This window comes from Variovorax sp. Soil_C_33 (assembly GCF_057656935.1).
Map to the genome: position 1 here is coordinate 1 of NZ_JBDGJK010000029.1, position 45,007 is coordinate 45,007.

The following is a 45,007-nucleotide window of genomic DNA, read 5'->3' on the forward strand; positions in this document are numbered from 1 at the left end:
GACCTGGATCGCGCAGCGGACATCGCGGCGGCCAACCCGTACTGGAATCCGCGGCCGGTGGAACGCGAGGCGATCCGCGCGTTGCTGCAGCGCGCCTTCGAGGGCGAGTCGCCGGCCTGAGATCCCGTGTGCAAGAAGAGAAGCAAAAGAAGGAGACAACCATGACATTCAATCGCAGACAGTTCACCCAGGCCGCGGCCGCGCTCGCCGCGAGCGGCGCCGCGCCGCTGGTGTTCGCCGCCGACACGCTGAAGATCGGCTACGTGTCGCCGCAGACCGGGCCGCTCGCGCCCTTCGGCGAGGCCGACAGGTGGGTCATCGAGCAGATGAAGACCGCCTTCAAGGACGGCATCAGCGTCGGCGGCAAGAAGTACGCGGTGCAGATCGTGCTGAAGGACAGCCAATCCAATCCCAACCGCGCGGGCGAGGTCGCCAACGACCTGATCTTGAAGGACAAGGTGGCGCTGGTGCTGACGGCAGGCACGCCCGAGACGGCCAATCCGGTGAGCGATGCCTGCGAGCTCAACGAAGTGCCCTGCGTCTCCAGCGTGGTGCCGTGGCAGCCCTGGTTCTTCGGCCGCAAGGGCGATCCGGCCAAGGGCTTTGCCTGGACCTACCACGTGTTCTGGGGGCTGGAAGACGTCATCGCCAACTTCACCAACGGCTGGAAGACGGTCGAAACCAACAAGAAGGTCGGCGGCCTGTTCCCCAACGACGGAGACGGCAATGCCTGGGGCGACAAGGAACTCGGCTTCCCGAAGCCGCTGGCGCAGATGGGCTTCACGCTCACCGATCCGGGCCGCTTCCAGAACGGTACGCAGGACTTCAGCGCGCAGATCGCGGCCTTCAAGCGCGACAACGTCGAGATCGTGACCGGCGTGGTGATCCCGCCCGATGCCAAGACCTTCCTCACGCAGGCGCGGCAGCAGGGCTTCAAGCCGAAGGTCATCACGCTGGGCAAGGCGCTGCTGTTCCCGGGCGCGATCGAGGCGCTGGGCGATCTGGGCCACGGCCTGTCGACCGAGGTGTGGTGGAGTCCGTCGCATCCCTTCACCTCGAGCCTCACGAAGCAGAGCGCCAAGTCGCTGGCCGAGGCTTACGAGGCCGGCGCGAAGAAGCAATGGACACAGCCGATCGGCTTTGCGCATGCCTTGTTCGAAGTCGCGTCCAACGCGCTCTCGCGCGCCAAGTCGACCAAGGCGGCGGACGTGCGCGATGCGGTTGCGGCGACCTCGCTCGACACGGTGGTGGGCCCGGTGAAGTGGGGCGGGCAGGGCCCGTTCAAGAACGTGAGCAAGACGCCGCTGGTACTGGGCCAGTGGAACAAGGGCCAGAAGTACAAGGTCGAGCTCACCATCGTCAACAACGAGGCCGCCAAGAGCATTCCGGCCGGCGGGACCTTGAAGCCACTTTCGACATGAAGTCGCTCCCTTCCAGGAACACCGCGGAACCGGCTTTGCCGGGCCGCTGGTGTTGCCCCCGGCGAGGGGGTTGGCGAAGCGACACGAAGTGCGCGAAGCCTGGGGGTGAGCCATGATCCTCGCGCTGCACGGCGTCTGCAAGTCCTACGGCGCGCTCAAGGTCACCGACGACATCACGCTCGCGGTGGCCGAGGGCGAGACGCTGGGCATCCTCGGGCCGAACGGCGCGGGCAAGACCACGCTGTTCAACCTGATCTCGGGCGACGTGCGCGTCGACGCCGGGCGCGTGGAATACGAAGGGCGCGACATCACCACGCTCAAGCCGCACCAGCGCTGCCATGCCGGCATCGGCCGCAGCTACCAGGTGCCGCAGCCCTTCGGCCACATGAGCGTGTTCGAGAACCTGGTCACGGCCGCCTGCTTCGGCGCCGGCCAGGCCGAGCGCGAGGCCTGGCAGACGGCGCAGGAGGTGCTGGCCGAAACCGGCCTCATGGCGCATGCCAACAAGCCGGCCGGCGGCCTGACCCTGCTCGATCGCAAGCGGCTCGAGCTGGCGCGTGCGCTGGCGACGCGGCCCAGGCTGCTCTTGCTCGACGAGATCGCGGGCGGGCTGACCGAGCCCGAGGCGAAGCAACTGGTGGAAGAGTTGAAGCAGATCAAGGCGCGCGGCGTGACCATGATCTGGATCGAGCACGTGGTGCATGCGCTGCTCTCTCTGGCCGATCGGCTCTTCGTCATCAACTTCGGGCAGAAGCTGGCGGAAGGCGAGCCGCGGGCGGTGATGGGCGATCCGGAAGTGCGCAGGGTCTACATGGGGATGGAGGCCTGATGACGAAGCTGCTCACGGCCCGAGGCCTGAAGGCCTTCTACGGCGACGCCCAGGCGCTCTTCGGCATCGACTTCGAGCTGGCGCAGGGTGAGCTGGTCGCGGTCATCGGTGCCAATGGCGCGGGCAAGTCCACGCTGCTCAAGTGCCTGACGGGCCTGGTGCGGGCGCCGCGCGAGGCGGTGCACTTCAAGGGCGAGGCAATCGGCAGCCTCGCGCCCGGCGAGATCGTGAAGCGCGGGCTCGCGATGGTGCCCGAGGGCCGGCGCCTGTTCGCAAGCCTCAGCGTGGAAGAGAACCTGCTGATCGGCGGCCACACCGGCCGCAAGGGGCCATGGAACCTGCAGCGCCTCTATGCGCTGTTCCCCCTCCTCGCCGACAAGCGGCACGACCCCGGCACCTCGCTCTCGGGCGGCCAGCAGCAGATGGTGGCGCTGGGCCGCGCGCTGATGAGCAATCCCGAGGTGCTCTTGTGCGACGAGCTCTCGCTGGGCCTGGCGCCGATCGTGATCCGCGAGATCTACGCCGCCATGCCGGCCATCACCGGCGAAGGCATGACGGTGGTGATCGTCGAGCAGGACGTGGGCATGGCGCAGCGCGTGTCGCAGCGCATCTACTGCCTGCAGGAGGGCCGCGTCTCGCTCTCGGGTGGTTCGGGCGTGCTCACGCGCGAGCAGATCTCCCAAGCCTACTTCGGCGTCTAGCGGCCATGCTCGAAATCGTCCTCCAGGGCATCCTCCTCGGCGGCCTCTACACCCTGTTCGCCTTGGGCCAGTCGCTGATGTTCGGCGTCATGCGGCTCACCAACACGGCGCAGGGCGACTTCATCATCCTCGGCGCCTTCGCGGTGATCGCCGGCGCCACGCTCGCCGGCGGCGTGCCCTTCGGGGTCGCGCTGGCGGTGCTGCCGCTGGCCTTCGGCTTCGGCTATGCGCTGCAGCGCTACGTGCTCAACGGCACGCTGGGCAAGGACCCGCTGCCCTCGTTGGTCGTGACCTTCGGCCTCTCGATCGTGATCCAGAACCTGCTCTTGGAACTGTTCTCGGCCGATCCGCGCTCGATCGAGACCGGCGGCCTCAACACGCTGGGGCTGCGGTTCGGCGAGTCGCTGTCGCTGGGCGTGCTGCCATTGGTGGTGCTCGCGATCGCGGTGCTCGCGACGGCGGCGCTGCAATGGCTCTTCGCGCGCACGGCGCTCGGCCGCTCATTCCGCGCCGTGTCGGACGACCGCGAGATCGCCGAGCTCATGGGGCTCGATGCGAAGGAGGTCTATGCCTTCGCCACCGCCATCGCCTTCGTGCTGATCGCGGTGGCCGGCGCGCTGCAGGGCATGCGCACGACGGTGTCGCCTTCGGACGGACCGCTGTTGCTGCTGTTCGCCTTCGAGGCGGTCATCATCGGCGGCATGGGCTCCTTCTGGGGCACGCTGGCCGGCGCCATGATCCTCGGCCTGTCGCAGCAGATCGGCTTCCGGATCGATCCGGGCTGGGGCATCTGGGTCGGGCACATCGTCTTCCTGCTGGTGCTGGTGCTCCGGCCGCAGGGGCTCTTTCCGAAAACACGAGGCTGATGCGATGACCAGGAATCCGGTTTTGACCCCGAACCCGGCCTTCGACGTGGTGCGCAGCACAGCCGCCAGCCGCGCCGCGCTGGTGGTGGCTGCCGCGCTGGTTGCCCTTGCCGCCAGCTTGCCTTTCTGGGGCGAATCGAGCTGGATGCGCGAGTTCGTCGAGATCGCCTGCTACTTCATCTTCGCGATGATGTGGAACCTGCTCGCCGGCTACGGCGGCATGGTCAGCATCGGCCAGCAGGCCTTCTTCGGCTTCGGCGGCTACGTGATGCTGATGCTCGGCAACTTCGCCGGCGTCAATCCCTTCATCGCCATTCCGCTCGGCGCATTGGCGGCAGGGGCCATCGCGGTGCCGGTGTCCTTCGTCGCCTTCCGCCTCTCGGGCGGTTACTTCGCGATCGGCACCTGGGTGATCGCCGAGGTGTTCCGGCTGAGCTTCGCCAACGTTTCGGCCGTGGGCGGCGGCTCCGGCACCACGCTCACGGCCCTGCGCGGCATCGAGCGCGCGACGCGCGAGAGCGTGACCTACTGGATGGCGCTGGCTTGCGTGGTGGCGGCGATCGCGCTGGTCTACGTCTTCCTGCGCAGCAAGCGCGGCCTGGCCCTGCTCGCGATCCGCGACAACGAGGTGGCGGCCGAATCGCAGGGCATTCCGGTGGTGCGCATGAAGCTCGCGGTGTACGTGGTCGCGGCATTCGGCGCCGGCCTCGCGGGTGCGCTCTACTTCGTGGGCAACCTGCGCATCAGCCCCGACGCCGCCTTCAGCGTGAACTGGACCGCGTTCGCCATCTTCATGGTGGTGATCGGCGGCATCGGCCGCATCGAAGGGCCGCTGGTGGGCGCGCTCATCTTCTGGGCGCTCAACAAGTTCTTCAGCGACTACGGCACCTGGTACCTGCTGGGCCTCGGCCTGCTGGCGATCGTGGTCACCCTCTTCTTCAAGCAGGGGCTCTGGGGCTACGCGCAGCAGCGCTGGGGCTGGTCGCTGTTTCCGACGCAGCGGCGGTTGGCAGGAAACCTCCTTGAGACGAGGCGTTAGGAGGGCGTGAGCGCCACCGGCACCATCCCGATCATGAGCACGCGCGTTCGCCCGAGCGGGTGTCGCCGGACATGTACCCCGAGTTGGAAGATCCGCCGCAGCCTGCCGCGGACGGAGCCGGTCTTTCAACGAGGGCGGCCGAGCTGATGATGCGAGCCGACGCCACGCCGACGCGCTGACCGGCCGCGATTCCTCGTATCGACGGCGGCGGCACGCTGCTCAACCGGGCCGGACTTCGCGAGCCGGCCTCGCCTTGCCCGCCGCTGCAATGGTGTCGAGCACCAGCCGCATGCCCCTGCCGACCGGCTTGTCGCGCCGCATGACCAGCGCCAGCGTGCGCGCCATGCGCGGCTGCAGCCGGCTCACCTTCAGCTCGCGATCAGCCGGCGCGTGTTGGCCGCCGGCTCGAAGAGCACCAGCGGCAGGCGCTGCAGATCATCACCGCCTACTCGGGCGTGCTGCCCTTCGTGATGCAGGACTGGGGCATGACGGCCGCGCAGGCCGGCTCGATCCAGAGCGCCTGGCATCTGGGCTACCTGGCCTCCTTGTCCGCAGTCGGCCTGCTCGCCGATCGGGTCGGCGCGCACCGGGTGCTGGCGGTCGGCAGCGCGCTCGGTTCCATCGCGGCGCTGGTCTTCGCGGTGTTCGCGCAGGGCCACCGTCGCGCTGGAGTTCGGTCGGCCTGGGTGCGCTCTTGGGGCCGTGGATGATCGCGCGCTTCGCGCGGCTGCAGCGCGCCCGTTGAGAAGAACGGTGCCTGAAGGCAACGCCCCTCGGCGCTCCAGCAGGCCGATGCGCTGCTTGACATGCAGGTATTTACCTGCATATCATTCCTCACGCACGAACACCACGGATGGACGCTGACAAGATTTTCAAGGCGCTGGGCGACCCGACCCGCAGAAAGCTGCTCGACCTGCTGTACGAGCGGAACGGGCAGACGCTGGGCGAGCTCTGCGAGCACCTGGACATGGCGCGGCAATCGGCCACCCAGCACATCGGGGTCCTCGAGGAGGCCAATCTGGTGAGCACGATCTGGCGTGGCCGGGAGAAGCTGCATTTCATCAACCCGGTGCCGCTGCACGAGGTCTACGAGCGGTGGGTGCGGAAGTTCGAACGCCAGCGGCTCAGCCTGCTGCACGACCTGAAGAAGGAACTCGAAGGAGATTGACGATGAATGAAAAGTATTCCCAGCCGACGGCTACACCGGCGTCGCCGCAAGAGAAGACCAGCTTCGTGTATGTGACCTACATCCGCTCGACGCCTGAAAAGGTGTTCGAGGCCATCACGAAACCGGAGATCGCGCGGCGCTACTGGGGCCACGAGAACGTCTCCGACTGGAAGCCCGGATCGACCTGGGAGCACGTGCGCGCCAACGAGCAGCGCACGGTCGAACTGGTCGGCAAGGTGGTCGAGGTCGCGCCGCCGACGCGACTGGTCATCACGTGGGCGAACGCCTCGCAGGCCGCCGATCCGGCCAGCTACAGCCGCGTGAGCTTCGACGTCGTGGCATACGAGGAGATGGTGCGGCTGACCGTCACCCACGACGAACTCGAGGCCGGCAGCGGGATGGCCAAAGGCATCCAGCAGGGCTGGCCGGCCGTTCTTTCCAGCCTGAAGTCCCTGCTGGAAACGGGGCAGGGCATCGATGTCTTCGCCAAGCCCAAAGTGGCCTGATTGGTCGGCCTGCATCGGGAGTTGTTCCAATGACCCAGCCCTACACCGGTGGATGCGCGTGCGGCGCGATCCGCTACGCAACCCAGCACGCGCCCGTCTTCCAGAACCACTGTCAGTGCCGCGACTGCCGGCGGCGCAGCGGCACCGGGCACGGTTCCTGGCTGACCTTTCCCGCGCGCGCCGAGATGACGATCACCGGCGAGGCGACCCACTGGCAGGTCGCCGCCGACAACGGCAACGTGAAGGTCCACGCCTTCTGCCCGGTCTGCGGAACGCCGGTCTACCTGCGCTTTGCCGCGACACCGGAGCTGATCGCGGTCCCTGCAGGCAGCCTGGACGACCCGGCCCGCTTCGTGCCGCAGGCCCTCACCTATGGCGTCCGCGGGTTGGCGTGGGACACCATCGATCCTTCGTTGCAGGCATTCGAGCGGATGCCGTCCGGCTAGTGCGCTTCAATGCGTGACGCGGCCCCGCATGGCGGCCGGATGCCCGGCCAGCCCGAAGGATTTGCCTGTCGGCACGAGCGTGTCGCCGTCCACGCGCAGGATCGTGATGTCCTGGTCGATGAAGTTGCCGATGTAGAGGTACTTGCCGTCGGCGCTGAACACCGCGCCCTCCGGCAGGCCGCGCACCTCGACCTCGTTGGTGCGCGTGACCTTCCGGCCGTCGATCCGCAAGCCCACCACGGAGCCGTTGCGGTTGTAGAAGTAGGCGTTCTTGGCCGAGTTGCTGCCGCGCAGCAGCACCGCGACGGCGAACTTGCCGGTCGGGCTGACGGCCAGGCCTTCGGGACCGTCGCCGACCACCACCTTGTCGATCACGCGCGGCGGCTTCGCTTCGAGGTCGATCACGCTCACCGTGTCGATCTGGCCGTCGGAGGCGCCCGAGTTGCCGTTGTCGGCCGTGAGCGCGAGCTTGCCGTCGGGTGTCACGTCCAGGTTGTAGGGCCAGAGGCCGGCGGCGAAATCGAGCTTGTTGTAGCTGACCTTCTCGCCCTCGACCTCTAGCATCGCGACCTTGTGGTTGGGGAACTTGCTGGCGAGCGCGCGCCGGCCGTCGGGCGTGAAGCGCACGTGCGAGACCGACTCGCCCATGGCCACGGTGTCGATCAGCGTCACCTTCTGGCCGGCGATGCGCAGCACGCTGACCGAGTTGTCGGCGCGGTTGGCCACCAGTGCCAGCGTGCCCGCGCGGTTGATCGACAGGCCCGAGGGCTGCCTGCCGACGGCGAGCGTGTCGACCAGCTTCGGCGGCGTGGCGGCGAGGTCGATCACGAACAGCCGGTTGTCCGGCACCTGGCGGCGCACGCCGTTCTCCTCGACCACGTTGAGCGAGTTGGCGACCAGCGCCAGCTTCTCGTCGGCCGTGATCGCGAGGTTGGTCGGCGGGCCGGCGATGGTGTTGTCCAGCGGCAGCGTGACCACGTTGCGCGGCGCGAGCGGGTCGGTGCCGATGTCGATCACCTGCACGTTGTCGCGCCCGTGGGCAGCAAGCACCACGGCGCCGGCGTCGGTCCAGGACTGCTTCTCGTCGTTGGCGACCAGGAGGAGCTGGCGTTGTCCTGGCGTCGGGGTCATGCCGGTGCAGCCGGAGAGGACGGCGAAGGCGAGCGTGCCGAGAGCAAAGAAGCGAAGGCGCATGGCGTGGTCTCCGTTGTTGTTGTCGACGGGGCCGGTCGGGTGGCCATGGTAGCCGGCCACCCGCCGTGCGGGCTCAGGGAATACCAGCCGCCGCCGTGCCCTCAGGCAGCGACCCCGCGCACCGCCCAAGCGCGCGCGCCCAGTTCGATCGACCCATCGGGCCCGACCGGCAACGCCGAGCGAACACGTTCGCGCAGCGTCGCGCGATCCGCCTCGCTCAACGACATCGCGTAGCCGGGCGCGGATCCCTGTCCGCCCAGGAACGGCGTCCAGTAGTCGTCGAAATCGCGGAACGGCGTCTCGATGTCGAGCGGTTGCACTTCCACGGCGCGCAGCCCGGCCTGGACGAACAGCGCTTCGAGCGGCGCCGGCTGGCAGAGCTGAACCGGTCGCCGGCCTTCGTCGAAGGCCGCGGCCGCGGGGTCCAGTTCGACCGCCACTTCCCAGAAGCGACGCATGAGATCCATCCTGCCCGCGTAGTCCCACACATACGCGGCCACGGTGCCGCCGGGGCGCGCTGCGCGTGCCATCCCGGCGACCGCGAGTTCGGGTTTGGGAACGAAGTTGAGCATCAGCGCGCCGACGACCGCATCGAAACCATGGGACTCGACCGGCAGCTGCTGCGCATCGCCGATCTCGAATGAGGCTCGCGCATCCGCCGCATGCGCACGTGCGTGTTCGATGAAGCCAGCGGAGGGGTCGATGCCGAGCACCGAAGCGGGCTGCGCCAGGTCGAGGATGGCGGCAGTGAGCGCGCCTGTGCCGCAGCCGATGTCGAGCCATCTCGATTCCGGCGGCACCTGGAGCCAGCCCAGGAATCCGGGCGCGACCTTCCGGCTCCAGCGCCCCATGTATGGCTCGTAGAGATCGCCGGCCGCCCATGTCTGCTTTCGATTCGCCATGCGCCGCTCCTTCGGGACGTAGCCCCGCTGCCCAGGGATGCGGGCGGGTGCGGGCTCAGCGCATTCTGCCCTTCTTGCCGGCGCTGGACTCCTGGCCGTGGCGTATTGCACGCTTCGGCCAATCGCTTGCGCAAATCCGCCGAAGCGTGAAATCCATCGCTTCCGCGCGCGGCTTCGCGCGCATCCAATGGACTCCCTGGTCTTCAACCAAAGGGCCGCCATGTTCTCCAAGCTGTTGAGTTCATCCCGACGCGTCTGGCACCGGACTTCGCCCGTGCGGCGACAGGCGGTCGTGGCGCAGGCGCACGGCCAGATCATGTTGCTCGACTGCCAATGGCACGAAGGCTGGTGGACGGGCGTGGTCAAGATCCGCGACGCCTCGGAAGACCGCGTCGTGCATGTCTGCATCGAGCTGCGGGCCACCGCCGACGATGCACTGGACGATGCCGAGCACGATGCGCAGCGCCTGGCGCTGATGTTCGCGCAGTAGGAGGAGACCCGCCATGCACCCCGACGCAATCGAACTGATCGTGGACGAGCCCGTCGCCGGCCACTTCTACTGGATCCTGCAGAAGCACGCCGAGCTCGACGGCAAACCGATCGCGATCGAATCCGCGCAAGGCCCGATGCCGAGCTACAGCGCCGCGATGATGGCCGGCATCGAGGCGCTGCAGCAGCGGGCCGACCGCCGGGGGGAGGGCAGTGCCTGCCCGGTCGTCACCGTGTACGTCGATCCGTTCAGCGCAGCATCGCCGACATCGCCGAGCAGCAGTTGAGCATGCGCACCGCGGCCTCGACCGAGGGCGCGGAAAAGCGCAGCTCGGTCGCGGCAACGCGCTCGAACTCGGGCCACTGGCAGAACAGGTCGGCCATGGCCGGCGCCTGGGTGCGCAAGCTGACTGCCAGCGGTTTCTGCATGACGAAGGGCCGCGCGCCTTCACGTGCCGCAAGCGCTGCCTTCACGCCGGCGCGGATCGCCTCGCACGATTGCGCCGGCGACAGCGACACCCCGCTGGTCTGGCCGGTCGCGCGCTTGGTCTGCACGAAGGTGGCGTGCGGGAACAGCGGGCGGTTCTCCGCGATGAAGACATCGTCGCCGCTGGCCATCAGCACGGGGGCGCCGTACTCGCCCGCCAGCGCGCCATAGAGCGCGGCCTCGCCCACGGCCTGGCCGTTGATCTCGATGCCGGCGAAGGCGAAGCTGTTGATGGTGTGCGCGAGGATGCCCAGGCCCTGGGCGCGCGAGTGGTAGCCGATCATGCAGACGCCGTCCATGCCGAGCTCCACGCCGCTCACCATGCTCAGGTAGCGCGGCTTGCCCTGGATCACCTGGGCGCGCGCGTCGAGCAGGTCGGGCAGCATGTTGCGGAAGTCGCCGTGCGAGTCGTTGACCCAGACCTCGCTCGCGCCGCCCTCGAAGGCGCCGGCGATCGCGGCGTTCGCCTCTTCGGTCATGAGCCGGCGCGCGCGCTCGTACTCGGGATTGCCCGCACGCACCTGCTGGGCGTGGAAGACGCCGGCTACGCCTTCGATGTCGACGGAGATCAGGATTTTCATGATGCGGAGAGTTCGCGCAGCAGCGCGGCGAGCGCCGGCCGCACATGGCCGTCGCGTCCGATGACGGATTCCGCATGCCACAGCGCATGCAGGATAGCCTGCTCGGTGCTGTCTGCCGCGGCCTGGAAGAGCGCGTCGAGCAGGCCGTCGTGCAAGAGCGCGACAGCCGGCATCGGCTCCTCGCGCCGCTGCGGCAGCGTGTAGGCGGTCGAGAAGGCGAGCGCGATGTCGCCGCTGCCGTGGCCGAAGACCGAGCCGGTGCGCGCGAGGCCGGCGCCGGCGCGCAGCGCCAGGCGGCGCAGCTGGCGCGCGTCGAGCGGTGCGTCGGTGGCGACGAGCATGATGATCGAGCCCTTCTCCGGCTCGGCATCCTGCGCTGCCGCAAGCTGCCGACCGACTGGTTGGCCGGCGATGGTCAGGTTGGGCAGCAGCCCGAAGTTGGCGAGCACCATCGCGCCCACCGTGTGCGTTCCGGCGCGCCGCGATGCGCTGCCGATGCCGCCCTTGAGCGAGAAGCAGGACATGCCGCGCCCGGCGCCGACCGAGCCTTGCGCCACTTCTTCGCCGGCCGACGCGAAGGCCTGCAGGTAGTGGCCCTCGCCGACCGCCATGCGCTGGATGTCGTTGAGGAATCCGTCGTTGCACTCGAGCACCAGCGGGTTGACCGTCGGCAGTCCGCGCCCGCACTCCGGGTTCGCCGCGACGCACTGGCGGATCTGCGCCGCGGCCACGGCCGGCACCGAGAAGGTATTGGTGAGCGCGATCGGCGTTTCGAGCACGCCGAGCTCCTCGACTTGCAAAAGGCCGACGCTCTTGCCGAAGCCGTTGAGCACCGCGAAGCCCGCGGGCACGCGCTGCAGATAGGGGTCGCCGGCATGCGGGCGGATCACGGTCACGCCGGTCTGCACCGCGCCCTCGGCCAGCGTGGCATGGCCGACGGTGACGCCGGCGACTTCCGTGATGGCGTCGCGGCTGCCCGAGGGCAGGGTGCCGATGCGCGGGACCATGGCTAGAGCCGGTCTATCTTGGGGTCGAGTGCGTCGCGCAGCCCGTCGCCCAGCAGGTTGAAAGCCAGCACCGTGAAGAAGATCGCCAGCGACGGAAACAGCGCCACGTGCGGCGCATTCACCATGTCGGCGCGCGCCTCGTTGAGCATCGCGCCCCACTCGGGCATCGGCGGCTGTGCGCCCATGCCGAGGAAGCTGAGGCTGGCGGCCGTGATGATTGAGGTGCCCAGGCGCATCGTGAAGTAGACGACGATGGATGAGATGGTGCCCGGCAGGATGTGGCGCAGCAGGATGGTGCGGTCGCTGGCGCCGATGCTGCGCGTGGCCTCGATGTAGGTCAGGTTCTTCAGCACCAGCGTGTTGCCCCGCACCAGCCGCGCGAAGGCCGGCACGCTGAACACGGAGACGGCGACCACCACGTTGGTCATGCTGCTGCCCAGGATGGCGACCACGCCCAGCGCCAGCAGGATGCCGGGGAAGGCGAAGAGCACGTCGGAGATGCGCATCACGATGCGGTCCCACCAGCCGCCGTAGTACCCGGCCAGGAGGCCCAGCACGGTCCCCACGATGGCGCCGATCACCACCGAGAAGAAGCCGGCCGCGAGCGAGATGCGCGCGCCCATCAGGATGCGGCTGAAGATGTCGCGCCCGAGCGGGTCGACGCCGAACCAGTGCGCGGCCGAGGGGCCGGTGTTGAGCTTGTCGTAGTCGAAGAAGTTCTCGGCGTCGTAGGGCACGATCCACGGCGCGAGGATCGCGACCGCCACCAGCAGCAGCACGAAGACCAGCGCGCCCAGCGCCACGTGCTGCATGCGGAACTTGCGCCAGAACTCGGTCCACGGCGTGCGCACCCTGCCTTCGGCGGCGGCCGCCGGGACCGGCGCGTCACTTGTAGCGGATGGTGGGGTTGATATAGCCATAGAGCACGTCGACCACGAGATTGATCAGGATGAATTCGAGCGAGAAGAGCAGCACCAGCGCCTGGATGATCGGGTAGTCGCGCATGTCGACCGCGTCGACCAGCAGGCGCCCGAGGCCGGGCCAGTTGAACACCGCCTCGACCACGATCGAGCCGCCGAGCAGGAAGCCGAACTGCAGGCCCATCATCGTGACCACCGGGATCAGCGCGTTGCGCAGGCAGTGCTTCAGGATGACCCACTTCTCCGACACGCCCTTGGCGCGCGCGGTGCGAACAAAATCTTCCTGGATCACCTCGATGAAGGAGGCCCGCGTGAAGCGCGCCATCACCGCGGCCACGGCGGCGCCCAGCGTCAGCGAAGGCAGGATGTAGTGCCGCCACGAATCGGCGCCCACCGTCGGCAGCCAGCCGAGCTGGACCGAGAAGATCTGCATCAGGAGCATGCCGAGCGCGAAGGCCGGGAAGGAGATGCCCGACACCGCCAGCGTCATGCCGACCCGGTCGGGCCACTGGTTGCGGAACACCGCCGAGGTGATACCGATGGCCATGCCGAAGACCACCGCCCAGGCCATGCTGCTGATCGTCAGCAGCAGCGTCGGCATGAAGCGCTCCGCGATCTCGGTCGACACCGGCCGCTTGGAACGCAGCGAATGGCCGAAGTCGCCCTGCAGCATGTTGCCGAAGAAGCTCAGGAACTGCTGCGGCAGCGGCTTGTCGAGGCCGAGATCCGCGCGCACCAGCGCCACGGTCTCGGGGCTGGCGTCCGGCCCGGCCGCCAGCCGCGCCGGGTCGCCGGGCAGCATGTGCACGAACAGGAACACCAGCACCGCGACGATCAACAGCGTCGGCAGCAAACCCAGCAGGCGCTTCAGAACATACTGAGTCATGAACGGGTCCGCGCCGCGATCACTTGAGTTCTACCTCGTCGAAGTTGAAGCTGCCGTCCGGGATCACGTAGAAGCCGGCCAGGTTGCGCGCGCGCACCGACAGCAGCTGCTCGGTCACCAGGAAGGCCCAGGGCGCGTCCTTCCAGATGCGCTGCTGCGCGTCGGTGTAGATCTTGGCCTTGGCGGCGGGGTCGGTGGTCACCAGCGCCTTCTTGATGTCCGCGTCGACCTCGGGATTCTTGTAGTAGGCGGTGTTGAAGAGCTTGGGCGGGAAGGACTCGGAGGCCAGCAGCGGCCGCATCGCCCAGTCGGCCTCGCCGGTCGACGAGGACCAGCCCACGTAGTACATGCGCACCGGCGCGGTGGCCGGGTCCTGCGCGCTCTCGACGCGCTCGACGCGCTGGCCGGCCTCGAGCGCCAGCACCTGCACCTTGATGCCGACCTGCGCCAGTTGCTGCTGCACGAACTGGATGACCTTTTGCGCCGTCGTGTAGTTGTAGGCCGACCAGAGCGTGCTCTCGAAGCCGTTCGGGTAGCCGGCTTCCTTCAGCAGCTCGCGCGCCTTGGCCGGGTTGTAGGGCCAGGGACCGAGCTTGGCCGCGCCCTCGATGCCTTTGGGCAGCACGCCTTCGGCCGGAATCGCATAGCCCGAGAACGCTACCTTGACCAGCGCTTCCTTGTTGATCGCGTAGTTGACGGCCTCGCGCACCTTCGGGTTGTCGAAGGGCTTCTGCTGCGTGTTCATCGAGATGTAGCGATGAATGATCGAGGGCGAGCTGTTCACCTCGAGGCTCGGCTTGCTCTGCAGCGTCGCGGCCGCCTCGGGCGGCATCGGGAAGGCGAAGTGCGCCTCGTTGGTCTGCATCATTGCGGCGCGCGTGTTGTTGTCGACCACGGGGCGGAACGTGATGCTGTCGACCTTCGGGTAGCCCTTCTTCCAGTAGCCGTCGAACTTGGCGACCTTCAGGTAGTCGGTGGCCTTCCACTCGACGAACTTGAAGGGGCCGGTGCCGACCGGATTCTGCGCGATGCCCTTGTTGCCGTACTTGGCCAACGCGGCCGGCGAGATGATCACGCCCGACGGGTGCGCGAGCGTGTTGATGAAGGGCGAGAAGGGCTCGCTGAGCGTGAAGCGCACCGTGGTCGCATCGACCGCTTCGGTCTTGGCGATGTTCTTGTAGAGGTTGTAGCGCTTGAGCTTGTTGTCCGGATTGGTCACGCGGTCGAAGGTGGCTTTCACGGCCTCGGCATTGAAGGGCGTGCCGTCGTGGAACTGCACGCCGGTGCGCAGCTTGACGGTGTAGACCAGGCCGTCCTTGCTGACGGTGTGGCTCGTGGCCAGCACCGGCACCATCTTCATGTCCTTGTCGAAGCCGTAGAGGCCCTGGTAGAAGGACTTGGCGACGGCCTGCGACAGCGTGTCGTTGGCGTCGTACGGGTCGGTGGTCGTGAAGCCGGACTGCACGGCGACGACGATGTCCTTGGCGGCGTGCGCCGACAGTGCGAAGCCGGCCAGGCCGGCGATGGCGAGCGCGGCGGCGATGCGGGAGAGGCGTTGCTTGTTCATGCTGGAGCTCCTTCTAGGTAAATCAAATGATCGGGTGTTGCGCGACGAAGTGGCCGGGGCCCACCTCGACCAGCGGCTTGATGTCGGGCGCATAGCCCACGGGATGCACCGGGCTCGGAATCTCGCCCTGCAGCAGCGGGCGGTCGCGGTGGCGGCGCGCCGGATCGGCGACCGGCACGGCCGCCATCAGCTTGCGCGTGTAGGCATGCTGCGGGTTCTCGAAGATCGCGCGCCTGGGGCCGATCTCGACGATCTGGCCCAGGTACATCACCGCCACGCGGTGGCTGATGCGTTCGACCACGGCCATGTCGTGCGAGATGAACAGGAAGGCGATGCCCAGCTCGCGCTGCAGGTCGAGCATGAGATTGACGATCTGCGCCTGGATCGAGACGTCGAGCGCCGACACCGACTCGTCGGCCACCACCACCTTGGGGTTGAGCGCGAGCGCGCGCGCGATTGCGATGCGCTGGCGCTGGCCGCCGGAGAACTCGTGCGGGTAGCGCTGCGCGTAGTCGGCCGGCAGGCCGACCTTCTCGAGCAGCCAGCGCACGCGCTGCTGGGCCGCCGCGCCGCTCGCGATCTTGTGGATCAGGAGCGGCTCCATGATCGAGAACCCCACGGTGAGCCGCGGATCGAGCGAGGCGAAGGGGTCCTGGAAGATGAACTGGATGTTGCGCCGGAGCGCCTGAAGCTCGCCGGTGGGCAGCGTGAGCACGTTGCGGCCGTCGAACTCGATCGCGCCGCCCTGGCTCTCGACCAGGCGCAGCAGCGAGCGGCCGGTGGTGGATTTGCCGCAGCCCGATTCGCCGACCAGCGCCAGCGTCTCGCCGGCACGCAGGTCGAAGCTGATCTGCTCCACCGCATGCACCACGCGCGTCACGCGGCTGAAGAGGCCGCTCTTGAGCTCGAAGCGGGTCACCAGGTCCTTCACGCGCAGGATCGGCCGGGCGTCGCTCTGCACCGTGTCCTGCGGGCTGGCATCGCTCACGCTCACGCGGGCGCCCACGGCGTCCACGCTCAGCAGCTCGAAGCGCCGCGGCAGGTCGGTGCCGCGCATCGCGCCCAGGTGCGGCACGGCCGAGAGCAGCGCGCGCGTGTAGGCATGCTGGGGCGCCGCGAACAGCGGCTCGGAGGGCCCGGCCTCGACCTTGTCGCCCTGGTACATCACCAGCACGCGATCGGCCACTTCGGCGACCACGCCCATGTCGTGGGTGATGAAGACCACGCCCATCTGCATCTCGGTCTGCAGCTCTCGGATCAGCTGCAGGATTTGCGCCTGGATCGTGACGTCGAGCGCGGTGGTCGGCTCGTCGGCGATCAGTAGCGAGGGCCGGCACGACAGCGCCATCGCGATCATCACGCGCTGGCGCATGCCGCCGGAGAGCTGGTGCGGATAGCGCGCGAGCACGCTGCGCGCTTCGGGGATGCGCACCAGCTCCAGCATGCGCAGCGCTTCGGCGGCTGCTGCGGCGCGGTCCTTGCCCTGGTGGATGGCGATGGCCTCGGCGATCTGGTCGCCGGCGGTGAACACCGGGTTCAGCGAGGTCATCGGCTCCTGGAAGATCATCGCGATGTCGGCGCCGCGGATGCCGCGCATCGTTGCGTCGGAGGCCTGCGCGAGGTCGAGCACCCGGCCGTCGCGGCGCCGGAAGGCCATGCGGCCCTGCACGATGTGGCCGCCGCCGTATTCGACCAGGCGCATCAGCGACAGCGAGGTGACGGACTTGCCCGAGCCGGACTCGCCGACGATGGCCAGCGTCTCGCCGCGGTCGACGTGGAAGGACAGCTTGCGCACCGCGTCCACGGTGCGCTCGGAGCTCGCGAAGCGCACCGTGAGCGCGTCGACGGCCAGCACGCGCTGGCCGGGCAGGTCCAGCGCGGTGGAGGTCGCGGCGGGTGCGGACAGGACGGCAGCGTTCATCGGTGGATCGCAGTGTGCGGCAGCTCGGCGCCGCGCGCGTGGCCGCGGTACATGCCCTCGGTGTTGAAAGGCAGGCACAGGTTGCCGGCCCGGTCGATGGCGATCAGCCCGCCGCTGCCGCCGATCGCGGGCACGGCCTGCATGATCACCGCGTTCGCGGCCTGCGCCAGCGACTGGCCGGCGTAGCGCATGCGGGCGCAGACGTCGTAGGCCGCGGCCGTGCGGATGAACATCTCGCCGCTGCCGGTGCAGGAGACGGCGGCGCGCTTGTCGTCGGCATAGGTGCCGGCGCCGATCAGCGGCGAGTCGCCGACGCGGCCGACGCGCTTGTTGGTCATGCCGCCGGTGGAGGTGGCTGCCGCCAGGTGGCCGTGCCGGTCGAGCGCGACAGCGCCGACGGTGCCGAACTTGTCGGTCTCGTCCAGCGGCGCGGTGGCAGGCGCCGCTGCGCGTGCCGCGCCATCGTGGTCGAGCGCGATGCGGCCTTCGGCGCGCGCGCGACGCAGCTGCTGGCGGCGCGCCTCGGTGGAGAAGTACTCCGGTTCGACCATCTCCAGCCCGCGCTCGCGCGCGAAGGCTTCGGCGCCGGCACCGGCCAGCAGTACGTGGGCGCCGTCCTCCATCACTGCGCGCGCGGCGTGCACCGGGTGGCGGACGCGGCTGAGCCCGGCGACGGCGCCGGCGCGCAGCTCGGCGCCGTCCATCACGGCGGCGTCGAGTTCGTGCGTTTCGGCGCCGGTGAAGACCGCGCCATGGCCGGCGTTGAACAGCGGGCAGTCCTCCAGCATCTCGACCGCCAGGCAGACCGCGTCCAGCGCGCTGGCGCCGCGCAGCAGCAGCGCCTGGCCGGCGAGCACGATGGTGCGCAGCGCGTCGTGGTAAGCCGCGGACGCGGCCGCATCCAGGGCGGCCGCGCTGATGGTGCCCGCGCCGCCGTGGATGGCAATGACCGGTGTCGTTCTCATCGTGCCTTCTTCTTTCTGCTCGGCGCGCGCGGCGCCTGCGCTGGTTGGTTCTTTTCGGCGTTGGCGGCCCGCAGCGCCGGCGCGCCGTGCAGCCAGGGCATGACCGAGTGGACGATCTTGCCGGCGGCCTGGAACGCGCCCGGCGCGCGCAAGGCCACGGCGCTGGTCAGCGCCTCGATCAGCGCCAGCACGCTGGTTTCGCAATTGGGGCGGTAGCGGGTCTCGGTCTGCGCATAGAGCACCACGTCGGCCAGCGGCGCCAGCGGCGAGCTCGGCCGGTCGGTCAGGGCCAGCACGCCGATGCGCTGCTCGCGCGCAATGCCGGTCAGCGCCACGGTGTCGGTCAGGTAGCGCGGGAAGCTCAGCGCCACCAGGAGGTCGCGCGGCCCGCCGCGCGACAGGGCGCGCGCGCCGTGCGTGACGCCGCTCACCGAGGGCAGCAGGCGCACGTCGGCGCAATAGGTGTCCAGGCCATGCTGCAGCAGGCCGGACAGCCAAGCGCTGGCGCCGAAGCCGACGATGTAGATGGTGCGTGCGTCGAGGATGCGCGCCACTGCCGCCTCGCAGGAGGCCGGGTCCAGCGCCTGGCGCGTGGCCTCGAGGTTGCCCCGGCTTTCCTCCAGGGCGGCGGCAAAAACCTCGGCCACCGTCGAAGGCTGCGCGAGGTTGCCGCGCAGCCGTTCGACCGGCGCTAGTAGCGGCTCGAAGCCGCGGACCAGTTCGGCGCGGAAGTTCGCATAGCCGTCGAAGCCGAGGGCGCGTGCGAAGCGGTTGGCGGTGGCCACCGACACGCCGGCGGCCGTTGCCAGCTCGTCGATCGGCAAGGTCGCGACCTGCAGGGGGCGCTCCAGCACGTAGTCGGCCACTTGTCGGTGCGAGCGCGTCAGCTGCGGCAAGGCCTGCGCGATGCGCTGCGCCACGGTGGTCGCGGAAGTCGCGGAAGAGGCAAGCATTCGGTTCGGGCTCGCCCCTTCAAGGTGCGAAAGATGAAAAGAAAATTACAAAGTGGTGCGAGAAAAGAAAATTTTCGATCATTGGCCCACGTTTAGCAAGTCGTGGGCCAGTGGGTTTTCACCAAGGAAGACCCGTCACGCCTTCGAGGCAGGCGTGGCAATCCGGGTCGTGCGCGCGAGCAGCGAGTGCGCGATCCTCCCGCTGCGCCTCACTGCGACTTCAGGTACTGGGCGAGATCTGCAATCTCCTGTGGCGTGAGGCCCAGCGATCGCCTGGTGTTGTAGGTGGCAGCCACATCCTCCAGCGTGGCGGCCGACCCGTCATGGAAGTACGGCGCATGCTGCCAAACGCCTCGTAGAGGCGAAGTGCGGTACATCCTGGTCGCCGAACGGGAAGCGTAGCTCGGCGTCTCCGGTTCCGCCATCGAATCGCCGGGGGGATGCAGCGTCGAATTGGCATCCGTGAAGAGGGCGCCGCTGTGGCAGGTCACGCACTTTCCTGCGCCGTCGAAGACCACCTTGCCGCGCGCGGCTGCAACGGCGTCGAAACTGCCCGCCGGTGCAGCGGGGGCCTTCAACGACAGCTGATACGCCTGCAAGGCGGGCAACTTGCTCGTGACCAGGTCTGCGCTGCCGTTGGTGATGTTCAGGTTCAGCCGCGGCTCGGAGAAACTTCCCTGGCCGCCCATCTGGGTCACGGCCACATACCGGTTCCAGTAGGCGATTTCCGCGCCGTCGCCGGTGAAAGTGATGCTGTGAATGCCTTCCAGCCCATAGGCCGGCGGGATGACCACCGGCTTGTTGAGGCCATCGATGTTGAACCGCGGGTCGTACTTGCCCTTGCCCCAGGAGAGATAGACGGCCTTCCTGGCCGCGTCCACCGCCGGGGAAAGCGCGATGATCGCGCCGGGATTCAGGTCCCGATTGGGCCAGCCATCGAGCCGCTTGCCGATGCCCGGCGCGAAAGAATTGTCGACGGTCGAGTGGCAGAGGGCGCAGGTGACGCCGACGCGGGTCAGCGCATCCTTGCCGCCGACCGTCTCCACAGTGCCCTTGAGGCCGACCACGGCGTCCAGCTTCAGCAGGGCGACGGTCGTGTCGGGGCTCTTGAGATCGATGCTTCCGTCCTGGATGCCCTTCACCACGGCTGGCGGCAGCGCCTCGGCATCGACCTTCAGCCCGACCGCCAGTGCGGCCACGGGGCTGATTGCGGTGCTGATGACCTCATGCATCCGCAGCGTGCCGGTCCAATGGGCTTCGTCGCCGAAGGTGTCGAAGCGGAAGATCTGCTTGCCCTCAGCCACGAGTGCGGCTTGCTGGGCTGCCGGACCGCCGCCCGCACCGATGCCGCCTCCGCCACCGCCTCCGCCACCGCCGCACGCGACAGCCAGCGCGGCTGCAACCGCAGTCGTGGTCGCGATCAGCACGGTTCGCGCGCCGACCTGGGTTCCAACGCCGCTTGCCTTCAACCCTTCACGACGTGAGGTGGTCATCTGGAGCTCCTTTCGCAGCGCGGCGCTGCATGGCGCTGCCGAGGGCAGCCATGACGCGCGCGATGATGGCGTCGCAGCGAATGCCATCGAAAGCGAACGCATCGTTCAGCGCAACATCGACTTCGCGCGACAGCGACTCGCGCAGCAGCCCGCGGGCGCGGAAGAAGCGGCTGCGCACAGTCGCTTCCGGGATCGCCAGCGCAGCCGCCACTTCCTCGATGCTCATGTCCTCCACGGCACGCAGCACGAACACGGTGCGAAACGCTTCCGGCAAGGCATCGATGCCGGCCTCGATCAGGCGACGCGTTTCCCCGCGCATGGCCACGCGCTCAGGCTGTTCGTCGGCGTCCGCGTGCATCCACGTTTCTCCTTGCGCTGCGCACAGATCGATGGCGGCATCGAGCGGGACCACCTGGGCACCGGCGCCGCGGCGCAGGCGGCCCAGCGCCTCGTTCACCACGATGCGCACCAGCCAGGTGGACAGGCGCGCCTCGGCCCGGAAGGCGGGAAGCGAGCGCCAGGCGTGCAGATAGGCCTCCTGCAGCGCATCCTGCGTCTCTTCGTCGTTCTTCAGGATGCTGCGGCCGGTGCGAAACAGCAGCCGGTTGTGCCTGCGCATGATCTGCTGGAAGGCGTCGATGTCGCCAAGCGCAGCGCGAGCGGCCAGTTCTGCATCGGAGGCAGAAGTCGCTGCGGCGGTGGTGGATGGAGGTGGCGGCATGTCGGGCCCTGTGCTATTGGATGCGGCATGGGGTCGCGCTGTTCCCGCATGCCGCCTTTGCCGGAACAGTTCCAGCGAGGCGGACAATCCCCTTTTCGGGACATCGCCCGAAGGAGCGCAGTCATGGCGGATCGAAAGGACACCTGGGCAGCCGGCGATCTCTACGAACCCTATGTGGGGCGCTGGAGCCGAAGGGTCGCGGCCGAATTCCTGGCCTGGCTCCAGGTGCCGCCGCAGTCGGCATGGCTGGACGTCGGCTGCGGCACCGGGGCCGTCGCGCAGACCCTCCTGGAGCACGCGCAGCCGGCGTCGGTGCTCGGCATCGATGCCTCCGAAGGCTTCATCGATCACGCGCGGCGCCGTATTCCGGATCCACGTGCGTCCTTCGCGGTCGGCGACGCGCAGAAGTTGCCAATCGAGGCGGGGCGCTTCGACGCCGCCGTCGCTGCGCTGGTGCTGAACTTCATTCCTGCGCCCGGGCGCGCAGTCGCCGAGATGGCGCGTGCCGTCAAGCCCGGCGGGACGGTGGCCGCGTATGTGTGGGACTACGCCGGCGGAATGGAACTCATGCGCCGCTTTTGGGACGCGGCCGTCGCGCTGAATCCGGCGGCCGCGGAACTCGACGAAGGACGGCGATTTCCGCTGTGCCGGCCGGCCCCGCTCGAAGCGCTGTTCGTGCAGGCCGGATTGCGCGCCGTCGAAGTGCGGCCGCTCGACGTCGCGACGCCGTTTCGCGACTTCGACGACTACTGGACGCCGTTTCTGGGCGGGCAAGGGCCGGCGCCCGGTTACGCGATGTCCTTGCCCGAGGCGGATCGGTCGAGGCTGCGCGAACGCCTCAGCGCCGCGTTGCCGCGCCGGCCCGATGGCGCGATCGAGCTGAGCGCGCGCGCCTGGGCGGTACGAGGTCTGACCCCTTGATCAGGCGCGGCGCAGAAATTTTCTCAACACCAGCTTGGCAGGGCTGCTGCCGAAGCCTCAAAGCAGCCGCGAAACTTCCGCCGCCGCGGCCAGCAGCGCGGGCAGCATGGTCTCCTGCATCACCTTCGCGCTGGTGCGGTTGGCCTGGCCGCTGATGTTGAGCGCCGCCACCATGCGGCCGGCGCGGTCGACGATCGGCGCGGCGATCGAGATCAGGCCCTCCTCCAACTCCTGGTTGACGAGGCACCAGCGCTGGCGCCGCGCCTGCACGACCTTGGCAAAGAGAGCGTCGATGTCGGTCAGGGTGTGGCGCGTGAAGGCTTCGAGCGTCGAGGCTTCGAGCCGCGCGCGCACCTCTTCGTCGTCCAGGTCGGCGAGCAGCAGGCGGCCCATCGAGGTGCAGTACGCGGGCAGGCGCGACCCCACGCCGAGGCTGATGCGCATGATCTTGTGCGTCGGCACGCGCATCACGTAGACGATGTCGGTGGCATCGAGCACGGCCGCCGAGCACGACTCCTGTACCTGCTGCACCAGCGCTTCCATCACCGGCTCGGCACGGTTCCAGATCGGCATCGACGAGAGGTAGGCGAAGCCCAGGTCGAGGATGCGCGGCGTCAGCGCGAAGAGCCTGCCGTCGGAATCGACATAGCCCAGCGTCTGCAGCGTGAGCAGGATGCGGCGCGCACCGGCGCGCGTGAGGCCGCTCGCGGCCGCCACCTCGCTCAGGGTCTGGCGCGGCGCGCCGGCGCAGAAGGAGCGGATCACCTGCAGGCCGCGCGCGAAGGACTGCACGTAGCTGTCGCCGGGGGTGGGCGGGGCGGCTTGCTTCTTCTGGGTTGCCATCGGGGTCGATCCTCTTTAGAATTCATTATACGAACACTTGTTCGGTATGCGAACAACTTGGCGAACAAGTCTGCATCCGGGGTGTTTCGCTTCTTTCCACCCCGGAGACAGTTTCATGATCAACAAGATCGCGCGCTCGGTCGCCGATGCCATGGCCGGCATCCAAGACGGCGCCACGGTGCTCATCGGCGGCTTCGGCACCGCCGGCATTCCCGGCGAGCTCATCGACGGCCTGATCGAGCAGGGCGCCCGCGACCTCACCGTCGTCAACAACAACGCCGGCAACGGCGACACCGGCCTGGCCGCGCTGCTGAAGGCCGGGCGCGTGCGCAAGATCATCTGCAGCTTTCCGCGCCAGGCCGACAGCCATGTGTTCGACGGCCTCTACCGTGCCGGCACGCTCGAGCTCGAACTGGTGCCGCAGGGCAACCTGGCCGAGCGCATCCGCGCGGCCGGCGCCGGCATCGGCGCCTTCTTCTGCCCCACGGGCTTCGGCACCCAGCTGGCCGGCGAGCGCGAGACGCGCGAGATCGACGGCAAGCCCTACGTGCTGGAGTACCCGATCCGCGGCGACGTCGCGCTGATCAAGGCCGAGCGCGGCGACCGCTGGGGCAACCTCACTTACCGCAAGGCCGCGCGCAACTTCGGTCCCGTGATGGCGATGGCATCCGACCGCACCATCGCCACGGTGCACGAGATCGCCGAGCTCGGCGAGATGGACCCCGAGGCCATCGTCACGCCGGGCATCTTCGTCCACCAGATCGTCAAAATCGACCGCGTGGCCACCCAAGCCGGCGGCTTCAAGAAATGAACACCCCCGTTGCTTGCTCACTTCGTGTAGCCGCCTCCCCCCTCAAGGGGGAGACACCGGCGGCCCGGCAAAGCCGGTTCCGCGGTGTCTCCCGAACGGGCTTCGCTTCGCTTGCCGCGCAATCCGCCGCTTGCCACACCCATCCGATGGAGAACTGAGATGACTGCCAGCTACCAACGCCGCACCAAGGACCAGCTCGCCGCGCGCGTCGCGCAAGACATCTTCGACGGCGCCGTCGTCAACCTCGGCATCGGCCAGCCGACCCTGGTCGCCAACCACCTGCCGGCCGGTCGCGAGGTCATCCTGCACAGCGAGAACGGCATCCTCGGCATGGGTCCCGCGCCGGCCGAAGGCCAGGAGGACTACGACCTCATCAACGCCGGCAAGCAGCCTGTCACGCTGTTGCCGGGCGGCGCGTACTTCCACCATGCCGACAGCTTCGCGATGATGCGCGGCGGCCACCTCGACATCTGCGTGCTCGGCGCCTTCCAGGTCTCGGCCACCGGCGACCTCGCGAACTGGAGCACCGGCGAAGAAGGCGCCATCCCCGCGGTCGGCGGCGCGATGGACCTGGCCATCGGCGCCAAGCAGACCTGGGTGATGATGGACCTGCTCACCAAGAAGGGCGAGAGCAAGATCGTCGAGGAATGCAGCTACCCGCTGACCGGCATCGGCTGCGTGAAGCGCGTGTACGCCGACCTCGCCACCCTCGAATGCACGCCCTCGGGCCTGAAGCTGATCGACAAGGTCGAAGGCCTCGGGCATGCCGAGCTCGAAAAGCTGGTCGGCCTGCCGATCGCCATCTGACGACAACTTCGACGAGAGACACACCATGACGAACCAAGCCTTCATCTGCGACGCCGTTCGCACCCCCTTCGGCCGCTACGGCGGCGTCCTGTCGAGCGTGCGCGCCGACGATCTCGGCGCCGTGCCGCTCAGGGCCCTGATGGAACGCAACAAGGATGTCGACTGGCAGGCCGTCAGCGACGTGCTCTACGGCTGCGCCAACCAGGCCGGCGAGGACAACCGCAACGTCGCGCGCATGTCGGCGCTGCTCGCGGGCCTGCCGCTGCAAGTCGGCGGCGGCACCATCAACCGCCTGTGCGGCTCGGGCCTGGACGCGGTCGGCACCGCGGCGCGCGCCATCAAGGCCGGCGAGACCGGCCTGATGATCGCCGGCGGCGTGGAGAGCATGAGCCGCGCGCCCTTCGTGATGCCCAAGGCCGAGAGCGCCTTCAGCCGCGCCAACGCGGTCTACGACACCACGATCGGCTGGCGCTTCGTCAACAAGCTCATGAAGGCGCAGTACGGCATCGACTCGATGCCCGAGACGGCCGAGAACGTGGCCACCGACTACAAAATCGAGCGCGAGGCGCAGGACAAGATGGCGCTGGCCTCGCAGCAGCGCGCCGTGGCGGCGCAGAAGTCGGGCTTCTTCGATGCCGAGATCGTGCCGGTCAGCGTGCCGCAGAAGAAGGGCGACGCGATCGTGGTCGACAAGGACGAGCATCCGCGCGACACCAGCCTGGAGGCGCTGGCCAAGTTGAAGGGCGTGGTGCGGCCCGACGGCACCGTGACCGCCGGCAATGCCAGCGGCGTGAACGACGGCGCCTGCGCGCTGCTCCTGGCCGACGAGGCGCATGCGGCCAAGTACGGCCTTACGCCGCGCGCCCGCGTGGTCGGCATGGCCACCGCCGGCGTGCCGCCGCGCGTGATGGGCATCGGCCCGGCGCCGGCCACCGAGAAGGTGCTGAAGCTCACCGGCCTCACGCTCGACCAGATCGACGTGATCGAGCTCAACGAAGCCTTTGCCGCGCAGGGCCTGGCGGTGCTGCGCCTCCTGGGCCTGAAGGACGACGACGCGCGCGTCAACATCAACGGCGGCGCGATCGCGCTCGGCCACCCGCTGGGCGCCAGCGGCGCGCGCCTCGCGACCACCGCGGTGAACCAGTTGCACAAGCAGGGCGGCCGCTATGCGCTGTGCACCATGTGCATCGGCGTGGGGCAGGGCATTGCCGTGATCCTGGAACGGGTCTGACGCGGCTCGTCTGACGCGTGGCTGCGGCCGGCTGGCCGGTCGCGCGGCTTTGCGTCGTCCCAAGAATTGTCAACACCGGAGACCCCCATGTTTTTCAGATCCTTGATGGCGGTCGTGGCCCTCGCTGCCGCCAGCCTCCTTCCCGCGACCGCGAGCGCGCAGCAGTTCCCCACGAAGCCGGTGCGCATCATCACGCCCTTCCCGGTGGGCGGCGGGCCGGACGGCGTGGCGCGCCTGGTGGCCGACAAGCTCGCGCGCGCCTGGGGCCAGCCGGTGGTGGTCGAGAACCGGCCCGGCGGCAACGGCTTCATCGCCATCGATGCCTGGAAGCGCGGCGCCAAGGACGGACACGACCTGCTGGTGCTCGACAACGTGCACCTCGCAGCCTATCCGGCGCTGTTCAAGAAGCTGCCCTATGACCCGAGCAAGGACTTCGACGCGCTGCTGCCGCTGTTCAAGGCCTACTTCTTCTTCACCGTGCCGGCCGACAGCAAGTACAAGACGGTGGGCGACCTGATCGCCGATGCCAAGGCCAACCCGGGCAAGCTCAACTACGGCTCCTGGTCGGTGGGCAACCCGGTGCACCTGGGCTCGGAGCTGTTCGAGTCGGCCACCGGCACGCAGATGGAGCACGTCATCTACAAGGAGACCACGCAGCTTTACACCTCGGTGTCGACCGGCGAACTGGCCTTTGCGCTCGGCACCAGTGCCACCGCCGGTCCGCTGCAGCGCGCCGGCAAGCTGCGCTTCCTCGCGGCGGCGGCGCCCAAGCGCGTCGCGGCCTTCCCGGAGGTGCCGACGGTCGGCGAGTCGGGCGGCCCGCAGGGCTTCGAGGTCACCGGCTGGAACGCGATCGCGGTGCCGCAAGGCCTGCCGGCTGCCGTGACCGACAAGATCAAGCGCGACATCGAGAGGGGACTGGCCGAAGCCGATGTGCAGGAGAAGTTCAAGAGCTTCGGCTACGAGCCCTTCCCGACCACGCGCGAGCAGTTCGGCCAGTTCGTGCAGAGCGAGACGAGGCGCTTCGGCGAAGTGATCAAGAAGGCGAACGTCTCGCTCGACTAGGACGCCTGCTGCCACACCAGCGTGGCGGCCGCGAGGTCTTCGAGCGCACTGCCAACGGCCTTGAAGACGGTGCGCTCGCTCGCGTCGGCGCGTCCGCCGCGTGTGCCGCGGCACAGCTCGGCGAGCGTGGCCTGCACGCCATCGTGCGAAAGCGTGCCGGCCGCGATCGCGTCGAGCAGGTCGCCGGCCTTCGACAGCGCCTCCTCGGTGTCGACGAAGGTCCGCGCACCGGCGAAGCAGGCCGGGTCGGCCTCGCGCATCTGGGGCGTGAAGCTGCCGATCAGGTCCAGGTGGGAGCCCGGCGCCAGCCACTCGCCCTTCACGAGCGGCGAGGTGGCCAGCGTCGCGCAGCTCACGATGTCGGCATTGCGCACGGCGGCCTCGAGCTCGCTCACGGCCTGCGCATTCCAGCCTTCGGTGCGCCACTGCGCAGCCAGCGCTTCCGCGCCCTCGGGCCGGTGGTTCCACACCTGCACGTCGTCGATCGCCCGCACGCTGGCATGCGCCGCCGGCAGCAGGCGCGCGACGCGGCCGGTGCCGAGCACGAGCAGGCGCCGCGCATCCGAGCGCGCGAGAAAGGAAGCGCCGAGCGCCGAGGCCGCCGCGGTGCGGCGCGCGGTGATCTCGTTGCCGTCCATCAGCGCGAGCGGCACGCCGGTGTGCGCGTCGTAGAGCACATAGGTCGCGTGCAGGCCGGGCAGGCCGCGCGCACCGTTGCCGGGAAAGATGTTGATGGTCTTGATGCCGAGGAAGCCGGCATCGCTCCACGCCGGCATGATCAGCACCGTGCCGCGGTCGGCGCCGGCTTCGATGGCGTGCACATGGCGCGCCGGCACGCTGGCCGCGCCGGCGAAGGCGTCGCGCAAGGCTGGCACCAGGCGGGTGAAGTGCAGCGCGCTGCGGGTGTGGTGCTCGTCGAAATGCTTCATGGCGTGGTCGGCATCAGCCGGCTGCGAGCTGGCTCCATTGGAGTCCGTATTTGGCCAGGTACTTGCGCAGGCGGTCGGCGTCGTTGACCACCGTGCGCTGGCCGCGCGAAGCCTGGAACAGCCGGCGCCCGGCATCCGAGAGCGTACGCGCGTCGCGGCAGACGCGCACCACTGCCTCGAGCTGCAGCCGGTCGAACAGGTCCAGCGCCGCCTCGCGTTCGGCGCCGAGCAGCGCGCCGAGGTCGACCGCGTCCTGCCCGCCCGAGGGCGGGGCGCGTTTCCAGAGCCAGCGCAGGCGCGCGATCTCGGCCTGCACCAGCTCGCCGGTGATGCGCCCGCCGTCGGCCAGAGTCGCGAGCCGCGTCACGCTGGCGGAGAGATCGCGGAAGTTCCCGCTCCAGAGCGCCTCGCCGCTGCGCGCGAAGCGCAGGTACGCCGCGCGCGCCTCGGCGTTGAAGCGCGCCACGCGGTGGTTCTCGGCGGCGTAGAGCGCCAGCAGATGGTCGACGTTGGGCTCGATGTCCTCAGGCCGCTGGGCAAGACCCGGCAGGTCGTAGGTCCAGAGATTGATGCGCGCGAACAGGTCTTCGCGGAAGCGCCCGCCGGCCACGTCGGCGCGCAGATCGCGGTTGGTGCCGGCGATCAGCTGGAAGTCGCTCTCCACCTCGCGGTCCGAACCCATCGGGAAGAAGCGCTTCTCCTCGATCGCCTTCAGCAGCATCGCCTGTTCGTCTGCGCCGAGCTCGCCGATTTCGTCGAGGAAGAGAACGCCCTGGTGCGCGCTTCGCAGCAGGCCGGCGCGCTCGGCCGCCGCGCCGGTGAAGGCGCCTTTCTTATGGCCGAAGAGCGTGGATGCGGCGCCGTCGCCGCGCAGGGTGGCGCAGTTCACCTCGACGAAGGCGCCGGTTGCCTGATGGCGCGTCTTCTTGAGCTCGAACATGCGCCGCGCGAGGAAGGACTTGCCCGCCCCCGTGGGACCGGCGAGCAGGATCGGGGCACGCGAGCGCACGGCGACGCGCTCGATCTCCTCGATCAGCGCATTGAAGCGCGGGTTGCGCGTCGCGATGCCGCTCTTGAGGAAGGCGACCGCGTCCCGCTGCTCGGCTTCGAAGCGCTGCGCGATCGCGTCGTAGCGCGAGAGGTCGAGGTCGATCAGCGTGCAGTCGCCCGGATCGCCGGCGCGCTGCCGCTTGGGCGGCGCGGTCTGGGCGAGCACGCCCGGGATGGCGCGCGACTCCGCCAGCAGGAACATGCAGATCTGCGCCACGTGCGTGCCGGTCGTGATATGCGTCCAGTACTGCTCGCGCTCGGCGTCGAAAGGATAGGCGCGCGCCCAGTCGTAGAGGCGGGTGTAGACCTCGCCGAAATCCCACGGATCGGCGATCTCGAGCTCGATCAGTCTGACCTCGGTCTCGGGCGAGACGGTTGCGATGTCGGCCTGGACTCTCTCTGCAAGCGCCTTGTGCCGCAGCGTATGGATCAGCTCCATGCGCGCGATCACCATGTCCTCGTGCTGCGTCAGCGAGACGGTGGGGCGCCATTTCTCCCAGCGCCCGGCGCCCTGGCCGGCGTCGAGCTGGGTGCCGAGGAAGCCGATGACGACGATGGGTTTCATTGGAGATAAGAAGCTAGCGATTATTCTAGTGCTCGGAAGTGTGTCTTCGAAAGCACCGGCAGCGCTCAGGAGAAAAGTCCTTTTCCATCAACGACTTGGTCTTTGGTGGCGCTGCCGCTCTCGGGTTGGCACACTCTTCGCAGACAAGACGGCAAGCGCCGTTGTGGCGTGAGTCGGGGAGGGTGCAATCGGCACCCTCTCGAGCGGAAGAAAAGTCATGGAACAGAACTACGAACTGCACGAAGTCGAGAACGGCGTCCCGGTGAAGATGTGGACCCGCGGCGTGCCGGTCGAAGACGAAGCGCAGAAGCAACTGGAGAACGCGGCGCGCCTGCCGATCGTGTTCAGGCACATCGCGGCCATGCCCGACGTGCACTACGGCATCGGTGCGACCGTGGGCTCCGTGATCCCGACCTTCAGGGCGATCATTCCGGCCGCGGTCGGCGTGGACATCGGCTGCGGAATGATGGCGTGCAAGACCACGCTGCAGGCGAACGACCTGCCCGACAACCTGGGGCCGCTGCGTTCGGCGATCGAGAAGGCCGTGCCGCACGGAAGCAACCCCAAGCGCCAGGGCCGCGACAGGGGCGCGTGGGAGACGCCGCCCGACGAGACCGACGCCGCGTGGGCGCAACTCGTCGATGAATTCGACGCCATCTGCGAGGACTACCCGCGCCTCGCGAACACCAACAACCACAAGCACCTGGGAACGCTGGGCACCGGCAACCACTTCATCGAGGTCTGCCTCGACCAGCAGGGTGCCGTGTGGTTCATGCTGCACTCGGGTTCGCGCGGCGTGGGCAATGCGATCGGCACGCACTTCATCGAGCTCGCGAAGAAGGATGCCGAGCAGCACCAGCGCAACCTGCCCGACCAGGACCTGGCGTACTTCGAGGAAGGCGCCAAGTACTTCGGGGACTACGTGCGCGCGGTGGGCTGGGCCCAGAAGTTCGCGCGCGCGAATCGCGAAGTGATGATGCAGCGCGTGGTCGCGGCCGCGCGCAAGGTCGTCGCCAAGCCCTTCGAGGCGCACGTGGAAGCGGTGAACTGCCACCATAACTACGTCAGCCGCGAAACGCACTTCGGCGAGGAGGTGCTCGTCACGCGCAAGGGCGCGGTGAGCGCGAAGGCCGGCGAGCTGGGGATCATTCCCGGCAGCATGGGCGCCAAGAGCTACATCGTGCGCGGCAAGGGCAACCCCGAGAGCTTCATGAGTTGCAGCCACGGCGCCGGCCGCAAGATGAGCCGAACCAAGGCGAAGAAGCTCTACACCGTGGCCGACCAGATCGCCGCCACCGAGGGCGTCGAATGCCGCAAGGACGCCGACGTGATCGACGAGATCCCGATGGCCTACAAGGACATCGACGCGGTGATGGAGGCGCAGAAGGACCTGGTGGAGGTGGTGTACACGCTCAAGCAGGTGGTGTGCGTGAAGGGGTAGGGCGAGGGCTTGTCCATCGCCCCGGTGGCATGGGACGGCGCAAATCTCTTGGCGCCGCATGGAGGATCAGAGCGATGAAGTGGTGGAAAACAAGGGTCGAGGCGGTGCCGGATGTGGATTGTTCGATGCTCGAACTCGATCCGCTGATGGAGCTCGCCCGTTCGTTCGACGGCTACCAGCGCGAAGCGGCGGTCGTGGAACTGGTGCGCCGAGCCGATCCGCGGGCCATTGCCCCCTTGCTTGTATGCACCGGTGACTGGGTGCAGCAGGTATCGGATGCTGCTCGACAAGGCCTTGCGGTCTTCATGCGCGACGAATTCGTCGCGCATTGGGCGCAGGCGTTGCCCGCGATCGCGTATGTCTACCGGGTGCGCAGGGTCGATCTGCGCGAAACAACGGATGCCATCGAGGCCTTCCTGGCGCGGAATGTCGATGCACTGGAACACCATGCGCGCTCGCCGGACAATGCGATGCGCCGCTGGATGTTCTCGCTGCACCTGAGGCAGCCGCACGCCGAATCGGAGCTCATGGGCATCCTGCAGCGAGGTGTTCGCTCGAACGACCTGCTGACCGCGCAACTGGGTCTGGAGGCTGCGAGCAGGTTGCAGCAGCCTTCACATCGTCGTGAACTGCTCGTGGCTGCCTGCCGTTCGCGCTTGCCTCGCGTTCGAACCACCGCCATGCGAGAGCTTCTCGCGGCCGCGGACTTCGACGTGCAGCCTCTGGTCCGCGCGATGTGCATGGACCGGAGCGCGGCCGTGCGTTCGCTGGCTGTGGGCGCTCTGGCCGGGGAGAGGGATGAGATCGCCTGCCATGCAAAAGCAATCCTCGCTCAGGACGCAAGCGACGATCGATCGCGTGTCGCGGCGCTGCATGTGCTGTTCCTGCTCGAGGATCCGCAGACGCTGCAGCTGGCGCGGCCATGGGTGACCTCGCCGGCGGTACCCTTGCGGCGCCTGGCGCGCTGGCTGGTGCTCTGCGCGGCGGACGGCGACGTGGTGGAGGCGGAACTGATGGCGATTCTGGCCGATGAATCGCCAAAGGTGCGCAGGCTCGCGGTCGACACGTCCGTCGCGGTGCGCCCTTGCCGGCGCCGGATGCGCTGATGCGCCTGGGGCGGGCGCGCCGCGAATTGGCGATCGACATCATCGCCATGCTCCGCAGCGGTTCGCCATGGGACCGGCTGTTGTTCGTCCTGGAGCTTCTGGACGGCGAAGCGCCCGCGGGCGAGCTTGCCGATGCCATCACCAACGAACTGCATGCGTGGGTCAGGGCCATGGCGAATTGCTATGTCCAGCCGCGGGCCGCGCAGAGCGCCAGGCTGGCAGCGCTTTGGAACCAGAAAGCCCGACTTCTGTCCATCGGACGCCCGAGGGGCCTGCTGCCGCATGGCTTTCCGGACCTGACCGATTACCACCTGCGTGCATTCCACGTCATCTGAACATCCGACTTCGATTCACGATCATGAAAAGCAACAAGCAGCGCCGCGCCGAGATCAAGCAACGACGGCTGGAGCGCGCGGCGCAGTTGGTGGCGACGCTGGGCCCGCGTTCCGATGCGCGCCGGCTGCCCGCCGGCGTCCGCCTCGCTGGCATGGAGCCGGCCGACCTGGACTTGCTCGCGCGCCACAACAACACCTACGGCCTGCTGCCGAGCTATTACCTCGACCTGGCCTTCACCTGCCGCGACTGCGGCATCGAGGAGGTCTGGACGGCCAAGCAGCAGAAGTGGTGGTACGAGGTGATCCACGGCCACATCGACAGCACGGCGGTGCGTTGCCGTGCCTGCCGCCGCGCGTATCGCGAGCAGCGGCAGCCTGCCAACGCCGGCGAGGGCGCCAACCTGCTGCGCGAACAGACGCAGCGGCTGCGCGCGCTGGGTGCGGGGAGCCCGGATGCCGAGGCGCTGGCCGAGATCGATTCGGCATTGGAAAGCAAGTGGTGGAGCCTGCGGGTTGTGGCCATCGAGACCATGGGACGCTGGGGTGGGGCACTGCAGGTCGCGCAGCTCGAGGCGCTCGTGGCGGGCCGCGCGGGCAACGGATATTGGAGCTGGGAGCGGGTGGCGGCCGATGCGGCTGCCAAGGCCCTGGCGCGCGTTCGAGCAGCAGGATGACGAGGACAGAGGACGTGATCGAACTCGACGGCTCCCAAGGCGAGGGCGGCGGCCAGATCCTGCGCACCGCGCTCGCGCTCGCGATGGTCACGGGCCAGCCGCTCGCCATCGATCGCATTCGCGCCGGGCGTCCCAAGCCGGGGCTGATGCGCCAGCACTTGGCCTGCGTGCTGGCGGCGGCGGAACTGAGCGGCGCGCAGGTCGAAGGCGCCGAGCTCGGTTCGCAGCGGCTGCGCTTCGAGCCCGGGCCCGTGCGCGCTGGCGACTACCGCTTCGCGGTCGCCAGCGCGGGCAGTTGCATGCTGGTGCTCCAGACGGTGCTGCCTGCGTTGCTGCTGGCGGATGCGCCGAGCCGCGTCTCGCTCGCGGGCGGCACGCACAACCCGATGGCGCCGCCCTTCCATTTTCTCGACCTGGCCTTTGCGCCGCTGGTGCGCCGCCTGGGCGCGGACCTGCAACTGGTGCTGCATCGCTGCGGCTTCTATCCGGCCGGGGGCGGTGCGGTCGAAGCGACCATCGTGCCCGGCGCCGGACCGCTCAGGCCCTTCGATCTGCTGGCGCGCGGCGCGCTGCAGGCGGCGCACGGCGAGTGCCTCGCGCCCGGCCTTGCGCGCCATGTCGCGGTGCGCGAGCTCGGCACGCTCGGCAGCGCGATGGGCTGGTCCGTCGAGCAACTGCGTCATGGCGTGGCGCGGCAGAACGAAGGGCCGGGCAATGCGCTCATGGCCGTCTTCGCCTACGAGCACGTCACCGAGGTCTTCACCGCCTTCGGCGAGAAGACGCTTTCCGCCGAGCAGGTGGCACACCGGCTCGTGAAGGAGGTGCGCGCCTTTCAGAAAAGCGGGGCTGCAGTCGGGTCGCACCTGGCGGATCAGCTCGCGCTGCTTCTTGCGCTCGCGGTGTGGCAGCGCAAGGAAGCCGCGGCCTTCAGCTGCAGCGAGGTGACGCAGCACACGCGCACCAACTGCGCGGTGATCGAGCGCTTCCTGCCGGTGCGCTTCGCGATCTCGCAGGGCGCCGAGGCCGCCGCGGTGCGGGTGGCGCCGGCCTGAGCGCCCGCCCTATGCCAACGGCGTCGCGTTGGCGTAGATGCGCAGCAGCATCTCGCGCAGCAGCTTCACCTCGCTCGCGCTGAAGTCGGAGAGCGCGATGGCCTCGTAGTGCTTGGCGAGCGGAATGATCTCGTGCGTGAGCTCGAGTCCGAGCGGTGTGAGCGCGAGGCGTATCGCACGGCCGTCCGTACCGCACTTCTCGCGCCGCACGAGCTCTAGCGTCGCCAGCCGGTCGACGATGCGCGAGAGCGCCGACAGGTCGTTCGAGGAATGCAGCGCGAGCTCGGAAAGCGTCTGGTCCGGCGTGTGCTGCAGCGAGGCGCAGACGCGCCATTCGACGAGGCTCAGGCCGTAGGGCTTGAGCGCCTTGGAGAAGGCATTGCCCATGCGCGCGCCTGCGCGTGCCAGCAGGAAGGGAATCGCCTTCTCGAGGTCGTGATCCTGGACTAGGGTTTTCATGAACAAATACTTGCTGATTCAAGTATAGAGTGCGTCTGGTTGCTTGAATATTCAAGTAAATAAAGAGGCGATCATGAACCTTTTCAGCTCCCGCTGCGCGGCTCTTCTGCTCGCGCTTTCGGCCGCCGCCGCCGCGTCGCTTGTCCATGCGCAGGGCACCGCAGGCAAGTGGCCGGCCCAGCCGGTGCGCTTCGTCGTTCCCTTCCCGGCGGGCTCGGCGCCCGACGTGCTGATCCGCCATGTGAGCGTCAAGCTCGGCGAGAAGTGGGGGCAGGGCGTGGTCGTCGACAACAAGCCGGGCGGCAGCGGCGTGATCGGCATGAACGCCATCCTCGCCGCGCCCGCGGACGGCGCCACCTTCGGCTTCGTGCAGGGCTCGGCGATCTCGGTCGCGCCGAGCACCATCAAGGGCGTAACCTACGACTTCAACCGCGACTTCGTGCCGGTCACGCTGGCCGCGGTCGCGCCATTCATGCTGGCGGTGCCGGGCGATTCGCCCTACAAGACGCTGGCCGATTTCATCGCCGCCGCCAAGGCGAAGCCGCAGGGCATCGAGGTGGCGGACAACGGCCGCGGCACGTTGCCGCATCTTGCATCGGCGCTGCTCGGCCTGCAGTCGGGCGCGCAGTTCCTCGAGGTGCACTACCCCGGCGGTGCGCAGGCGATGCAGGCCATGCTGGGCGGCCAGACCAAGATGATGGTCGAGACCTACAACGTGGTGGCGGGCAACGTGCAGGCCGGCAAGATGCGCGTCCTCGCGAGCATGGGCGACCGCGTCGAGCCCGGGCTGGAGCAGTTTCCATTGGCCAGCAAGACCGTGCCCGGCGCGGTGGCGCACGGCTGGTTCGCGGTGATTGCGAAGAAGGGCGTGGACCCGGCCATCCTCGCCAGGCTCAACAAGGACATGGGCGAGGTGCTGCTCCTGCCCGACGTGGTGGCGAAGTCGCGCGAGCTCGGCACCTACCCGCGCCCGGGCACGCCCGAGCAGCTGGCCCAGTACATCGCCGAGGACCGCAAGACCTGGCAGGGCGTGCTCGACAAGCTCAACATCAAACCGGAGTGAACAGCGGATGAAGAACAAGATCGCGCTCGAGGAGCATTTCGCCATCGAGCTCACCGTCGGCGACTCGGAGGTCTATGCGCGGCCGGAGGTCTGGGCCGGTCTCAAGAGCAATCTGCTCGACTTCGAGCAGCAGCGCATCGAGCAGATGGATGCCTGGGGCACCGAATACGCAATCCTCTCGCTCAACTCGCCGGCGGTGCAGGCCATTCCCGATGCGCGCCGTGCCGTCGAAGTGGCGCGGCGCGCGAACGAGGTGCTGGCCGAGCAGGCGGCGCGCCGGCCGACACGCTTCGGCGGCTTCGCGGCGCTGCCGATGCAGGATCCGGAGGCGGCGGCGCGCGAGCTCGAACGCTGCATCAAGGAGTTCGGCTTCCACGGCTTCCTGGTCAACGGTTTCTCGCAGGTCGGCGACGAACGCACGGTGGTCTACTACGACGCGCCTCGGTTCGCCGACTTCTGGGCCGCGGCTGCGGCGCTCGGCAAGCCGTTCTACATGCACCCGCGCGACCCGCTGCCGGCACGCGAGCCGATCTACGAGGGCGCGCACTGGCTCACGGGGCCGACCTGGGCCTTTGCCGTGGAGACCAGCATTCACGCGCTGCGGCTGATGTCGAGCGGCCTCTTCGACCGGCATCCCGGCTTGCAGATGATCCTCGGCCACTTCGGCGAAGGCATCCCCTTCAACATCTGGCGCGTCGACCACATCCTGCGCAAGGGACGGCGCGGCATGCCGTGCGAGAAGCAGATCGGCGACTACCTGCGCAGCAACGTGCACATCACGACCAGCGGCAACTTCCGCACGCCGACGCTGCTGTCGACGATGCTGGAGGTGGGCAGCGACCGCATCATGTACTCGGTGGACTACCCCTTCGAGAAGCACGAGGATGCGGCGCGCTGGTTCGACCATTGCGAGATCAGCGACAACGACCGGCTGAAGATCGGCCGTGACAACGCGCGCGAGCTTTTCAAACTGCCATGAAAACAGCACTCGACAGCCGACCCGTGCTGATCGCCGGCGGCGGCATCGGCGGCCTGGCGGCGGCGCTCGCGCTGGTGCGCGAGGGCTACAACGTGAAGGTGATCGAGCAGTCCGCCCACATCGGCGAGATCGGCGCCGGCATCCAGCTCAGCCCGAACGCCTTCGCGGCCTGCGATGCGCTGGGCGTCGGCGCGAACCTGCGCGCCCGTGCCGTCTACACCGACGAAATGCTGATGTTCGATGCCATCGATGCCCAGCGCGTGATCGGCATCGCGCTCGATGCGCGTTTCAGGGAGCGCTTCGGCAACCCCTACGCGGTGATCCACCGCGCCGACATCCACGGCGCGCTGCTCGAGGGCGTGCAGGCCACCACCGAAGGCATCGAGTTCCTCACCTCCACCAAGGTGGTGCACATCGAGCAGAGCGACGACGGCGTCGTGCTGATCGACGCGCAGGGTCGCCGCCACGCGGGCCAGGCCGTGATCGGCTGCGACGGCGTGCGTTCGGCCGTGCGCCAGCAGTACGTGGGCGACGGCATCCGCGTCTCCGGCCATGTGGTGTTCCGCGCGGTGATCGACACGGCCGAGTTCCCCGAAGCGCTGCGCTACACCGCGCCCTGCATCTGGGTCGGACCCAACTGCCACCTGGTGCACTACCCGCTCAAGGGCGGCGACAGGTTCAACCTTGCGGTCACCTTCCACAGCGACCGGCCCGAGCAGTGGGGCTCGATGGACGGCGACCCGGCCGAGGTGCAGCGCTACTTCCGCGCCACCTGCGAAGAGACGCAGCGGATCCTGCGCATTCCGAAAGCCTGGAAGCGCTACGCCACCGCCGACCGCGATCCGATCGAGCGCTGGACCTTCGGCCGCGCGACCCTGCTCGGCGATGCCGCGCATCCGATGGTTCAGTACCTGGCGCAGGGCGCCTGCATGGCCTGTGAGGATGCCGTCACGCTGGCGCTCGCGCTGCGGCGCGAAGGCGGCGACTGGGGCCGCGCGCTGGCGCTCTACGAGCGCTCGCGCGTCGCGCGCACGGCGCGCGTGGTGCTGTCGGCGCGCGAAATGGGCCGCATCTATCACGCCAAGGGCGTGGAGCGCCTGGTGCGCAACGAGATGTGGAAGGGCCGGCCGCAGGAGCGCTTCTACGACGCGCTCGAGTGGCTCTACGGCTGGACGGCCGGCACCTGCCTGGCGGACGATTGACGCGCGCTCACTCGGCAGACGGACCGTTCTTCCGGCGCGCGCTCGCGAACCTGCTGTCGCGGATGCCTTCGATGCGCTGCACCTCGGCCATGTAGGCATCGCTGTTGCGCGCCTGCCGGTAGGCGGCCATGCGGCGCGCATATTCGGGGCCGGTCGCATCGGGGCTGTCGATGCGCGCATAGTCGCCCAGGCCCGCCTTGTTGTAGAGGCTCAGATCGGCCAGCACCTCGGCCCGGCTCATCGCGCCGACGGCGACGGCGGCGGTCGCGGGCGTGCCGACCCACTGTTCCTGCGGCGTCCGCGCCACGCTCATCGAGCGTTGCAGATCGGCCGTGACCTCGCTGCGGCTCATCGTGCTGCTGGTGGTCGCGATCGGTGCGCCGACCCAGGCTTCGGCCGGCACGGTCTGGGCCGACGCGGCGCCGGCGAGGAGAAGGGCGGAGATGCCCAGGAGTTGCTTGGCTTGCATGATCGAGAGTCCTTTCACTGCTTCAGGTGGCTGCGGGGATCGCCGCCACCGTGGAACGCAGTGTGGATTCCGGCCGCGTTTCGGGCTGTGCGTTAGCGCACGCTTTTTTCAAGCTGCGGTCGCGGCACGTGCAGCACCGCGAGCGGCTCCGAGCGGCCACGCACGGTCACCATTTCCGGCTCGCCCAGCGCGTCGGCGATGTCGGCCTGCTCGGCTGCGAAGACCGAGATCACGAGCCGGGCCGCAGCTAGCTTGGACTGGTCCTGCAGCCGGCTCGCCGTGTTGACCACTTCGCCCACCGCGGTGAAGGTGGTGGTCTCCAGGTAGCCCACCTCGCCCACGGCCGCGCGCCCCGCGTGCAGGCCCATGCCGAAATCGAGGCGATGGCCGAACTGGGATTCGAAGCCGGCGCTCCACGCGTCCATGCGCTCGCCGATCAGCGCGGCCGCACGCACGGCCTGGCGGCATGCGGTCGGCAGGGCGACATCGAGCCCGAAGATCGCCATCACGCTGTCGCCGATGAACTGGTTCGGCACGCCGCCGCACTCGCGCACCGCGGCGCCGACGATCGCGAAGTAGCGGTCGAGCACGTACACCAGGTCCAAGGGCCATTGCCGCTCCGACAGGCCCGACCAGCGGCGCAGGTCGACGAAGAGGATCGCGACGTCGTGCTCGCAGCCCAGGCGGCCGGGCTGGGCGCCGGCGCCGAGGCGGGGCGCGAACAGGGGCGTCACCGCCAGATCGCCGTGCGGGCGAAGCTGGCATGCCAGCCGCACGTCATCCGGTGCACGCACCCGCTCCAGCGTGCGGTGCTCGTCGTGGCCCGGCGTTCCACATGCGAGGCCGGCCCGAGCACGCGCACGCGGCAGGTGGAGCAGCGCGCGCGTCCGCCGCAGACCGACAGGTGGGCGATGCCGTGCGCGCGGCTGGCTACGAGCACGCTCCAGCCGCGCGGCACGCGGACCGTGCGGTCCGGGTAGCGCAGCTCGATCGATGCCTTGCGCGGCCGCCGTTCATGCCAGGCGCGAAGCTGGCGCGCGGCGAGCAAAGCCAGCAGCGCCAGCGCATAGATCCACTTGGCGTCCTGCTCCGTCGCGTCGAGCGCTGCTTTCTGCGCTGCCGTCGGCATCTGGGCCGGCAGCGTGCCCGTCCAGTCCATTGCAGCTCGCGGCCCATCGCGAGGAAGCCAAGGGCGGCGAGCACCGGGAGCAGCACGGCTGCCGCCAAGAGCAGATGGAAATGCCGCCGGTAGGCCGGGCGGACGCGCAGCGCCAGGTGCAGCCCGAGGCAACCGTGCGTCCACGCGGCCAGCATCATGGCCAGCTGGAAGCTCGCAGCGCCCGGGCTCCAGAGGCCGCGGATCACGCGGGCGTAGGAAGCGTCGATCGCGAAGGCCTCGTAGGCCCAGCACATCGCCGTCAGGTGAGCGGCCAGCAGCAGCGGCAGCGAGAAGCCCAGGAGCAGCCGCACGGCCTCCATGGGCGGCATGCGCAGGCTGCGCCGCTCCCACAGGGCCACCGCGGCCAGCACCACATGCACCGCCGCCGCGCCGTACAGCAGCAGGCTGCCCGCGAGGCCGTGCCAGAAGGTGGAGACGGCCTGCAGCGCGGTTTCGGCGGTCGCCAGCGAAACGAGGCCCAGCGCATGGTTGCTCATGTGCGCCGCCACGTAGCCCATCAGGACCACGCCGCTCGTCCATCGGAGGTTGCGCCGCGAAGGAAGGCGCAAGAGGATGGGGGAACGGCTGTCCATGGGCGGGCTCCAAGCGGCACCCGAGCATAATGCGCGCGCCTGCCGACCCTGCATGACCTCTTCCCCTCACCGCTCCAGCCTCGCGCTGCGGAAGATCCCGCTGTTCGAAGGCCTGTCCGACCGCCGCCTCGAGCTGCTTGCCCAAGCCTGCCGCTGGCACAGCGTGGCGGCGCGCAAGCCGCTGATGCTGCGCTCACAGAACGAGGACGACGTCTATTTCCTGGTCTCGGGGCGGGCGCGCATCACGACCTACTCGGCCAACGGGCGGCAGGTCACCTTCCGCGACTGCGGCGCAGGCGAGCACTTCGGCGACATCGCCGCCATCGACGGCGGGCCGCGCTCGGCCGATGTGCTGACGCTCGATCCCTGTGTGGTCGCCAGCCTCGACCGGACGGCCTTCATGGCGCTCTTGCGCGACGAGCCGCTGGTGGCCGAGCGCGTGATGCGCCGGCTGACCCAGCTGGTGCGCCAGCTGTCCGAGCGCGTCATCGACCTCAGCACCCTCGGCGTGCAGAACCGCCTGCATGCCGAGCTGCTGCGCATGGCGCGCGCCGCCGGCATCGCCGACAACCGGGCACGCCTGGAGCCGGCGCCGCGCCATGCCGAGCTGGCCAGCCAGATCAGCACCAACCGCGAGCAGGTCACGCGCGAGCTCAACGTGCTGGTGCGCAAGGGCCTGCTGGCCAAGGAAGGCCGGGCCCTGGTCGTGACCGATGCCGAGCGCCTGGCCCGCATGGTGGCCGAGGTGCGCGGCGAGCCTGGCTGATCGGCAGGCCTCAGTTCAAGCGGCCTTTGGCACCGCCCAGGCTGAAGCGGCCCGCGCCCAGCAGCGCGACGGCCAGGGCGCCGGCCAGGTAGAGGCCCTGCAGTTCGAGCGCCCAGCCGCCGCCCTGCTTGGCCAGCGCGAACAGGCCGCTCATGTGCACCAAACCGATCGCGACCACCATGTTGATGGCGACAATGCCGGCCGCGGCGCGCGTCCAGAGGCCGGCGAGCATCAGCAGCGGCGCCAGCACCTCGCCCACGTACACCAGGTAGCCGATGCCGCCCGGCAGGCCGGCGCGTTCCGGCGCGCCGACGACGAAGCCCGGCCCTTTCGCGAGCTTGTCGATGCCGTGCAGCAGCACCAGCAGCGCGACCGATGCGCGCAGCAGGAGCTTGCCTGCATCCTCGCGCAGCCCGCCGATGGGGGTTGTCGCGGCCATCAGGGCCTGGGTGTTCATTGAGTGATCCTTCGTTAAGACGTAAAGACCGTCGAGTGTGCGAACTCCGGCAGCGCGAGTCGGTGCGTTTACGCACATCTTTTGGGTGAAGGCGGCCGCTCCCGCATCCTGCTACGCTCGGCGCACCCGCCCGCACGGCGCGGCCGCTTCTCTCTTCTTCCCCATGGCTCTCCCCATCATCACCGACCCGCATTTCTATGCGGTCGCCGTTCCTGCCGTGCTGATGCTCGGCGTCAGCAAGAGCGGCTTCGGCGCCGGCTTCGGTTCGCTGGCGGTGCCGCTCCTGGCCCTGGCCGTCACGGTGCCCCAGGCGGCGGCGATCCTGATGCCGGTGCTGCTCCTGATGGACCTGCTGGGGATCGCCGCCTTCCGGCGCGACTTCGACCGCTCGCTGCTGGTGTTCCTGATTCCCTTCGGGCTCGTAGGCACGTTGGTCGGCACGCTGCTCTTCCGGGTGCTTCCGGCGCACACGGTGGCCGGCATCGTCGGCGTCTTCACGCTGCTCTTCCTGGCGCAGCGCATGGCGTTCCCACCGCGCTCGGACGCTCCCCCGCCGTCGAAGACGGCCGGCGCGGTGCTGACGGCGATCGGCGGCTTCACCAGTTTCATCGCCCATGCGGGCGGGCCGCCGGTCAACGCCTACGTGATTCCGCTGCGGCTCACGCCGGTGGCCTACACCGCGACGCTGGCCTATTTCTTCTTCGTGGTGAACCTGAGCAAGTGGATTCCCTATGCGTGGCTCGGCCTGCTCGACTGGCGCAACATGGCGACTTCGCTGGTGCTGCTGCCGCTCGCGCCGCTCGGCGTGTGGCTCGGCATCCGGATCGCGCGCCGCATCGATGCCGTCTGGTTCTACCGCTTCGTCTACCTCGGCATGCTGCTGACGGGACTCAAATTGTGCTGGGACGGATTCCTCTCGTGACACGGTTTTGACATATGCCTGCGCGGCCGTGTAATGCAAAGCTCTACGATTGCCGCGGCCCCTTGGCGTGTGCAGAATTTCGGGATGTCCGAACAGATGACGACGCCCGCCAAGCTCGAAGATTCCGAGCTGCAAAGCCTTGCTGCCGAGTGGCGCATCCGCGCCATGCAGGGGGACCAGCTCGCGCACCGCATGGCCCAGGCGCTCGAGGCCGAGCAGCGCCGCCGCATCCGCGACACGGGGCTGCAGCCGCTGCCGCCGGCCCGTTCCTCCTCCGCCGCGCCGTGGTGGAAGTTCTGGTAATCGACGCCGACGTTTTTTTGACCCGACATGGACTTTGCGATCGTCCTCGCCTTGCTCAGCCTCTTTGGCGCGACCCTTCTTTCCAACCTTCTGGCGCGCCGGCGCGAAAAAGCCCTGGAGTTCGATCCCTTGACGAGCGAGGCGCGCGAGCTGCTGCTGCGGGAACGCGCCGCACCCGTTCCGCTGTGCCCCACGCTCAGGCCCGAACACTGGGCCCGCATCGAAGCGGCGCAGCCTTCCTGGCGGCGGCAGGTGTTCGAGGCGGCGCGGTCGCGCTACTTCGAGGCGCGCAACGCCTTCTCCCGCAACGACATCGACGGCGAGCTCTACTACCCGAACCCTGCCGCGGTCGCGGGCGCGGCGCACCAGGTGCTGGTGCTCACCGAGCGCTTCTGAGCCTTCCGGGATCAGTGATAGATTTTCTGCAGTAAGCGGATCAGCGTCTCGCGCTCGCGCGTCGTGAGGCGTGCGCTGGCATCCGCCTCCAGCTCGACCACCGTCCGCTCCGCGTCGCGCACGAGGGAAACGCCCGCCGGCGTCAGGTACAGGCCGATCGCGCGGCCGTCGTGCGGATGGGGGCGACGCTCGATCAGCCCGCGGCTGTCCATCGCCGAGATCAGGCTCACCAGATTGGGCGGCAGGATGTCGAGCGTGGCGCACAGCTGGCGCGAGGTGGCGCCCGGGTTGTGCGCGAGCAGCGAGAGCACCGAGAAGTCCACCTGCTTCAGGCCGTAGGCCGCCATGCGCTCGGCGAAGATCGTGCTCACGGCCAGCCAGGCGCGCCGCGCGTTGTAGCCGACCAGGGCTTCGAGCACACGGGTATCGAGCTGGTCGGCGCGCGGTGGTGCAACGGCGACGGTGGATGCGGGTTTCTTGCGGGAGACTGCCATGGCCGGAGGGTAACTGGCTTGGGCGGCCCGTGCACCGGCGGCCGTCGCCTAGGTGCCAGCCTGTGCAGCGGCCTCGCAGGCGCGCTTGACGATGCCCAGGCGCATCTCGAACTCCGGCAGCACCCAGCGCCGGAAGGCGGCAGCCGGTCCGGACCAGCGTGTTTCCTGCGGCGCCGCGCGCTCGATGCGCGCCCAGGCCCAGGCCAGCATGGCCAGCATCACGACCCGCAGGTAGTCGTCGGCCACTTCATGGGGCAGGGCGGGATCGGCTCCCGCCGCCATGACAACCGTGGTGCCGAGGTAGCGCAGCTGCGCGAGCCGGCGCTGCACGTCGGCTTCGACCTCGCGCGAGGCATCGAGCTCGTCGCGCAGCTCGATCAGGAGCGCCGACATGCCGGCGCCGCCGTCGGGCAGCACCTTGCGCACCAGCAGGTCGATGGCCTGGATCTCGTTGGTGCCCTCGTAGATCATGGTCACGCGCGCATCGCGAAGCACCTGCTCGATGCCGCACTCGCGCACATAGCCGTGGCCGCCGAAGACCTGCAGGCACTCGCTGGCGCCCTGAAAAGCCTGCTGCGTGCAGGCCGCCTTGAGCACCGGCGTGACCAGCGCGCACCAGCGCTGCGCGCGTTCCCGCGTCTTGGCATCGCCGTCGTGCCGCGCGATGTCGAGCTGCAGCGCGGTGCGGTAGGCGAGGAGCCGCGCGCCGTCGATCCAGGCGCGCTGCGTATCGAGGATGCGGCGCATCGCCGGATGCTCTGCGATCAGATCGGCCGGCTCGGCGCCGCGGCTGGCCGGCGCCGGCCCGGGGGCGCGCATCTGGCGCCGCTCGTGCGCATAGGCTTGCGCCTTCTGCCAGGCTGCATCGAGCAGGCCGATGCCCTGCAGCGCCACATGCAGCCGCGCCGCGTTCATCATCACGAACATCGCGGCCAGCCCGCGGTTCGGCTCGCCGATCAGCCAGCCGGTGGCCTCGTCGAAGCGCATCACGCAGGTCGGGCTGCCATGCAGGCCCATCTTTTCCTCGATGCGCTCGCAGTGCACCGCGTTGCGCGTGCCGTCGGGCAGCACCTTGGGCACCAGCACCAGCGACAGGCCCTTGGGGCCGGACGGTGCGTCCGGCAGGCGGCACAGCACCAGGTGGACGATGTTCTCCGTGAGATCGTGCTCGCCGCCCGAGATGAAGATCTTGCCGCCTGTCACGCGATGGCTGCCGTCGGCCTGCGGCACGGCACGGGTGCGCACCTGGCCCAAATCGCTGCCGGCATGGGCCTCGGTCAGGCACATGGTCGCGAGCCATTCGCCGCTCGCGATCTTCGAGAGGTAGCGCTGCTTCAGGTCCTCGCTGCCGTGGTGCCTGATGCATTCATAGGCGCCATGCAGCAGGCCGGGCGCCATCGTGAGGCCGTGGTTGGCCGCGCTGAGCCATTCGAACAGGACCGCTTCGAGCACGGCGGGCAGGCCCTGGCCGCCGTCTTCGGGCGCCGCCGAGAGTGCCAGCCAGCCGCCCTGGCTCAAGGCCTGGTAGGCCGCGCGAAAGCCGGGCGGCGTGTGCACCTCGCCATCGGCGAAGCGGCAGCCCGCCTCGTCGCCCGTGCGGTTGACCGGCGCGATGACCTCGGCGACGAACTTGCCGGCTTCGTCGAGCACCTGCGCCTGCAGCGCCTCGTCGAACTCGGCAAAGGGCGCGAGCGCGCGCAGGCGCGGCGTCGCGTCCAGCACCGTCTCCAGCAGGAAGCGCGTTTCGTCGGGACGGGGCCGATAGTCCATCCCGGATCAGGACTCGGCCGTGAAGCCGACCTTCTTGACCAGCGGGCCCCAGCGCTCGAACTCGGCGTGTTGCGAGCGGGTCA

General features: G+C 68.9%; 52 protein-coding genes and 1 pseudogene. 29 read left to right on the forward strand and 24 right to left on the reverse strand.

The genetic code is table 11. From position 1 onward, the window contains the following. The 6 genes and pseudogenes from AC3A6B_RS28950 to AC3A6B_RS28975 form a co-directional block, all read left to right on the forward strand. A pseudogene (locus AC3A6B_RS28950) lies at positions 1-120 on the forward strand (maleylacetate reductase); the annotation flags it as partial. A 41-nt stretch (positions 121-161) separates the two neighbouring features. After that, on the forward strand, positions 162-1,421 hold the full coding sequence (locus AC3A6B_RS28955; RefSeq protein WP_487840080.1) for an ABC transporter substrate-binding protein: 1,260 nt from the start codon (positions 162-164) through the stop codon (positions 1,419-1,421). 112 nt (positions 1,422-1,533) lie between these two features. Further along, complete coding sequence (locus AC3A6B_RS28960; RefSeq protein WP_487840081.1) at positions 1,534-2,250, forward strand: ABC transporter ATP-binding protein; 717 nt, start codon at positions 1,534-1,536, stop codon at positions 2,248-2,250. Then, positions 2,250-2,951: an ABC transporter ATP-binding protein gene (locus AC3A6B_RS28965; protein ID WP_487840082.1), complete on the forward strand. Its 702-nt coding sequence runs from the start codon at positions 2,250-2,252 to the stop codon at positions 2,949-2,951. The genes AC3A6B_RS28960 and AC3A6B_RS28965 overlap by 1 nt, the downstream gene beginning before the upstream one ends. Positions 2,952-2,956: 5 nt before the next feature. Next, a complete protein-coding gene (locus AC3A6B_RS28970) occupies positions 2,957-3,817 on the forward strand; it encodes a branched-chain amino acid ABC transporter permease (protein ID WP_487840083.1) in 861 nt (286 codons plus the stop codon). Positions 3,818-3,839: 22 nt separating this feature from the next. Then, complete coding sequence (locus tag AC3A6B_RS28975; protein WP_487840084.1) at positions 3,840-4,856, forward strand: branched-chain amino acid ABC transporter permease; 1,017 nt, start codon at positions 3,840-3,842, stop codon at positions 4,854-4,856. A gap of 219 nt (positions 4,857-5,075) precedes the next feature. On the opposite strand, the gene AC3A6B_RS28980 is transcribed toward AC3A6B_RS28975, so the two are convergent. After that, on the reverse strand, positions 5,076-5,222 hold the full coding sequence (locus tag AC3A6B_RS28980; RefSeq protein ID WP_487840085.1) for a hypothetical protein: 147 nt from the start codon (positions 5,220-5,222) through the stop codon (positions 5,076-5,078). A gap of 89 nt (positions 5,223-5,311) precedes the next feature. Here AC3A6B_RS28980 and AC3A6B_RS28985 point away from each other — a divergent pair, with 89 nt between their 5' ends. The 4 genes from AC3A6B_RS28985 (at position 5,312) to AC3A6B_RS29000 (ending at position 6,976) form a co-directional block, all read left to right on the forward strand. Further along, complete coding sequence (locus AC3A6B_RS28985; protein WP_487840086.1) at positions 5,312-5,566, forward strand: MFS transporter; 255 nt, start codon at positions 5,312-5,314, stop codon at positions 5,564-5,566. A gap of 143 nt (positions 5,567-5,709) precedes the next feature. Then, a complete protein-coding gene (locus AC3A6B_RS28990) occupies positions 5,710-6,024 on the forward strand; it encodes an ArsR/SmtB family transcription factor (protein ID WP_487840087.1) in 315 nt (104 codons plus the stop codon). A 2-nt stretch (positions 6,025-6,026) separates the two neighbouring features. Continuing rightward, positions 6,027-6,530, forward strand: a complete 504-nt coding sequence (locus AC3A6B_RS28995; RefSeq protein ID WP_487840088.1) for an SRPBCC family protein — start codon at positions 6,027-6,029, stop codon at positions 6,528-6,530. Positions 6,531-6,559: 29 nt separating this feature from the next. Continuing rightward, positions 6,560-6,976, forward strand: coding sequence for a GFA family protein (locus AC3A6B_RS29000; protein WP_487840089.1), 417 nt, complete (start codon positions 6,560-6,562; stop codon positions 6,974-6,976). A gap of 6 nt (positions 6,977-6,982) precedes the next feature. On the opposite strand, the gene AC3A6B_RS29005 is transcribed toward AC3A6B_RS29000, so the two are convergent. Together AC3A6B_RS29005 and AC3A6B_RS29010 are read right to left on the reverse strand one after the other, a co-directional pair. Beyond that, positions 6,983-8,170, reverse strand: coding sequence for a YncE family protein (locus tag AC3A6B_RS29005; protein ID WP_487840090.1), 1,188 nt, complete (start codon positions 8,168-8,170; stop codon positions 6,983-6,985). A gap of 101 nt (positions 8,171-8,271) precedes the next feature. Then, entirely contained in the window at positions 8,272-9,072 is an 801-nt protein-coding gene (locus AC3A6B_RS29010) for a class I SAM-dependent methyltransferase (RefSeq protein ID WP_487840091.1), read from the reverse strand. A gap of 220 nt (positions 9,073-9,292) precedes the next feature. Here AC3A6B_RS29010 and AC3A6B_RS29015 point away from each other — a divergent pair, with 220 nt between their 5' ends. Next, complete coding sequence (locus AC3A6B_RS29015; RefSeq protein ID WP_487840092.1) at positions 9,293-9,562, forward strand: hypothetical protein; 270 nt, start codon at positions 9,293-9,295, stop codon at positions 9,560-9,562. A 13-nt stretch (positions 9,563-9,575) separates the two neighbouring features. Further along, positions 9,576-9,848, forward strand: coding sequence for a hypothetical protein (locus AC3A6B_RS29020; RefSeq protein WP_487840093.1), 273 nt, complete (start codon positions 9,576-9,578; stop codon positions 9,846-9,848). Here AC3A6B_RS29020 and AC3A6B_RS29025 read toward each other — a convergent pair. The 10 genes from AC3A6B_RS29025 to AC3A6B_RS29070 form a co-directional block, all read right to left on the reverse strand. Continuing rightward, a complete protein-coding gene (locus AC3A6B_RS29025; RefSeq protein WP_487840094.1) occupies positions 9,811-10,629 on the reverse strand; it encodes a M55 family metallopeptidase in 819 nt (272 codons plus the stop codon). The genes AC3A6B_RS29020 and AC3A6B_RS29025 overlap by 38 nt on opposite strands. Further along, on the reverse strand, positions 10,626-11,636 hold the full coding sequence (locus AC3A6B_RS29030) for a DmpA family aminopeptidase (protein ID WP_487840095.1): 1,011 nt from the start codon (positions 11,634-11,636) through the stop codon (positions 10,626-10,628). The genes AC3A6B_RS29025 and AC3A6B_RS29030 overlap by 4 nt, the downstream gene beginning before the upstream one ends. A 2-nt stretch (positions 11,637-11,638) precedes the next feature. Next, positions 11,639-12,556 (reverse strand): glutathione ABC transporter permease GsiD, encoded by a 918-nt coding sequence (gsiD, locus tag AC3A6B_RS29035; RefSeq protein WP_487840096.1) that lies wholly within the window; start codon positions 12,554-12,556, stop codon positions 11,639-11,641. Further along, positions 12,522-13,442, reverse strand: a complete 921-nt coding sequence (gene gsiC, locus AC3A6B_RS29040) for a glutathione ABC transporter permease GsiC (RefSeq protein WP_487840097.1) — start codon at positions 13,440-13,442, stop codon at positions 12,522-12,524. Before gsiC ends, gsiD begins: the two co-directional genes overlap by 35 nt. Before the next feature lie 19 nt (positions 13,443-13,461). After that, positions 13,462-15,009 (reverse strand): glutathione ABC transporter substrate-binding protein GsiB, encoded by a 1,548-nt coding sequence (gene gsiB / locus AC3A6B_RS29045; protein ID WP_487840098.1) that lies wholly within the window; start codon positions 15,007-15,009, stop codon positions 13,462-13,464. Between the two features lie 22 nt (positions 15,010-15,031). After that, complete coding sequence (locus AC3A6B_RS29050) at positions 15,032-16,930, reverse strand: dipeptide ABC transporter ATP-binding protein (protein WP_487840099.1); 1,899 nt, start codon at positions 16,928-16,930, stop codon at positions 15,032-15,034. Further along, positions 16,927-17,895 carry an isoaspartyl peptidase/L-asparaginase family protein gene (locus AC3A6B_RS29055; RefSeq protein ID WP_487840100.1) on the reverse strand — a complete coding sequence of 323 codons (969 nt, stop codon included), beginning with the start codon at positions 17,893-17,895 and terminating at the stop codon, positions 16,927-16,929. The genes AC3A6B_RS29050 and AC3A6B_RS29055 overlap by 4 nt, the downstream gene beginning before the upstream one ends. Then, complete coding sequence (locus AC3A6B_RS29060; RefSeq protein ID WP_487840101.1) at positions 17,892-18,848, reverse strand: MurR/RpiR family transcriptional regulator; 957 nt, start codon at positions 18,846-18,848, stop codon at positions 17,892-17,894. Before AC3A6B_RS29060 ends, AC3A6B_RS29055 begins: the two co-directional genes overlap by 4 nt. A 209-nt stretch (positions 18,849-19,057) precedes the next feature. After that, on the reverse strand, positions 19,058-20,341 hold the full coding sequence (locus tag AC3A6B_RS29065; protein ID WP_487840102.1) for a c-type cytochrome: 1,284 nt from the start codon (positions 20,339-20,341) through the stop codon (positions 19,058-19,060). Next, positions 20,322-21,062: an RNA polymerase sigma factor gene (locus tag AC3A6B_RS29070; protein ID WP_487840103.1), complete on the reverse strand. Its 741-nt coding sequence runs from the start codon at positions 21,060-21,062 to the stop codon at positions 20,322-20,324. The genes AC3A6B_RS29065 and AC3A6B_RS29070 overlap by 20 nt, the downstream gene beginning before the upstream one ends. Positions 21,063-21,185: 123 nt before the next feature. Here AC3A6B_RS29070 and AC3A6B_RS29075 point away from each other — a divergent pair, with 123 nt between their 5' ends. Continuing rightward, positions 21,186-21,983, forward strand: a complete 798-nt coding sequence (locus AC3A6B_RS29075) for a class I SAM-dependent methyltransferase (protein WP_487840104.1) — start codon at positions 21,186-21,188, stop codon at positions 21,981-21,983. A 57-nt stretch (positions 21,984-22,040) separates the two neighbouring features. Here AC3A6B_RS29075 and AC3A6B_RS29080 read toward each other — a convergent pair whose 3' ends face one another. Next, entirely contained in the window at positions 22,041-22,826 is a 786-nt protein-coding gene (locus AC3A6B_RS29080) for an IclR family transcriptional regulator domain-containing protein (RefSeq protein ID WP_487840105.1), read from the reverse strand. Between the two features lie 115 nt (positions 22,827-22,941). Between AC3A6B_RS29080 and AC3A6B_RS29085 the strand changes: the two genes are divergently transcribed. From AC3A6B_RS29085 to AC3A6B_RS29100, 4 genes are all read left to right on the forward strand, one after another. Next, entirely contained in the window at positions 22,942-23,637 is a 696-nt protein-coding gene (locus tag AC3A6B_RS29085) for a 3-oxoacid CoA-transferase subunit A (RefSeq protein WP_487840106.1), read from the forward strand. Positions 23,638-23,796: 159 nt separating this feature from the next. Continuing rightward, positions 23,797-24,444: a 3-oxoacid CoA-transferase subunit B gene (locus AC3A6B_RS29090; RefSeq protein WP_487840107.1), complete on the forward strand. Its 648-nt coding sequence runs from the start codon at positions 23,797-23,799 to the stop codon at positions 24,442-24,444. 25 nt (positions 24,445-24,469) lie between these two features. Then, entirely contained in the window at positions 24,470-25,675 is a 1,206-nt protein-coding gene (gene pcaF / locus AC3A6B_RS29095; protein WP_487840108.1) for a 3-oxoadipyl-CoA thiolase, read from the forward strand. A gap of 87 nt (positions 25,676-25,762) precedes the next feature. Continuing rightward, positions 25,763-26,740, forward strand: coding sequence for a Bug family tripartite tricarboxylate transporter substrate binding protein (locus AC3A6B_RS29100; protein WP_487840109.1), 978 nt, complete (start codon positions 25,763-25,765; stop codon positions 26,738-26,740). Here AC3A6B_RS29100 and lhpI read toward each other — a convergent pair. Continuing rightward, entirely contained in the window at positions 26,737-27,669 is a 933-nt protein-coding gene (lhpI, locus tag AC3A6B_RS29105; RefSeq protein ID WP_487840110.1) for a bifunctional Delta(1)-pyrroline-2-carboxylate/Delta(1)-piperideine-2-carboxylate reductase, read from the reverse strand. The two genes, AC3A6B_RS29100 and lhpI, sit on opposite strands and share 4 nt — an antisense overlap. 13 nt (positions 27,670-27,682) lie before the next feature. Continuing rightward, positions 27,683-29,284: an RNA repair transcriptional activator RtcR gene (gene rtcR / locus AC3A6B_RS29110; protein ID WP_487840111.1), complete on the reverse strand. Its 1,602-nt coding sequence runs from the start codon at positions 29,282-29,284 to the stop codon at positions 27,683-27,685. A 217-nt stretch (positions 29,285-29,501) separates the two neighbouring features. Between rtcR and AC3A6B_RS29115 the strand changes: the two genes are divergently transcribed. The 5 genes from AC3A6B_RS29115 (at position 29,502) to rtcA (ending at position 33,892) form a co-directional block, all read left to right on the forward strand. Further along, a complete protein-coding gene (locus AC3A6B_RS29115) occupies positions 29,502-30,725 on the forward strand; it encodes an RtcB family protein (protein WP_487840112.1) in 1,224 nt (407 codons plus the stop codon). A 74-nt stretch (positions 30,726-30,799) separates the two neighbouring features. Next, complete coding sequence (locus AC3A6B_RS29120) at positions 30,800-31,831, forward strand: HEAT repeat domain-containing protein (RefSeq protein ID WP_487840113.1); 1,032 nt, start codon at positions 30,800-30,802, stop codon at positions 31,829-31,831. Then, positions 31,831-32,166 (forward strand): hypothetical protein, encoded by a 336-nt coding sequence (locus AC3A6B_RS29125; RefSeq protein ID WP_487840114.1) that lies wholly within the window; start codon positions 31,831-31,833, stop codon positions 32,164-32,166. The genes AC3A6B_RS29120 and AC3A6B_RS29125 overlap by 1 nt, the downstream gene beginning before the upstream one ends. Positions 32,167-32,189: 23 nt before the next feature. After that, a complete protein-coding gene (locus AC3A6B_RS29130) occupies positions 32,190-32,840 on the forward strand; it encodes a zinc-ribbon domain containing protein (protein WP_487840115.1) in 651 nt (216 codons plus the stop codon). A 14-nt stretch (positions 32,841-32,854) separates the two neighbouring features. Further along, positions 32,855-33,892 (forward strand): RNA 3'-terminal phosphate cyclase, encoded by a 1,038-nt coding sequence (gene rtcA / locus AC3A6B_RS29135; protein ID WP_487840130.1) that lies wholly within the window; start codon positions 32,855-32,857, stop codon positions 33,890-33,892. Positions 33,893-33,901: 9 nt separating this feature from the next. Here rtcA and AC3A6B_RS29140 read toward each other — a convergent pair whose 3' ends face one another. Beyond that, the gene (locus AC3A6B_RS29140; RefSeq protein WP_436295691.1) at positions 33,902-34,351 is read right to left on the reverse strand and encodes a MarR family winged helix-turn-helix transcriptional regulator; all 450 of its coding nucleotides are present in this window, start codon (positions 34,349-34,351) and stop codon (positions 33,902-33,904) included. Positions 34,352-34,424: 73 nt separating this feature from the next. On the opposite strand from AC3A6B_RS29140, the gene AC3A6B_RS29145 reads away from it, so the two are divergent. The 3 genes from AC3A6B_RS29145 to AC3A6B_RS29155 are packed head-to-tail and all read left to right on the forward strand — an operon-like array spanning position 34,425 to position 37,595. Beyond that, positions 34,425-35,414 carry a Bug family tripartite tricarboxylate transporter substrate binding protein gene (locus AC3A6B_RS29145; RefSeq protein WP_487840116.1) on the forward strand — a complete coding sequence of 330 codons (990 nt, stop codon included), beginning with the start codon at positions 34,425-34,427 and terminating at the stop codon, positions 35,412-35,414. Positions 35,415-35,421: 7 nt separating this feature from the next. Further along, the gene (locus tag AC3A6B_RS29150) at positions 35,422-36,393 is read left to right on the forward strand and encodes an amidohydrolase family protein (protein WP_487840117.1); all 972 of its coding nucleotides are present in this window, start codon (positions 35,422-35,424) and stop codon (positions 36,391-36,393) included. Continuing rightward, positions 36,390-37,595, forward strand: coding sequence for a 3-hydroxybenzoate 6-monooxygenase (locus AC3A6B_RS29155; protein ID WP_487840118.1), 1,206 nt, complete (start codon positions 36,390-36,392; stop codon positions 37,593-37,595). The genes AC3A6B_RS29150 and AC3A6B_RS29155 overlap by 4 nt, the downstream gene beginning before the upstream one ends. 7 nt (positions 37,596-37,602) lie before the next feature. Here AC3A6B_RS29155 and AC3A6B_RS29160 read toward each other — a convergent pair whose 3' ends face one another. The 4 genes from AC3A6B_RS29160 to AC3A6B_RS29175 form a co-directional block, all read right to left on the reverse strand. Continuing rightward, a complete protein-coding gene (locus AC3A6B_RS29160) occupies positions 37,603-38,064 on the reverse strand; it encodes a hypothetical protein (RefSeq protein ID WP_487840119.1) in 462 nt (153 codons plus the stop codon). A gap of 92 nt (positions 38,065-38,156) precedes the next feature. Next, positions 38,157-38,798 (reverse strand): adenylate/guanylate cyclase domain-containing protein, encoded by a 642-nt coding sequence (locus AC3A6B_RS29165; protein ID WP_487840120.1) that lies wholly within the window; start codon positions 38,796-38,798, stop codon positions 38,157-38,159. After that, complete coding sequence (locus AC3A6B_RS29170; RefSeq protein WP_487840121.1) at positions 38,795-39,004, reverse strand: 2Fe-2S iron-sulfur cluster-binding protein; 210 nt, start codon at positions 39,002-39,004, stop codon at positions 38,795-38,797. The genes AC3A6B_RS29165 and AC3A6B_RS29170 overlap by 4 nt, the downstream gene beginning before the upstream one ends. After that, positions 38,995-39,816, reverse strand: a complete 822-nt coding sequence (locus AC3A6B_RS29175; protein ID WP_487840122.1) for a hypothetical protein — start codon at positions 39,814-39,816, stop codon at positions 38,995-38,997. The genes AC3A6B_RS29170 and AC3A6B_RS29175 overlap by 10 nt, the downstream gene beginning before the upstream one ends. A 52-nt stretch (positions 39,817-39,868) precedes the next feature. On the opposite strand from AC3A6B_RS29175, the gene AC3A6B_RS29180 reads away from it, so the two are divergent. Continuing rightward, positions 39,869-40,582 (forward strand): Crp/Fnr family transcriptional regulator, encoded by a 714-nt coding sequence (locus AC3A6B_RS29180; protein ID WP_487840123.1) that lies wholly within the window; start codon positions 39,869-39,871, stop codon positions 40,580-40,582. 10 nt (positions 40,583-40,592) lie between these two features. Here the strand turns inward: AC3A6B_RS29180 and AC3A6B_RS29185 are convergent, their stop codons facing one another. After that, on the reverse strand, positions 40,593-41,039 hold the full coding sequence (locus tag AC3A6B_RS29185) for a DoxX family protein (protein WP_487840124.1): 447 nt from the start codon (positions 41,037-41,039) through the stop codon (positions 40,593-40,595). Between the two features lie 163 nt (positions 41,040-41,202). On the opposite strand from AC3A6B_RS29185, the gene AC3A6B_RS29190 reads away from it, so the two are divergent. From AC3A6B_RS29190 to AC3A6B_RS29200, 3 genes are all read left to right on the forward strand, one after another. Continuing rightward, positions 41,203-41,961: a sulfite exporter TauE/SafE family protein gene (locus AC3A6B_RS29190; RefSeq protein ID WP_487840125.1), complete on the forward strand. Its 759-nt coding sequence runs from the start codon at positions 41,203-41,205 to the stop codon at positions 41,959-41,961. 84 nt (positions 41,962-42,045) lie between these two features. Next, positions 42,046-42,264, forward strand: a complete 219-nt coding sequence (locus AC3A6B_RS29195) for a hypothetical protein (RefSeq protein ID WP_487840126.1) — start codon at positions 42,046-42,048, stop codon at positions 42,262-42,264. 27 nt (positions 42,265-42,291) lie between these two features. Beyond that, positions 42,292-42,660: a hypothetical protein gene (locus AC3A6B_RS29200; RefSeq protein WP_487840127.1), complete on the forward strand. Its 369-nt coding sequence runs from the start codon at positions 42,292-42,294 to the stop codon at positions 42,658-42,660. Between the two features lie 11 nt (positions 42,661-42,671). On the opposite strand, the gene AC3A6B_RS29205 is transcribed toward AC3A6B_RS29200, so the two are convergent. Together AC3A6B_RS29205 and AC3A6B_RS29210 are read right to left on the reverse strand one after the other, a co-directional pair. Further along, positions 42,672-43,154 carry a MarR family winged helix-turn-helix transcriptional regulator gene (locus AC3A6B_RS29205; RefSeq protein ID WP_487840128.1) on the reverse strand — a complete coding sequence of 161 codons (483 nt, stop codon included), beginning with the start codon at positions 43,152-43,154 and terminating at the stop codon, positions 42,672-42,674. Positions 43,155-43,202: 48 nt separating this feature from the next. After that, positions 43,203-44,924, reverse strand: a complete 1,722-nt coding sequence (locus AC3A6B_RS29210; protein WP_487840129.1) for an acyl-CoA dehydrogenase family protein — start codon at positions 44,922-44,924, stop codon at positions 43,203-43,205. Positions 44,925-45,007 lie beyond the last annotated feature (83 nt).

What these genes read in the sequence shown, in the direction of transcription:
- AC3A6B_RS29005 (WP_487840090.1), bottom strand. Translation starts at nt 8,170, where the DNA reads ATGCGCCTTCGCTTCTTTGCTCTCGGCACGCTCGCCTTCGCCGTCCTC.
- lhpI (WP_487840110.1), bottom strand. Translation starts at nt 27,669, where the DNA reads ATGAAGCATTTCGACGAGCACCACACCCGCAGCGCGCTGCACTTCACC.
- AC3A6B_RS29160 (WP_487840119.1), bottom strand. Translation starts at nt 38,064, where the DNA reads ATGCAAGCCAAGCAACTCCTGGGCATCTCCGCCCTTCTCCTCGCCGGC.
- pcaF (WP_487840108.1), top strand. Translation starts at nt 24,470, where the DNA reads ATGACGAACCAAGCCTTCATCTGCGACGCCGTTCGCACCCCCTTCGGC.
- AC3A6B_RS29025 (WP_487840094.1), bottom strand. Translation starts at nt 10,629, where the DNA reads ATGAAAATCCTGATCTCCGTCGACATCGAAGGCGTAGCCGGCGTCTTC.
- AC3A6B_RS28965 (WP_487840082.1), top strand. Translation starts at nt 2,250, where the DNA reads ATGACGAAGCTGCTCACGGCCCGAGGCCTGAAGGCCTTCTACGGCGAC.
- AC3A6B_RS29070 (WP_487840103.1), bottom strand. Translation starts at nt 21,062, where the DNA reads ATGCCGCCACCTCCATCCACCACCGCCGCAGCGACTTCTGCCTCCGAT.
- AC3A6B_RS29185 (WP_487840124.1), bottom strand. Translation starts at nt 41,039, where the DNA reads ATGAACACCCAGGCCCTGATGGCCGCGACAACCCCCATCGGCGGGCTG.
- AC3A6B_RS29050 (WP_487840099.1), bottom strand. Translation starts at nt 16,930, where the DNA reads ATGAACGCTGCCGTCCTGTCCGCACCCGCCGCGACCTCCACCGCGCTG.
- AC3A6B_RS29000 (WP_487840089.1), top strand. Translation starts at nt 6,560, where the DNA reads ATGACCCAGCCCTACACCGGTGGATGCGCGTGCGGCGCGATCCGCTAC.
- AC3A6B_RS29075 (WP_487840104.1), top strand. Translation starts at nt 21,186, where the DNA reads ATGGCGGATCGAAAGGACACCTGGGCAGCCGGCGATCTCTACGAACCC.
- AC3A6B_RS29125 (WP_487840114.1), top strand. Translation starts at nt 31,831, where the DNA reads ATGCGCCTGGGGCGGGCGCGCCGCGAATTGGCGATCGACATCATCGCC.
- AC3A6B_RS29200 (WP_487840127.1), top strand. Translation starts at nt 42,292, where the DNA reads ATGGACTTTGCGATCGTCCTCGCCTTGCTCAGCCTCTTTGGCGCGACC.
- AC3A6B_RS29115 (WP_487840112.1), top strand. Translation starts at nt 29,502, where the DNA reads ATGGAACAGAACTACGAACTGCACGAAGTCGAGAACGGCGTCCCGGTG.
- AC3A6B_RS29065 (WP_487840102.1), bottom strand. Translation starts at nt 20,341, where the DNA reads ATGACCACCTCACGTCGTGAAGGGTTGAAGGCAAGCGGCGTTGGAACC.
- gsiC (WP_487840097.1), bottom strand. Translation starts at nt 13,442, where the DNA reads ATGACTCAGTATGTTCTGAAGCGCCTGCTGGGTTTGCTGCCGACGCTG.
- gsiD (WP_487840096.1), bottom strand. Translation starts at nt 12,556, where the DNA reads ATGGCTATATCAACCCCACCATCCGCTACAAGTGACGCGCCGGTCCCG.
- AC3A6B_RS29205 (WP_487840128.1), bottom strand. Translation starts at nt 43,154, where the DNA reads ATGGCAGTCTCCCGCAAGAAACCCGCATCCACCGTCGCCGTTGCACCA.
- AC3A6B_RS28990 (WP_487840087.1), top strand. Translation starts at nt 5,710, where the DNA reads ATGGACGCTGACAAGATTTTCAAGGCGCTGGGCGACCCGACCCGCAGA.
- AC3A6B_RS29055 (WP_487840100.1), bottom strand. Translation starts at nt 17,895, where the DNA reads ATGAGAACGACACCGGTCATTGCCATCCACGGCGGCGCGGGCACCATC.
- AC3A6B_RS29090 (WP_487840107.1), top strand. Translation starts at nt 23,797, where the DNA reads ATGACTGCCAGCTACCAACGCCGCACCAAGGACCAGCTCGCCGCGCGC.
- AC3A6B_RS29060 (WP_487840101.1), bottom strand. Translation starts at nt 18,848, where the DNA reads ATGCTTGCCTCTTCCGCGACTTCCGCGACCACCGTGGCGCAGCGCATC.
- AC3A6B_RS29140 (WP_436295691.1), bottom strand. Translation starts at nt 34,351, where the DNA reads ATGAAAACCCTAGTCCAGGATCACGACCTCGAGAAGGCGATTCCCTTC.
- AC3A6B_RS29085 (WP_487840106.1), top strand. Translation starts at nt 22,942, where the DNA reads ATGATCAACAAGATCGCGCGCTCGGTCGCCGATGCCATGGCCGGCATC.
- AC3A6B_RS29100 (WP_487840109.1), top strand. Translation starts at nt 25,763, where the DNA reads ATGTTTTTCAGATCCTTGATGGCGGTCGTGGCCCTCGCTGCCGCCAGC.
- rtcR (WP_487840111.1), bottom strand. Translation starts at nt 29,284, where the DNA reads ATGAAACCCATCGTCGTCATCGGCTTCCTCGGCACCCAGCTCGACGCC.
- AC3A6B_RS28960 (WP_487840081.1), top strand. Translation starts at nt 1,534, where the DNA reads ATGATCCTCGCGCTGCACGGCGTCTGCAAGTCCTACGGCGCGCTCAAG.
- AC3A6B_RS29120 (WP_487840113.1), top strand. Translation starts at nt 30,800, where the DNA reads ATGAAGTGGTGGAAAACAAGGGTCGAGGCGGTGCCGGATGTGGATTGT.
- AC3A6B_RS29210 (WP_487840129.1), bottom strand. Translation starts at nt 44,924, where the DNA reads ATGGACTATCGGCCCCGTCCCGACGAAACGCGCTTCCTGCTGGAGACG.
- AC3A6B_RS28970 (WP_487840083.1), top strand. Translation starts at nt 2,957, where the DNA reads ATGCTCGAAATCGTCCTCCAGGGCATCCTCCTCGGCGGCCTCTACACC.
- AC3A6B_RS29030 (WP_487840095.1), bottom strand. Translation starts at nt 11,636, where the DNA reads ATGGTCCCGCGCATCGGCACCCTGCCCTCGGGCAGCCGCGACGCCATC.
- AC3A6B_RS29020 (WP_487840093.1), top strand. Translation starts at nt 9,576, where the DNA reads ATGCACCCCGACGCAATCGAACTGATCGTGGACGAGCCCGTCGCCGGC.
- AC3A6B_RS29010 (WP_487840091.1), bottom strand. Translation starts at nt 9,072, where the DNA reads ATGGCGAATCGAAAGCAGACATGGGCGGCCGGCGATCTCTACGAGCCA.
- gsiB (WP_487840098.1), bottom strand. Translation starts at nt 15,009, where the DNA reads ATGAACAAGCAACGCCTCTCCCGCATCGCCGCCGCGCTCGCCATCGCC.
- AC3A6B_RS29080 (WP_487840105.1), bottom strand. Translation starts at nt 22,826, where the DNA reads ATGGCAACCCAGAAGAAGCAAGCCGCCCCGCCCACCCCCGGCGACAGC.
- AC3A6B_RS29150 (WP_487840117.1), top strand. Translation starts at nt 35,422, where the DNA reads ATGAAGAACAAGATCGCGCTCGAGGAGCATTTCGCCATCGAGCTCACC.
- AC3A6B_RS29155 (WP_487840118.1), top strand. Translation starts at nt 36,390, where the DNA reads ATGAAAACAGCACTCGACAGCCGACCCGTGCTGATCGCCGGCGGCGGC.
- AC3A6B_RS29175 (WP_487840122.1), bottom strand. Translation starts at nt 39,816, where the DNA reads ATGGACAGCCGTTCCCCCATCCTCTTGCGCCTTCCTTCGCGGCGCAAC.
- AC3A6B_RS29180 (WP_487840123.1), top strand. Translation starts at nt 39,869, where the DNA reads ATGACCTCTTCCCCTCACCGCTCCAGCCTCGCGCTGCGGAAGATCCCG.
- AC3A6B_RS29190 (WP_487840125.1), top strand. Translation starts at nt 41,203, where the DNA reads ATGGCTCTCCCCATCATCACCGACCCGCATTTCTATGCGGTCGCCGTT.
- AC3A6B_RS28995 (WP_487840088.1), top strand. Translation starts at nt 6,027, where the DNA reads ATGAATGAAAAGTATTCCCAGCCGACGGCTACACCGGCGTCGCCGCAA.
- AC3A6B_RS29015 (WP_487840092.1), top strand. Translation starts at nt 9,293, where the DNA reads ATGTTCTCCAAGCTGTTGAGTTCATCCCGACGCGTCTGGCACCGGACT.
- AC3A6B_RS29195 (WP_487840126.1), top strand. Translation starts at nt 42,046, where the DNA reads ATGTCCGAACAGATGACGACGCCCGCCAAGCTCGAAGATTCCGAGCTG.
- AC3A6B_RS28955 (WP_487840080.1), top strand. Translation starts at nt 162, where the DNA reads ATGACATTCAATCGCAGACAGTTCACCCAGGCCGCGGCCGCGCTCGCC.
- AC3A6B_RS29130 (WP_487840115.1), top strand. Translation starts at nt 32,190, where the DNA reads ATGAAAAGCAACAAGCAGCGCCGCGCCGAGATCAAGCAACGACGGCTG.
- AC3A6B_RS29145 (WP_487840116.1), top strand. Translation starts at nt 34,425, where the DNA reads ATGAACCTTTTCAGCTCCCGCTGCGCGGCTCTTCTGCTCGCGCTTTCG.